This window comes from Pseudomonas sp. Sample_14, from assembly GCF_004307515.1.
Lineage (GTDB): Bacteria > Pseudomonadota > Gammaproteobacteria > Pseudomonadales > Pseudomonadaceae > Aquipseudomonas > Aquipseudomonas atacamensis.
In genome coordinates this window covers 1-53,636 of the sequence record NZ_RCOC01000012.1, presented here as the reverse complement: position 1 = coordinate 53,636, position 53,636 = coordinate 1, and the positions used below count along the sequence as shown (strand labels likewise).

At 59.2% G+C, this 53,636-nt stretch carries 42 protein-coding genes and 1 pseudogene; 23 read left to right on the top strand and 20 right to left on the bottom strand.

All coding sequences use genetic code 11. The annotated features are described in order from the left end of the window. Positions 1-600: 600 nt before the first annotated feature. Positions 601-954, top strand: a complete 354-nt coding sequence (locus tag D8U61_RS02455; protein WP_016771557.1) for a DUF6124 family protein — start codon at positions 601-603, stop codon at positions 952-954. Between the two features lie 63 nt (positions 955-1,017). Here D8U61_RS02455 and D8U61_RS02450 read toward each other — a convergent pair whose 3' ends face one another. From D8U61_RS02450 to D8U61_RS02415, 8 genes are all read right to left on the bottom strand, one after another. After that, on the bottom strand, positions 1,018-6,735 hold the full coding sequence (locus tag D8U61_RS02450; RefSeq protein ID WP_130926355.1) for a membrane-targeted effector domain-containing toxin: 5,718 nt from the start codon (positions 6,733-6,735) through the stop codon (positions 1,018-1,020). A 129-nt stretch (positions 6,736-6,864) separates the two neighbouring features. Further along, positions 6,865-8,580, bottom strand: a complete 1,716-nt coding sequence (gene nagE, locus D8U61_RS02445; RefSeq protein WP_130926354.1) for an N-acetylglucosamine-specific PTS transporter subunit IIBC — start codon at positions 8,578-8,580, stop codon at positions 6,865-6,867. Between the two features lie 23 nt (positions 8,581-8,603). Beyond that, entirely contained in the window at positions 8,604-11,117 is a 2,514-nt protein-coding gene (gene ptsP, locus D8U61_RS02440; protein ID WP_130926353.1) for a phosphoenolpyruvate--protein phosphotransferase, read from the bottom strand. Positions 11,118-11,151: 34 nt separating this feature from the next. Next, positions 11,152-12,174 carry an SIS domain-containing protein gene (locus tag D8U61_RS02435; RefSeq protein ID WP_122610742.1) on the bottom strand — a complete coding sequence of 341 codons (1,023 nt, stop codon included), beginning with the start codon at positions 12,172-12,174 and terminating at the stop codon, positions 11,152-11,154. Next, a complete protein-coding gene (nagA, locus tag D8U61_RS02430; RefSeq protein WP_130888429.1) occupies positions 12,155-13,261 on the bottom strand; it encodes an N-acetylglucosamine-6-phosphate deacetylase in 1,107 nt (368 codons plus the stop codon). The genes D8U61_RS02435 and nagA overlap by 20 nt, the downstream gene beginning before the upstream one ends. 24 nt (positions 13,262-13,285) lie before the next feature. Beyond that, a complete protein-coding gene (locus tag D8U61_RS02425; protein ID WP_016771550.1) occupies positions 13,286-14,017 on the bottom strand; it encodes a GntR family transcriptional regulator in 732 nt (243 codons plus the stop codon). Positions 14,018-14,298: 281 nt separating this feature from the next. Next, entirely contained in the window at positions 14,299-14,814 is a 516-nt protein-coding gene (locus D8U61_RS02420; protein ID WP_130926352.1) for a L,D-transpeptidase family protein, read from the bottom strand. Positions 14,815-14,890: 76 nt separating this feature from the next. Further along, positions 14,891-15,442: an NUDIX hydrolase gene (locus D8U61_RS02415; RefSeq protein WP_016771548.1), complete on the bottom strand. Its 552-nt coding sequence runs from the start codon at positions 15,440-15,442 to the stop codon at positions 14,891-14,893. A 147-nt stretch (positions 15,443-15,589) separates the two neighbouring features. On the opposite strand from D8U61_RS02415, the gene D8U61_RS02410 reads away from it, so the two are divergent. The 5 genes from D8U61_RS02410 to purT all read left to right on the top strand — a co-directional run bounded on the left by D8U61_RS02410 (position 15,590) and on the right by purT (position 18,869). Further along, the gene (locus D8U61_RS02410; RefSeq protein ID WP_016771547.1) at positions 15,590-16,189 is read left to right on the top strand and encodes a CoA pyrophosphatase; all 600 of its coding nucleotides are present in this window, start codon (positions 15,590-15,592) and stop codon (positions 16,187-16,189) included. Between the two features lie 39 nt (positions 16,190-16,228). Further along, a complete protein-coding gene (locus D8U61_RS02405) occupies positions 16,229-16,753 on the top strand; it encodes a gamma carbonic anhydrase family protein (RefSeq protein ID WP_130888428.1) in 525 nt (174 codons plus the stop codon). Then, positions 16,750-16,965: a DUF1289 domain-containing protein gene (locus tag D8U61_RS02400; RefSeq protein WP_039759143.1), complete on the top strand. Its 216-nt coding sequence runs from the start codon at positions 16,750-16,752 to the stop codon at positions 16,963-16,965. The genes D8U61_RS02405 and D8U61_RS02400 overlap by 4 nt, the downstream gene beginning before the upstream one ends. A gap of 154 nt (positions 16,966-17,119) precedes the next feature. Continuing rightward, positions 17,120-17,587 carry a VUT family protein gene (locus D8U61_RS02395; RefSeq protein ID WP_130926351.1) on the top strand — a complete coding sequence of 156 codons (468 nt, stop codon included), beginning with the start codon at positions 17,120-17,122 and terminating at the stop codon, positions 17,585-17,587. A 100-nt stretch (positions 17,588-17,687) separates the two neighbouring features. Then, positions 17,688-18,869 (top strand): formate-dependent phosphoribosylglycinamide formyltransferase, encoded by a 1,182-nt coding sequence (gene purT, locus D8U61_RS02390; protein WP_024011715.1) that lies wholly within the window; start codon positions 17,688-17,690, stop codon positions 18,867-18,869. Positions 18,870-18,967: 98 nt separating this feature from the next. On the opposite strand, the gene D8U61_RS02385 is transcribed toward purT, so the two are convergent. The 3 genes from D8U61_RS02385 to ccsA all read right to left on the bottom strand — a co-directional run bounded on the left by D8U61_RS02385 (position 18,968) and on the right by ccsA (position 22,583). Beyond that, a complete protein-coding gene (locus tag D8U61_RS02385; RefSeq protein ID WP_130926350.1) occupies positions 18,968-20,284 on the bottom strand; it encodes an MFS transporter in 1,317 nt (438 codons plus the stop codon). A 232-nt stretch (positions 20,285-20,516) separates the two neighbouring features. Further along, positions 20,517-21,758, bottom strand: coding sequence for a CNNM domain-containing protein (locus tag D8U61_RS02375; RefSeq protein ID WP_125927641.1), 1,242 nt, complete (start codon positions 21,756-21,758; stop codon positions 20,517-20,519). Positions 21,759-21,770: 12 nt separating this feature from the next. After that, positions 21,771-22,583: a cytochrome c biogenesis protein CcsA gene (ccsA, locus tag D8U61_RS02370; RefSeq protein ID WP_016771539.1), complete on the bottom strand. Its 813-nt coding sequence runs from the start codon at positions 22,581-22,583 to the stop codon at positions 21,771-21,773. A gap of 210 nt (positions 22,584-22,793) precedes the next feature. Between ccsA and ffh the strand changes: the two genes are divergently transcribed. The 5 genes from ffh (at position 22,794) to rplS (ending at position 26,364) form a co-directional block, all read left to right on the top strand. Continuing rightward, positions 22,794-24,170 carry a signal recognition particle protein gene (gene ffh, locus D8U61_RS02365; RefSeq protein ID WP_007967791.1) on the top strand — a complete coding sequence of 459 codons (1,377 nt, stop codon included), beginning with the start codon at positions 22,794-22,796 and terminating at the stop codon, positions 24,168-24,170. A gap of 249 nt (positions 24,171-24,419) precedes the next feature. Continuing rightward, on the top strand, positions 24,420-24,671 hold the full coding sequence (gene rpsP, locus D8U61_RS02360) for a 30S ribosomal protein S16 (protein ID WP_003185073.1): 252 nt from the start codon (positions 24,420-24,422) through the stop codon (positions 24,669-24,671). A gap of 5 nt (positions 24,672-24,676) precedes the next feature. Continuing rightward, a complete protein-coding gene (rimM, locus tag D8U61_RS02355; protein ID WP_016771538.1) occupies positions 24,677-25,213 on the top strand; it encodes a ribosome maturation factor RimM in 537 nt (178 codons plus the stop codon). A 2-nt stretch (positions 25,214-25,215) separates the two neighbouring features. Then, the gene (trmD, locus tag D8U61_RS02350) at positions 25,216-25,968 is read left to right on the top strand and encodes a tRNA (guanosine(37)-N1)-methyltransferase TrmD (protein ID WP_038860625.1); all 753 of its coding nucleotides are present in this window, start codon (positions 25,216-25,218) and stop codon (positions 25,966-25,968) included. Positions 25,969-26,013: 45 nt separating this feature from the next. Then, positions 26,014-26,364 (top strand): 50S ribosomal protein L19, encoded by a 351-nt coding sequence (rplS, locus tag D8U61_RS02345; RefSeq protein ID WP_003175895.1) that lies wholly within the window; start codon positions 26,014-26,016, stop codon positions 26,362-26,364. Positions 26,365-26,533: 169 nt separating this feature from the next. On the opposite strand, the gene D8U61_RS02340 is transcribed toward rplS, so the two are convergent. Further along, complete coding sequence (locus tag D8U61_RS02340) at positions 26,534-28,342, bottom strand: sodium:proton antiporter (protein WP_125927642.1); 1,809 nt, start codon at positions 28,340-28,342, stop codon at positions 26,534-26,536. Between the two features lie 108 nt (positions 28,343-28,450). Here D8U61_RS02340 and xerD point away from each other — a divergent pair, with 108 nt between their 5' ends. The 7 genes from xerD to D8U61_RS02305 all read left to right on the top strand — a co-directional run bounded on the left by xerD (position 28,451) and on the right by D8U61_RS02305 (position 35,861). Then, positions 28,451-29,347, top strand: a complete 897-nt coding sequence (gene xerD / locus D8U61_RS02335; RefSeq protein ID WP_016771535.1) for a site-specific tyrosine recombinase XerD — start codon at positions 28,451-28,453, stop codon at positions 29,345-29,347. Positions 29,348-29,713: 366 nt separating this feature from the next. Next, positions 29,714-30,445: a bifunctional protein-disulfide isomerase/oxidoreductase DsbC gene (gene dsbC / locus D8U61_RS02330; protein ID WP_130926349.1), complete on the top strand. Its 732-nt coding sequence runs from the start codon at positions 29,714-29,716 to the stop codon at positions 30,443-30,445. Between the two features lie 131 nt (positions 30,446-30,576). Continuing rightward, entirely contained in the window at positions 30,577-31,881 is a 1,305-nt protein-coding gene (locus tag D8U61_RS02325; RefSeq protein ID WP_024011722.1) for a homoserine dehydrogenase, read from the top strand. 107 nt (positions 31,882-31,988) lie between these two features. Beyond that, entirely contained in the window at positions 31,989-33,398 is a 1,410-nt protein-coding gene (gene thrC, locus D8U61_RS02320) for a threonine synthase (RefSeq protein ID WP_024011723.1), read from the top strand. 120 nt (positions 33,399-33,518) lie between these two features. After that, positions 33,519-34,892, top strand: a complete 1,374-nt coding sequence (locus D8U61_RS02315; protein ID WP_122706120.1) for a transporter substrate-binding domain-containing protein — start codon at positions 33,519-33,521, stop codon at positions 34,890-34,892. A 117-nt stretch (positions 34,893-35,009) separates the two neighbouring features. After that, positions 35,010-35,417, top strand: coding sequence for a response regulator (locus D8U61_RS02310; RefSeq protein WP_016771531.1), 408 nt, complete (start codon positions 35,010-35,012; stop codon positions 35,415-35,417). Between the two features lie 162 nt (positions 35,418-35,579). Beyond that, positions 35,580-35,861 (top strand): DUF3509 domain-containing protein, encoded by a 282-nt coding sequence (locus D8U61_RS02305; RefSeq protein WP_016771530.1) that lies wholly within the window; start codon positions 35,580-35,582, stop codon positions 35,859-35,861. Between the two features lie 222 nt (positions 35,862-36,083). Here D8U61_RS02305 and D8U61_RS02300 read toward each other — a convergent pair whose 3' ends face one another. Next, complete coding sequence (locus tag D8U61_RS02300; protein WP_130901534.1) at positions 36,084-37,283, bottom strand: CaiB/BaiF CoA-transferase family protein; 1,200 nt, start codon at positions 37,281-37,283, stop codon at positions 36,084-36,086. A 146-nt stretch (positions 37,284-37,429) separates the two neighbouring features. Here D8U61_RS02300 and D8U61_RS02295 point away from each other — a divergent pair, with 146 nt between their 5' ends. From D8U61_RS02295 to D8U61_RS02285, 3 genes are all read left to right on the top strand, one after another. Beyond that, positions 37,430-37,972, top strand: a complete 543-nt coding sequence (locus D8U61_RS02295; protein WP_007908961.1) for a YaeQ family protein — start codon at positions 37,430-37,432, stop codon at positions 37,970-37,972. Positions 37,973-38,026: 54 nt separating this feature from the next. Further along, positions 38,027-39,736: a single-stranded-DNA-specific exonuclease RecJ gene (gene recJ, locus D8U61_RS02290; protein ID WP_016771527.1), complete on the top strand. Its 1,710-nt coding sequence runs from the start codon at positions 38,027-38,029 to the stop codon at positions 39,734-39,736. 266 nt (positions 39,737-40,002) lie between these two features. Next, positions 40,003-41,109 (top strand): NADH:flavin oxidoreductase/NADH oxidase, encoded by a 1,107-nt coding sequence (locus D8U61_RS02285; RefSeq protein ID WP_039759093.1) that lies wholly within the window; start codon positions 40,003-40,005, stop codon positions 41,107-41,109. A gap of 178 nt (positions 41,110-41,287) precedes the next feature. Here D8U61_RS02285 and D8U61_RS02280 read toward each other — a convergent pair whose 3' ends face one another. Next, the gene (locus D8U61_RS02280) at positions 41,288-42,916 is read right to left on the bottom strand and encodes a glucan biosynthesis protein D (RefSeq protein ID WP_071174494.1); all 1,629 of its coding nucleotides are present in this window, start codon (positions 42,914-42,916) and stop codon (positions 41,288-41,290) included. A gap of 403 nt (positions 42,917-43,319) precedes the next feature. Here D8U61_RS02280 and D8U61_RS02275 point away from each other — a divergent pair, with 403 nt between their 5' ends. Continuing rightward, on the top strand, positions 43,320-43,505 hold the full coding sequence (locus tag D8U61_RS02275) for a hypothetical protein (protein ID WP_016771524.1): 186 nt from the start codon (positions 43,320-43,322) through the stop codon (positions 43,503-43,505). Between the two features lie 177 nt (positions 43,506-43,682). Continuing rightward, positions 43,683-44,414 carry a tellurite resistance TerB family protein gene (locus tag D8U61_RS02270; protein WP_130888421.1) on the top strand — a complete coding sequence of 244 codons (732 nt, stop codon included), beginning with the start codon at positions 43,683-43,685 and terminating at the stop codon, positions 44,412-44,414. A gap of 977 nt (positions 44,415-45,391) precedes the next feature. Here the strand turns inward: D8U61_RS02270 and D8U61_RS02260 are convergent. The 6 genes and pseudogenes from D8U61_RS02260 to D8U61_RS02235 form a co-directional block, all read right to left on the bottom strand. Next, positions 45,392-45,697: a hypothetical protein gene (locus D8U61_RS02260; RefSeq protein WP_125927647.1), complete on the bottom strand. Its 306-nt coding sequence runs from the start codon at positions 45,695-45,697 to the stop codon at positions 45,392-45,394. Between the two features lie 140 nt (positions 45,698-45,837). After that, positions 45,838-47,061, bottom strand: coding sequence for a hypothetical protein (locus D8U61_RS02255; protein WP_232245492.1), 1,224 nt, complete (start codon positions 47,059-47,061; stop codon positions 45,838-45,840). Between the two features lie 373 nt (positions 47,062-47,434). After that, positions 47,435-47,851 carry a hypothetical protein gene (locus D8U61_RS02250; protein ID WP_122700361.1) on the bottom strand — a complete coding sequence of 139 codons (417 nt, stop codon included), beginning with the start codon at positions 47,849-47,851 and terminating at the stop codon, positions 47,435-47,437. Then, on the bottom strand, positions 47,848-52,578 hold the full coding sequence (locus tag D8U61_RS02245; protein WP_125927648.1) for an RHS repeat-associated core domain-containing protein: 4,731 nt from the start codon (positions 52,576-52,578) through the stop codon (positions 47,848-47,850). Before D8U61_RS02245 ends, D8U61_RS02250 begins: the two co-directional genes overlap by 4 nt. Then, entirely contained in the window at positions 52,575-53,318 is a 744-nt protein-coding gene (locus D8U61_RS02240) for a DUF4123 domain-containing protein (protein ID WP_130888434.1), read from the bottom strand. Before D8U61_RS02240 ends, D8U61_RS02245 begins: the two co-directional genes overlap by 4 nt. Next, positions 53,308-53,636: pseudogene (locus D8U61_RS02235) on the bottom strand (DUF2345 domain-containing protein); the annotation flags it as partial. The pseudogene D8U61_RS02235 and the gene D8U61_RS02240, both read right to left, overlap by 11 nt.

The following is a 53,636-nucleotide window of genomic DNA, read 5'->3' as shown; positions in this document are numbered from 1 at the left end:
TCCCACCCCCGGATCAATCCCTCCACTCAGCCTTCCGACGTCGCCGGTGGATCAAGATCAAAAGCACTCGAGCTTGCGCTCATTGTTGAGTGGGGCGGCTTCGCCGCGGGCAGCCGACCTGTTTTGCACTGAATGCACCCGATCAACCTGTGGGAGCGAGCCTGCTCGCGAAGGCGGCCTGTCAGCCGACCCGTTTCTCACTGAATGACCCGATCACAACTGTAGGAGTGAGCCTGCTCGCGATGAGGCCCATCCATGCTCTCGAGAACTAGAGATTGTTTAAATCCGGTACCCAATGACCAGAACCTTCCCACAAGGTTTTCAGGTTGTCCGTCGGACGTGCGATCTCTAGTCTTTTCCCGTCGCTGCGAATCAGCGATCGGGAGTGAGATCCCCGGATAGCTTGCAACTGGCGCCAGCACCACGATAATTGGCGCCAGCTCAATCTGCTGCCTGCTTTATGGCGGCTGTGTGCGGGCAGACTTCGGTCTGGCCGGTTGCCTGCTCCGGTGGATCTCACCTCGCACATAGCTGCCACCTATTCGCCGCGTGAGATCCGGCGATCAATGGCTGCCCATCAGCATCAGCAGGAGAAGCATTGTGGATAAAATCGTTCCCGATCCACCATACGAACCCACCCCCCTCGAACAAACCATCCGCGCCGACGACCTCGCGAAAAACCGCGAAGCGATCAAGCGCGCTCTGGATTTTTACCTGTGCCCACAGCCGAGCAAAGCGCGCCCGCCCGGCACCCTGTTTCTGATCCAGCCCGACGTCGACACCGAAACCCTGCTGGCCCACGCCTGTGAATCCCTCGCTTCAGCCAACACCCTGGCCAGTGATTTCGCCGATCAGTTGGGGCGACCGCAGCGCAATACGGCGCTGGCGATTCAGCAGATCATCATGCTTGCTGAGCTGGCGGTGAACCGTGCGCTGGATCGGGTTGATCCGTAGGCGTGAAAAAACCACCGGGCCGTCGAGCCCGGTGGTTTTCCACGACGTGCAATCGCGTGGATGTCACGTCACCCGTGTCAGCTTGACGTCTGTTACAAGCATGTCGACCAAGGTTTGCAGGTATTTGAAGCTCTGATCTTTTTTCTCCCAGCGATCAATGAAGAACAGACCTTTGTCGTTGATCTGAATCGGCGTCTCAACGATCTCGCCGGACCTGGATCTATGCACCACACTGGCTTTGCGGGTATCTGCATTTTCGATCAGGAATTGGCCCTGTCGAGTCAGTCTGCTGCGACTGACAGACGGAGGCGCAGCAGGCTTTTTCGTGCCGGGGACGGCCACCTCCATCACAAAGTCGCTGCTCAAGGCCCTCACGTTGGTCTCGTGCTGGCCGCTGACAAATTCCCATGTACCGCGATGAATATCCCTGGCCAGCTCGGGGGCGGTGTCGCGCACGTGCAGGCTGACGGCTGAAAGTGTATCGGCCAGACCTGGCACGCCGAGGTTGTAATTGGTGTGCGCACTGCCGATGAGGGCCACCCATTTATGTGGGCCGTTGGCCAGTTGATCAGCCTCGATCACTTGGGTTGCAAAATAGCTGAACATCTCGTTTCGCGAGACTGCTTTGTCGTGCAGGCCCTTGAGGTGGTAAGACGCTGTGCAATCGATCGCTCTGATGCGGATGTTGTATTTGGCTGCTGCCTGGTAGAGCTCCGTGTAGGTATCGCTCCCACCGTAAGCCATCATGTGCCCTCGGTCCTGACGATGCAGGTACGCCTTCAGCCTGTGCGGCATACGTTGGGTTCGCAAAAAAATGTCGAGATCGGCCTGGTGCAGATCGGTGAACAGGTGCTCGACATACAACGTGTCATAGCCTGCTTTCTTGAGCGCTTTCATGTGCTTTTTCAGCAGCGCTTTGCTCGCCACATCGGCATGGGCTTCGCCGATCAGCAGATTCAAGCGTCCGTCGGCCAGCTGCCGCAGAAAAGCCTCGAATGTGCAATCGGAGGTGAGCACCGGCAGGATCGGCGCATCGGGAGGGACGTAGTCGGTGAAAGCGTCTCTGGCGGTTTTTTCCAGGCGCTTGCGCTGGGCGATGAAAGCCTCGTAGGCCGTTCTTTCACTGGAGATCGTCGGGGTGTAATTCGAGTCCATGGAGTAGGGCTTATGCAACATTTCAGCAATATCGTCACGCAGCGGCAAAGCCACATCGAAATCGCTGAAGTGATCAACGGCGCTAGCTGCGGCGGGCGGCCTGGAGACGGGTAGAGGTGCCTTGTAGGTGCTCGGCATCTGTACCAGGAAATCACCTTGCGCAGTCGCATCGCCGGCGATGGCGCCGGGTGTATCCCTGGCTATGCGTGCCGGTTGATACAGGTCGATGTCTTCAACACGCACGGCTACGGCCTCGTGCAGGTCGGCCAGGCCCGGCGTGTTGTCGAACGTGGTCATGCGCGACTGTCCGGTCAGGGCAATCCAGCGCTCTTCGCCGACTTCGGCCACATCGCTGGCAAGCGCCTTGTGCGAATAGAAGTTTCTGATGGAGTTGTTTCGCGGGGTCAGCGGCGAGACCTCGGACATCACCATGATCCCTTCGAGTTTATAGCTGGCCGAGCCGTCTAGCGCATGGATGCTCATGCCTTTTTCCCGGGCCCTGCGCACCAGCGCCAGGTAAGAAAAAGCTGCGTCCGGCGCATACCCCATGGCTTTGTCGAGCGCCTTCAGGTGTTTGTTGATATGAAACCAGGAGCCGTTCCTGTTGAGCTTTTCCAGTTTGAGATGAAACACGTCACCCGGCAGGTATTCGAGAAAGAGATGCTTGTAGCCGTTCGCCACGAGGACGTCGAGATGCTCGATCAATAACTGTTTGCTGGCGATCGAACCAGGTTGTGCACCGATCACCAGGTTTTTTGCGGCGAATGCATCGCTGCCGATCAACTGTGCGAATGAGGTATTGGCGGCAACCGCCGGCACTTCGGCACGGGCGGGCAGCGGTGCGAGCCGGGCAAAATGGCGCGTGGCATCTTTGGTGAGTTTTTCGACCTGTTCCAGATAGGCTGTGCGTACATCGCTCAACTGATCGACCACCCGGGCCATGATGGTCTGCCGCGGGATACCCATGTCGCTCAGTTGCAGCAATGCCTCGCGCGATTGCGGCACCAGCAACGTTTCGACGCGCTCGCGGTAGTCGATCGCGACTCCATAATCTTTGTGCGGACCGGGTGTATCGGGCACAGCTTCGTATTTCGGTGCACCGCCGGACAGGCCGCTGCGCACCATCACCCCGTCGGAATTGCGTACGGTCAGAATGCCGGTCGAAAGCAGTCCGGAGCCATTCGGATCCGGGCGATAGAGCAAATAACGGCCCAGCGCGTCCGGGTTGTTACTGGCGTAATACGACTGTCCTCTGAAAGCGACCGCTTGCATATCATCCCAGACGGGTTCAGTGGCCATTTGATCGACCAATGCCAGAGCACTCTGTTGCTCATCGCCGGCAGTGGCGACAGCCTGACGCAACGGGCGCCGGACGGGCTTGAGTGACCGTAGCGCCGGACGCAGATCCGTCAGCACCGCGCCGGCACTGTTGAACAGATAACCGAGCAAGTGCCGGAACGCTTCGTTGTTGTTGCCCTGACGATAGGCATGCAGGGCGAGCATCGCGTCCTTGAAGGCCAGCAACAGGCCGGTGCTCAGGCTCAACAGCGGGAAGGGCGCGGTGGCGATCGCCGCGACCCACTCAACGCTCGTCCAGATCAGGCCAGCGATCATTTCGATACGACTGGTGGTGGTCGCGTGGACGTTGTCGATCCGCCGTTGCAGCTTCATGTCATAGAGCGCGGTGAGCAGGTCGCTGACGGCGTCAGCCGGTCGCATCGAGTCGTAGCGGGTGGGGCTGGGGGTGGTTTTGTTGAGGTCTTTGGGCAGCTTCTTGCGGATGTTGTCCAGGTGCGTGCGGACCCGGGTCTGGGCGCTGATACCCACGCGCGAGGTGAAGTACTCGACCATGCCCGATTGCAGCAGCAGATAATTGAACAGGCGCGCTTCACGAAAACGCACGCCGTCCGGCGCGTCCGGCGTATACAGCAGAACCGGATTACTGCCATGGCTGAACAGCCAGGTATCGATCACCCATTCGCCGTCGATCATCAACCGGTGGATCGGGTACTTCGTCCGCGTCTGCCCCGACGTTTGATCCATGCTGGTGATGCTTTGCTGGAGCCATTGCAGGTCGCTGCTGGCGATATGTCCTTGCAGCTGGCATTCCAGCGCGGCGCTTTGCATCTGGCGCTGAGTGATCGCCAGCGTCGCGTTGCGGCGGAACGCGTAGCCTTCGCTCTGGGAATTCTGCAGCTCCTTTTTGACTTTGTCGGTATAGCGTTGGCCGATCCACACCCCTGTGACCGAGCGCGCGACATTCTGCGCGGTCAGGCTGCTGATATCGATGCCTTGCGGACCTCTGAAGCGCGCCGAGCGTGAGAATTTCTGCTCGAGAAAACCCACGCCGTCGGCATAGCCGTCGCGATACAGCCGGGTATAGGTCAACGGCTTTGGTGTCCATGAGGGCACGATCGATTTTGGCGAGTAGGCCCAGACGGTGTCAGGATCGACGTCATTGGCCGCACGTTTGAGCAAGCGGTTCAGGCTGAGCTTCGCTTGCTCGTGCACGTAGGCGTCAAATGTCTGGAAACGCCCGCCCGACAGCGGATGTTGATTGAATGCGAGCAGTGCGCCCTCGGCGTCGTCGCTCAGCGTCGTCAGTTGTCGGCGATTGGCCGCAGTGGTCGAGCGATACCACACCGGTGTGCTGAAATCGTAATCATCGATGCGTGTGGCGAGCATGTGTTCAGCCATCGCTTTGAGGCAATCGAGATGGTTGCCGAGGTGATCGAAAGTCACCTTCTGGTGCTCCGCTGCTTCCGGTTTGAAGCTCAGCCCCGACAAGACTTTGCGCAGAGCAGGACGAAAGCGCATCGGTGCGCGGCTGACCAGGTAACCGGCCATGGTTTGGGCGGCGTCACTCTGCTTGGCCCACGACAACACATGGGCCTGACATTCGCGCTCACTGTCAAAGGCCTCGAACTGGCGATCGCGTGGGGCCTGTGGCGTGCATAGCAGAACGCGTTTGACCGCACCGGTCTGATCGTTCTGACGCAGCACCCAAAGGTCTTGGAGTTGCGCACCGTGCAAGCACAGCGTGGCGGCGCGCAACTGTGAATCGCTACCGCTGCGCAGGCGCTGGATCATTTGCAGGTCGCTGTCGAGCAGGTGCCCTTGCAGCGCTGCGGTATGGGCGAGCGCGACGATGCGCTGATCGAGCATCTGCTCAATGGCAGGTTTGATTGCGGAGCTTGCCTGCATCTGCGTTTGCAAATGTGCGAAGTCGACGCGCGGTTCCAGCTCCAGTGCCTGCTTGATCACCCAGGCGGGCGTCACGTCCGCGTACTCGTCGGATAACGGCAGGTCGTTGTAAGTCAGCCGGGTGTGGCTGAGAAACTCCGAGCCTGGCAACTCATCGCCGGTGTGCGGGCCGCGCAGGGTCAGCTCGAGCAGGTTGCGCTTGTGCACATATACGCCGTATCCCGGTACCCGCCGGTCGGTGGTGATTTGCAGGTTGTCCGGTTGCAGATCGTCGATTTGCAGATCATCACTCAGACGCTCCAGCCATTGCTGGCGGGCCACGGCCATCAGACTGACCGCCGGGCCCATCAGGTCAAGCAGGTTTTGCCGGGCCTGATTGTAGTTGCCCAGGTGCAACGCCAGTTCGGCCCGCTTGGCGGCGTCGGCGCTGCGGTACCAGTCCGGGGCGCTGTTGCGCAGGTGCCGTTCGAACAGGGTTTGTGCCTGAAGGGCCAGACGCGGAGTGAGATCCGGCAGCGCAGCGCCGATGGCGCGCTCCAGCTCGGCGATCAAGCGAGCGGGATCCTGCTGCGGGTTAGCGGCGAAGCTCAGTGCATATTCGATATCCAGGGTGCGTTTTTCGATCAAGGCATCGTAGATGTGTTCGAACAGCGGTTGGCTGTCGATGGGCGCCAGCTGCAATGGCCAGATTCCTGCTGTACCGATCTCGTGGTAGCGGCTGGGCAGCAGCTGCATCAATTCGCCACGGCTGATGCTGTGCTTCATGGTCTCGAGCAGATGGGCGTCGAGATCAGCCAGCGAATTGAAAAGCTCCAGGCCCCTGGCGGGCGTGAACAACACGACGAAGCCCGCGCTCTGGTCGGTCAGCAGATCGCTGACTTTCGGGGTGTCGTTTTGCGTAACAACAAAGGCCCCGGCGAGCTCGACAGTGGTTTGCTGATAAGTGAACTGCAACGCATACATGGCTGGACGCAACAGCGGGCCCAGCGCCAGTTTCTTCATCAGCTCACCAGCCTGCGGGTGCAACAGGCGATCCTTGACGGCTTGTTGCGCCTCGTACTCGAGCGCGGTGAAACCGGCGTCGTATTTAAGGAAGGTTTTTGCCGGTTTGCCGTCGATCTGGTCACGCAGATCCATGTTGATCAGTTGCGTGCTGAGGCGCACCTTCAGCGTGGCGATCAGTTGCTTGCCAGCCTCGCTTTGCAGGTCGCTGGTTGCCAGCGCCTGATACAGCGTGCGGCTGCGTTGCAGGTAGTTGTCGCGATAGGTTTTCAGCTGCTCTTCGAGGCGTTTGAGATGGGCCTGCTCGGTGCTCGGTTTGTGCTCGGGCAGCAGCGGGGTTTCGGTGTTGAAGAGCAGACGGCCGATCTGGTTGAGATCGTTTTTGATCTCATCGGGTGTGGGTGCGTTGGGGGTGCTCATAGGCACGATTTCCATGCTGGGGATGAAGGGCCAGCATGGCGAGCGGGGCGTCGGGGAGGGTGGTATCCATGTATCGTGCGCGGGCCGGATTTTCCCCGCCCGCTCCAGCCCTCCCGCCACCGGAGCAGATCAAACCTGCGCGCTGACCTCCCCGCGACTCAGCAATGCCTCGATCGCCCCGCTCAAACTTGCGGCCTTGTCCCCCACCAGCAAATGCCAGACGCCGCCGTCCAACTGGCTGACACCCAGGCAGCCGAGCGCTTTGAGCTGCGCATCGGACAATGCCTTGGCATCGGCCAGTTGCAGGCGAATGCGGGTCATGGCGATGCAATCGAGTTGCAGCACATTGTCGCGACCGCCCAGTGCATCCAGCCATTGCTGTGCCTCGTTGCGGGTAAGCGCAACGGTCTTCGGCTCATCGGTAATGACTGCGGTTTCCACCAACGCTGTTCGGCCCAGCGCAGGCATGGCCAAGCGAATCTCATCGGCGATGCTGTCAGCCAACGGCCCGACCACGACCTGCAAACTGCCGCCCTTGCCCGGGCGCACCACCGCCATCGCGCCCAACGCTTTCAGCTCAGCGTCCGAAGCCTTGTTGCGGTCGACCATCTCCAGGCGCAGTCGGGTCGTGCACGCACCGACGGTGAGCAGATTCTCTGCGCCGCCCAAGGCTTTGATATACGCACTGGCGCGTTCGGTTTCCGAGAGCACGGTTTTTTCGGCGCTGGCGACGTCTTCGCGCCCCGGCGTCTTCAGATTGAAGCGGCGGATACAGAAGTCGAAGACCAGATAATAGATGACCGCATAAGCCAGCCCGACCGGCACCACCAGCCAGCCATTGGTCGACTTGCCCCAGCCGAGAATCATGTCGATGAAGCCACCGGAAAAGGTGAAGCCCAGATGAATGTTCAGGCCGTTGGTGATCGCCATCGACAGCCCGGTCAGCAGCGCGTGCAGGAGGAACAGCAACGGCGCGAGAAACATGAAGGCGAATTCGATCGGCTCGGTCACACCGGTCAGAAACGAGGTCAGCGCCATCGACAGGAAGATCCCGCCCATCACCTTGCGCCGCTCCGGCAAAGCGTTGCGGTACATCGCCAGGCACGCGGCGGGCAGGCCGAAGATCATCATCGGGAACATGCCGGTCATGAACTGGCCGCCCTTCGGATCGCCGGCAAAATACCGCGACAGATCGCCGGTCACCAAGGCGCCCGTGGTCGGGTCGGTGAAGTTGCCGAAGACGAACCACGCCATGTTGTTGAGGATGTGGTGCAGGCCGGTGACGATCAGCAGGCGGTTGAACACGCCGAACACGAAGGCGCCGATGCTGCCGCTTTCCATCATCAGCGCGCCGAACGCGTTGATGCCCTGCTGGATCGGCGGCCAGATATAGCCGAACAGCACGCCCAGACCCACCGCCGCGAACCCGGTGACAATCGGCACAAAACGCCGGCCACCGAAGAACGCCAGATACTCCGGCAACTTGATGTCCTTGAAGCGGTTGTACAGCGCACCGGCCATCAGGCCGCTGACGATCCCGGCGAGCATGCCCATGTTGATGGTCGAGTCGAGCACCTTGAGCGTGGAGATCATCACCAGATAACCGATCACCCCGGCCAGGCCGGCGGTGCCGTTGTTGTCCTTGGCGAAACCGACGGCGATGCCGATGGCAAAGATCATCGCCAGGTTGGCGAAGATCACTTGTCCGGCATCGTGAATGATCGCAATGTTCAACAGGTCCGTGTCGCCCAGGCGCAGCAGCAGGCCGGCAATCGGCAGGATCGCGATCGGCAGCATCAGCGCGCGGCCTAGGCGTTGCAGGCCTTCGATGAAGAGTTGGTACATGGCGTTTGTCCTTTTTGTTTTTGTTAGCGCAGAGGCCAATGTTGATGACAGGCGTGGCGAACGGCGGCGGCGCTGGAGAGCTTGAGCAAGTCGCGGCTCAGGCGCTGACATTCGGCTTCATGCAACTGGCGTACGCGGTCCTTGATTTCACCGATCTGCACCGGGCTCACCGACAGTTCGGTGACGCCGAGGCCGATCAGCACCGGCGTGGCCAGCGGGTCGGAGGCGAGGGCGCCGCAGACACCGACCCAGCGCTTGTGCACCGCCGCGCCTTCGCAGGTCATGGCGATCAGACGCAGCAACGCCGGATGCAGGGCATCGACCCGCGCCGCCAGCCCGGCGTGGTCGCGGTCCATGGCCAGGGTGTATTGCGACAGATCGTTGGTACCGATCGAGAGAAAGTCGGCGTGTTCGGCCAGTTGTTCGGCTTGCAGCGCGGCGGCGGGGACTTCGATCATCACGCCGATCTCCGGGCGCTCGGTAATGCCGAGCTCAAGGCGCAAGGCATCGACGCGCTGGCGGATGTGCAGCAGTTCGTCGACCTCGGTGACCATCGGCAACAGAATCCGGCAACGCGACAACGGCTTGACCTGCAGCAGCGCGCGCAGTTGCTGATCGAGAATTTCCGGCCGCGCCTGGGCCAGCCGAATGCCGCGCAGACCGAGCACCGGGTTGGCCTCGGCGGGCAGCGGCAGGTAGTCGAGTTGCTTGTCGCCACCGACGTCGATGGTGCGGATGATCACCGGCTTGTCGCCCATGGCATCGATCACCGCTTGATAGGCGCTGCGCTGTTCTTCGACGTCCGGTGCCGTCTGGCGATCGACGAAGAGAAACTCGGTGCGCAACAGGCCTACGCCATCGGCACCGTTGGCAAATGCGTCTGCCGCTTCGTTGCTTGAGGCGACATTGGCGACCACTTCGATGTGCACGCCATTGCGCGTTTCAGCGGGCAAATGGGCTTTGGCCTGTTGGCTGTCGCGACGCTGCTGGCGCTGGATTTGTGCCTGCTGTACTTCGCTCAGGCGCTCGGCGTTTGGCGTCAATTCGAGGCGCCCGTCGTCAGCGTCGAGCACCACGGCCTGATCTTGCGGTTGCTCTAGCAATTGCGCGCCCAAAGCCACGAGGCACGGCAGACCTTTGCCGCGTGCCAGTATCGCTACGTGCGAGGTCGCGCCGCCCTCGGCCATGCACAACCCGGCGACACCTTGCGCGCTGAGTTGCAGCAGATCCGATGGCGTCAGTTCGTGGGCGGCAACAATGGCGCCGGCCGGCACCTGGTATTCCCAGGCCTCGCCAAGCAGGGCGCGCAGGACGCGTTGCTTGAGGTCGCGCAAATCGTTGGCACGTTCGGCCAGCAGCGGACTGCCGGTGCCTTGCAGCATGTCGCACTGGGTGTCGATCGACTGACTCCAGGCATGGGTCGCTGCGGTGCCTTGCGCGATGAATTGCTGCGCGGCGTCGAGCAGGGCGGGGTCTTCGAGCAGCGCCATGTGTGCGGCGAAGATCGCTTCTTCGTCGGCGTTCTTGTGCTTTTTCGCCTGGGCGAGCGTGGCGACGATTTCGCTGCGCACCGCGTTCAATGCCGCTTCAAGCGTCTGCTGCTGTTGCACTGGATCGTGATGGCCCGTATCCGCCGGCAAGGTGATCGCGTTCAAGCGAAACAACGGCCCGGCGACCAGCCCCGGCGCCGCGCAAACACCGTGCAACACGCCAGCCTCGGCCGGGCGTTTCAGCGCGGCTGTGGTGGTCGGCGCTTGCCCGTGATGATCGTCCGGCAGCGCCGTGGCCAATGCGCTGAGCAAGGCTTGCAGCGCGGCATCGGCGTCCGGTCCCTGACAACTGACCTGCACCTCATCCTGCTCACCAATCGCCAGCCCCATCAAACCGATCAGACTGTTGCACGGCGCCGATTTGCCGTTGAAATGCAGTTGTGAGTGGCTGCTGAACCCCTGGGCGGTCTGGCGGATCAGCGCAGCGGGGCGCGCATGCAAGCCGCCGCGATGAGCGACCTGCACTTGACCACGAACCTCAGGCCCGCCGCTTGTATCGGTATTCGCCGCGACAACATTGCGCGCGATGATGTGCAGCAGCGGCTCGCCGACTTTCACTGTTTTGAGGGTGATCGGCCGTACCTGAAAATCCGCGCTGTTGGTCAGGATCAACAGGCTGACCAGGCTTTTGCAGTGCTGGCCGACCTTGTCCAGGTCATAGCGCAGCAGCGGCTGACCGAGGCTGACGCGATCGCGTTCCTTGACCAGCATGGCGAAACCTTCACCGTTCAGCTCAACGGTGTCGAGGCCCAAATGCAGGAGGATTTCCGCACCGTTGTCGGCGCGAACCGTCACCGCGTGGCTGCTGCGCGCAACGTGGATGACCACGCCGGCGCAGGGCGAATACAGCGTGTCGTTGAGCGGGTCGATGGCGATGCCGTCGCCCATCGCGCCACTGGCGAACACCGCGTCCGGGACGTTGGCGAGCGTCAGCACCGGGCCGCTGAGCGGGGCGCTGAGGGTCAGCTCTTTATTGTTGTCGGGCATGGCTGGGTCTCATCAGGTGTGCAGTCAGTCGGACTTAATGCGTGCGGGTCACTTTGCTCAAATGGCGCGGCTGATCCGGGTCCATGCCCCGCGCCACGGCCAGGCCTGCGGCCATCACGTAAAAGCTCTGGATCGCCAGAATCGGATCGAGGGCCGGGTGTTCGGCGCGAGTCAGGGTCAGGTCGCGTTCGCTGACGTCATCCGGCGCGGCGAGCAAGACCCGGGCGCCGCGCTGGCGCATTTCCGCTGCCAGACTCAGCAGGCCGGCCTGCTCGGCGCCGCGTGGGGCGAAAACCAGCAGCGGATAGTGTTCGTCGATCAGTGCCATCGGGCCGTGACGGACTTCGGCACTGCTGAACGCTTCGGCCTGAATCGCCGAGGTTTCCTTGAACTTCAGCGCCGCTTCCTGAGCAATGGCGAAACCGGCGCCACGGCCGATCACCATCAGGCGCTCGCAATCGCGCAGGGCTTCGATGGCCACGCTCCAGTCCTGTTTCGCCGCTTCGCGCAGGCCTTCTGGCAGCGCATCGTGGGCTTGCAGCAGTTCGCGGTCCTCTTTCCAGTGCGCGATCAAACGCGCGCTGGCGCTGAGGGTGGCGATAAAGCTTTTGGTCGCAGCGACGCTGCTTTCAGTCCCGGCAAGCAGCGGCAGGCTGAATTCACAGGCCGCTTCGAGTGGCGAATCGGCAGCGTTAACCATCGACACGCTCAGCGCGCCACGCTTGCGCAACAGGCGCAGGCTGTTGACCAGATCCGGGCTCTGCCCCGACTGCGAAAACGCAAAGGCGACCTGACCGCTGACTTTCAGTGGCGCCTGCTGCATGGTCACCACCGACATCGGCAACGAGGCCACCGGCACGCCCAGTTGCTGCATGGTCAGGTAGGCGAAGTAGCTCGCCGCGTGGTCGGAGCTGCCACGGGCGACGGTCATCGCCACTTGCGGCGGCTGACGGCGCAGGCGCCCGGCAATCTCGATCATCGGCGCGTCGAGCTGTTGCAGTTGGGCTTGCACGGCCTCGAACGAGGACAGCGCCTCCTCAAGCATTTTTGAAGTCAATGTCTTCTCCTTCGACCATGACGGCGGTCAGTGTGAGTGAGCGATCGAGCCGCACGCAGTCGGCCCAGGCGCCGGGGGCAAGGCGCCCGCGTTCGGTGATGCCGAGGTAGTCGGCGGGAAATTGCGACAGACGCTGCGAGGCTTCGGCGATCGGCAGACCGATCTTGACCAGATTGCGCAGGGCCTGATCCATGGTCAGGGTGCTGCCGGCCAGCGTGCCGTCGGGCAGACGCACGCCGCCCAGGCATTTGGTCACGGTGTGGCTGCCAAGCTTGTATTCACCGTCGGGCATGCCGGCGGCGGCGGTCGAATCGGTGACGCAATACAGGCACGGGATAGAACGCAGGGCTACGCGAATGGCGCCGGGGTGTACGTGCAGCAGATCGGGAATCAGCTCGGCGTATTTGGCGTGGGCCAGTGCTGCGCCGACGATGCCCGGCTCGCGGTGATGCAGCGGGCTCATGGCGTTGTAGAGGTGGGTGAAACTGCTGGCACCGGCAGCCAGCGCGGCGACGCCTTCCTCGTAGCTGCCGAGGGTGTGGCCGATCTGCATGCGGATGCCACGGCTGCTCAGCTCGCGAATCAATGCATCGTGACCGGCGATTTCCGGGGCAATGGTGATGACGCGGATCGGTGCCAGCGCCAGATATTCTTCGACTTCTGCCATCAACGCGGTGTGGGCGAAGTTCGGTTGAGCGCCGAGTTTTCCCGGGTTGATGTAAGGGCCTTCAAGGTGTACGCCAAGCACTCGCGCGGCGCCTTTCGGACGCTGTTTGCAGAATTCTCCTACCTCTTTCAAGACGCTGGAAATCTCCGCACTCGGCGCGGTCATGGTCGTGGCCAACAGCGAGGTGGTGCCAAAGCGCACGTGGGTTTTGCTGATGGTTTCGAAGGCTTCGGCGCCTTCCATAATGTCTTTGCCACCGCCGCCGTGCACATGCAGGTCGATGAAACCCGGCAGCAGATAGGGTAGATCGTTAGCCGCCGGATCGCAGGGCACGCCTTCGATCGACACGATCTTGCCGTGTTCGTGAATCAGCCGGCCGCGAACCCAGCCGCTGGCGGTGAGGATGTTGTCTTCGGACATTTTCGTTCTCGCTTGGGGTTGCGCTCAGCGGCGCAGCTCTGCAACAAAGTCGTAGTAGTCGTTGCGGCAATAGGTGTCGGTGACTTCGATCGGCGTGTTGTCTTCCAGATAGCCGACCCGGGTCATCAGCAGCATGGCGGTGCCGGGGGCGATGCCGACCAGCGCGGCGAATTCGTCCGAGGCGTTGATTGCCTGGATGTGCTGAAGGGCGCGGACGATCGGTTTGCCGATGCCGTCGAGGTATTCGTAAAGCGAATCGCCCACCGCTTGCGGCCTGGGCATGATCGACGCGGGCAGGGTGCTCATTTCGATCGCCATGACCGTGTCATCGGCTTTGCGCAGGCGCTTCATGCGCGCCACCTTGTCGTTCGGCGACAGGCCGAGGCGGATCAGTTCTTCGTGAGTTGGCAGGGTGATCTCCCGCTCCAGCCATTTCGAGCTCGGCACGAAACCTTTCAAGCGCAGCATTTCGCTGAAGCCGGACAGACGCGACAGCGGTTGTTCCAGGCGTGGGGTGATGAACGTGCCCGAGCCTTGCAGGCGGCGGATCAGGCCTTGCTCAAGCAAAACTTCCAAAGCCTTGCGTGCGGTGACCCGGGAGATGCCGAGCTGGTCGCTGAGGTTGCGCTCGGACGGCATCGCCTGTTCGGCCTTCCACTGCCCGGCATGAATCGCCGCTTCCAGATTGCGCGCCAGTTGCAAGTACAGCGGCGTCGGCTGGGAGTCATCGGGGCGTAGGGTTTGAAGGTCGTTCATGTAGGTCGTTTCCGTCGCGAGTATAGGATTGTTGTGGCTCGCTTGTGCGACGGAAGCTAATACCACTTGAATACCATGTCAACGCGATGAAATGGCGTCTGACCCAATGGATTGGCGGGTTTCAGGGGGGAGTGTTTAAAGTGGTATTAGTGATGGCCTATAAAAAGCAAAAGATCGCAGCCTGCGACAGCTTCTACAGTTAAGAGTGGTATCACCCCTGTAGGCGCTGTCGCAGGCTGCGATCTTTTGATTTATTTTTTTGCGGTGACCAGCGGTCGAGGTTACGGACGAATCTCGATCATCGTGCCGTCCGGTACCAGATTCCACACTTCACGCATGTCGACGTTGCGCATGGCGATGCAGCCGTCGGTCCAGTCGAGGGTATGGAACAACTGCTCCGGATTGTCTGCCGAATCCGGGGTGCCGTGGATCATGATCATCCCGCCGGGCTCGACACCTTCACGGCGTGCGCGGGCGGCATCGCTGATGTTCGGGTAGGAGATGTGCATCGACAGGTTGAATTTCTCGCTGGTCTTGCGCCAGTCGATCCAATAGAAACCTTCGGGTGTGCGTTTGTCGCCCTCGATCAGTTTCGGGCCTTTCTTTGCGCCCTTGCCCAAGGAGATGCGATAGGTCTTCAGCGGCTTGCCGTCGGCAATCAACTGCAGTTGGTGGGCCGATTTCAGTACCAGGACTTTTTCGATCAGCGGAGTGTTCGAGGGCGTCACGGTGGTCACGAATGACGCTTGCGAAACGCTGACGGACGACAGGCACAACAGGGCAAGCAACCAACGCATTGAAACGATTCCCCAAGAATGACGCAGACACATAGTGATAGATGCAGGTGTGGTTATCGGCAGGGTGCCGCGAAGCTCAAGTGATCGCCGGCTGCACCAGTGGCGGAATCGACTCCGAACGCACCGGGTAAACCTCGCTGCGCCGATCGGCAAAGAAACACTCCAGCGTGCGCCCGACCGTGCGGAAAGCCAGCTCGTCCCAGGGAATGTCGGCTTCTTCGAACAGCTGCACTTCAAGGCTCTCCGGCCCGGCCGCGTATTGCAGATCGGCCAGTTCGGCGCGGAAGAACACATGCACCTGGCTGATATGCGGCACGTCGATCAGCGTGTAGATGCTCAGGTTGCGCACCCGGGCGCAGGCTTCTTCGGCGGTTTCGCGGATGGCGGCCTGCTCGATGGTCTCGCCGTTTTCCATGAAGCCGGCAGGTAGCGTCCAGTAACCGAGACGCGGCTCGATGGCGCGGCGGCAGAGCAGCACTTTCGTCCCCCAGGTCGGCACGCAACCGGCGACGATATTGGGGTTCTGGTAGTGAATGGTCTGACAGCTGTCGCAGACAAATCGCAGCCGCGAGTCGCCTTCGGGAATGCGCTGGGTGACCGGGTTACCGCAGTGGCTGCAAAATTTCATGCTCGGGTTCCTGAATGCTGCGCCTATCTTGGCGTGCAGCGGGGCCGGTCGGCAAGTTGTCGTTTCGCGACACGACGGGTTTCGGGGGCTTGGGCGCTCGCTTTGATTGGTGCATGATGCGGAGCAAGGCACCGATCGAGAACACTCATGCTGGACGAGCTACTGCATAGGGTAAGCAACCACACACCGCGTACGCTGGAGACCGACGCACGTTTCCCCGAAGCCGCCGTGCTGGTGCCGATCACCCGCAGTGACGAACCGGAACTGGTCCTGACCCTGCGCGCCAGCGGGCTTTCGACCCATGGCGGCGAGGTCGCTTTCCCCGGAGGGCGCCGCGACCCGGAAGATCCGGACCTCATATTCACCGCGCTGCGCGAAGCCGAAGAAGAGATCGGCCTGCCGCCGGGCCTGGTCGAAGTCATCGGCCCGCTAAGCCCGCTGATTTCCCTGCACGGCATCAAGGTAACGCCGTATGTCGGCGTGATTCCCGACTTTGTCGAATACCAGCCCAATGATGCCGAGATCGCCGCCGTCTTCAGCGTGCCGCTGGAATTCTTCCGCAAGGACCCGCGTGAGCATACCCATCGCATCGATTATCAGGGCCGCAGTTGGTACGTGCCGAGCTATCGCTTCGGCGAGTACAAGATCTGGGGCCTGACGGCGATCATGATCGTCGAGTTGATCAACCTGCTCTATGACGCCAAAATCAGCCTGCACCGACCGCCGAAAAGCTTTATCGATACCTGAGCCGTCGTTCGAACGGCCGTGAGCCCTGAGGGAAAAAAGATGAAATACCGCCTGGGCGACGCCCGTGTCGAAACCCATCCACAGAGCTGGGTCGCGCCCAATGCCGTGCTGGTGGGCAAGGTTCGCCTGGAAGAGGGCGCCAACGTCTGGTTCAACGCTGTGTTGCGCGGCGACAACGAACTGATCCTCGTCGGCAAGAACAGCAATGTGCAGGACGGTACGGTGATGCACACCGACATGGGCTATCCACTGACCATCGGTACCGGCGTGACCATCGGCCACAACGCGATGCTTCACGGTTGCACGGTCGGCGATTACAGCCTGATCGGTATCAACGCAGTGATTCTCAACGGCGCGAAGATCGGCAAGAACTGCATCATCGGCGCCAATTCGCTGATCGGCGAAGGCAAGGAAATTCCCGACGGTTCGCTGGTGATGGGCTCGCCGGGCAAGGTCGTGCGTGAACTGACCGAGGCGCAAAAGAATATGCTCGAAGCCAGCGCCGCGCACTATGTGCATAACTCGCAGCGTTACGCCCGCGATCTGGTCGAGCAGGAACAATGACGACTGTTGAACGACCAGTCGCCTCGCCCTGCGTGAATATCTGCGCGCTGGACGAAGATGATGTTTGCACCGGGTGCCAGCGCACGGTCGCGGAGATCACCCGCTGGGGCCGCATGAACAATGACGAGCGCCGCGTCGTGCTGGGGTTGTGTCATGAACGGGCGAAGGCGAGTGGATTGGTCTGGATGATTCCCGCGAAGTCAGGCGTCTGAACCACCGCTTTCGCGAGCAGGCTCGCTCCCACCTTGAAAATGCGTTCCACTGTGGGAGCGAGCCTGCTCGCGAAGACGTTGGTCCTGTCACCGCACCTATTGGCGCAATACCAGCGCTCAAGTAACCTGTGCGCCACATTTACAGGCCACCTCCATGATCTTCCTCATCGCCTACATCAGCAGCGTCGTGCTGATCAACTTCGCCTTTTCCACCGCACCGCAACTGGACATCATCTGGTCGGCCTGGGGCGGGCTGGTGTTCGTGCTGCGCGACATGGTGCAAACGCGCTTCGGTCATGGCGCGATCGTGGCGATGCTGGCGGCGCTGGTGCTCTCCTACATCACGTCCGACCCTTCCATCGCGCTGGCCAGCGCCACGGCGTTCGCGGTCTCCGAGTGCATCGACTGGCTGGTGTTCAGCATCACCAAGCGGCCGTTGCGTGATCGTCTGTGGATCAGTTCGGCGCTGAGCATTCCGCTGGATACCTTCATCTTTTTCGGCATGATCGACGCCTTGACGCCGCCGGTGATCATCACCGCGCTGGCCTCCAAGTTCGCCGGCGTTACCGCGGTCTGGCTGATCATGGCCTGGCGTGATCGCAAACAGGCTCTCGCCAGCTGAAGCCAAACCCTCGGGTTCATGTAAAATGCCGCGCTTTCTCCCCATGGAAAGCGCACTCGCGTGGCTTTCCTCGATGATCCGCTTCCTTTGAGGACCTGAGATGACCCGTATCGGAACTCCATTGTCGCCAACCGCGACCCGCGTATTGCTGTGTGGCTGTGGTGAGTTGGGCAAGGAAGTGGTAATCGAACTGCAGCGCCTGGGCGTTGAAGTGATTGCCGTCGACCGCTACGCCAACGCGCCGGCCATGCAAGTCGCCCATCGCAGCCACGTGATCAACATGCTCGACGGTGCCGCTCTGCGTGCAGTGATCGAAGCCGAGAAGCCGCACTTCATTGTGCCGGAAATCGAAGCCATCGCTACCGCCACGCTGGTTGAGCTGGAAGCCGAAGGCTTCACCGTGATTCCGACCGCGCGTGCGGCGCAACTGACCATGAACCGCGAAGGCATCCGTCGTCTGGCTGCCGAAGAGCTGGACCTGCCGACCTCGCCGTACCACTTTGCCGACACCTTCGAGGACTACAGCAAAGCCGTTCAGGACCTGGGTTTCCCTTGCGTGGTCAAGCCGGTGATGAGTTCGTCGGGCAAGGGTCAGAGCCTGCTGCGCAGCGCCGATGACGTACAGAAAGCCTGGGATTACGCGCAAGAGGGCGGTCGCGCCGGCAAAGGTCGGGTGATCATCGAAGGCTTCATCGACTTTGACTACGAAATCACCCTGCTGACCGTGCGCCACATTGGCGGCACTACGTTCTGCGCACCGGTCGGCCACCGTCAGGAGAAAGGCGACTATCAGGAATCCTGGCAGCCGCAGGCCATGAGCCCGATTGCTCTGGCTGAATCCGAGCGCGTTGCCAAAGCAGTCACTGAAGCGCTGGGTGGCCGTGGTCTGTTCGGCGTCGAGCTGTTCATCAAAGGTGATCAGGTGTGGTTCAGCGAAGTCTCGCCACGGCCGCATGACACCGGGCTGGTCACGCTGATCTCTCAGGATCTGTCGCAGTTTGCCCTGCATGCCCGCGCCATTCTTGGCCTGCCGGTACCGCTGATCCGTCAGTTCGGCCCGTCGGCGTCGGCAGTGATTCTGGTGGAAGGCCAGTCGACCCAGACTGCATTCGCCAATCTGGGCGCTGCGCTGAGCGAGCCGGATACCGCGCTGCGCCTGTTCGGCAAGCCGGAAGTGAACGGTCAGCGCCGCATGGGCGTGGCGCTGGCGCGTGATGAGTCGATCGAGGCTGCACGTGCCAAGGCGACCCGTGCGTCGCAGGCGGTTGTTGTCGAGCTGTAAACCGAGTTGCGGCATACATTCGCGAGCAGGCTCGCTCCCACATTTGGAATGCATTTCCCTGTGGGAGCGAGCCTGCTCGCGAAGCTTTTTACCTTCCGTCAGGCAACCTGATTCAGATCGTTATTGCGCGTCTCCTTCAAGCACAACACCGCAATCAGACTCAACACCGCCGCCGCCGACACATACCCGCCGACGTAGCTCAACCCGCCCATCGCCACCAGTTTCTGCGCAAAGAACGGCGCCGCCGAGGCTCCGACGATCCCGCCGAGGTTGTACGCCGCTGAAGCGCCGGTATAACGCACGTGGGTCGGAAACAGCTCAGGCAACAGCGCGCCCATCGGTGCGAATGTCACGCCCATCAAAAACAACTCGATGCACAGAAACAGCGCCACGCCCCAGGTCGAGCCCTGCGTTAGCAATGGCTCCATGAGAAATCCGGACAGAATCGCCAGCACGCCACCGATGATCAGCACCGGTTTGCGCCCGTAACGGTCGCTGGCCCAGGCCGACAAAGGCGTCGCGGCGGCCATGAACAACACGGCAAAGCACAGCAGGCCAAGGAAAGTCTCGCGGCTGTAACCCAGCGTCGATACGCCATAGCTCAGGGAAAACACCGTCGAGATATAGAACAGCGCATAGCAGACCACCATCGCCGCCGCCCCGAGCAGGGTCGGCGCCCAGTATTGGCTGAACAACTCGACCAGCGGCACTTTCACTCGCTCGTGACGGGCGATCGCATTGGCGAACACTGGCGTTTCATGCAGCTTGAGGCGCACATACAGGCCGACCATCACCAGCGCCGCACTGAGCAGAAACGGAATACGCCAGCCCCAACTGCGGAACTGTTCGTCATCCAAGGTCATGGCCAAGGTCAGGAACAGGCCGTTGGCCGCAAGAAAACCAATCGATGGCCCGAGCTGCGGGAACATGCCGAACCAGGCGCGTTTGCCCTTCGGCGCGTTTTCCGTGGCCAGCAGCGCCGCACCGCCCCATTCGCCGCCAAGGCCCAGGCCCTGACCGAAGCGCAGCACGCACAGCAGAATCGGCGCCCAGGCCCCAATGCTGTCGTAGCCCGGCAACACGCCAATCAAGGTGGTGCACACGCCCATCAACAGCAGCGAGGCGACCAGCGTCGATTTACGACCGATACGGTCGCCGAAGTGGCCAAACAGTGCCGAACCCAGTGGTCGGGCGAGGAAGGCAATGCCGAAAGTGAGAAAAGCGGAAAGCATCTGCGCCGTGCCGGAGGTCTGCGGAAAGAACACCGGCCCGATCACCAGCGCCGCAGCAGTGGCGTAAACGTAGAAGTCGTAGAACTCGATGGCGGTGCCGATGAAGCTTGCCGTGGCCACGCGAGTGGCGGAATTGGTCGGCTGGGCAGGCGCGGTTTCGCTGTAAGCGGTATGGGTCGTCATGCGGTGATCCCTGACAGTCATGAGCTCCAGTGGAGCGAATTGTTATGGTCGAACACCCAGGGATGTGGGGTAGGGCGCGAGCGCTGTTTCGAGTAGGAACAGTCGTCGGTTTGCAGCGGAAACAGTCAGGATCCGGGCAGTGCCGGGTAGGCACAGGGATCGACGGCGCTTGGGTAAGCGCCTCGATTATAGGAAGGGGGCTAACGATCAAACAAGCGCAAACAATGCAGCTTTATCGAGCAGGCACCAGAGCAGGCACCGATGAGGTCAGCCAGATCAACACCTTGCTCACCCGGTTCTCCTCGGTCTCGAGGATTTCCAGTCGATAACGCCCGATCTTCAGGCACACCGCGCTTTCCGGAATAGTTTCCAGCGCTTCGGTGACCAGGCCGTTGAGCGTTTTCGGCCCGTCGCTCGGCAGGTGCCAGCCCAGGCACTTGTTCAGGTCGCGGATCGATGCGGCGCCATCGATCACCATACGCCCGTCGGCCTGGGGATGGATGTGCGGGTTGTCGAGGCTGTGCTCGCTTTCGAATTCGCCGACGATCTCTTCGAGAATGTCTTCAAGGGTGACGATGCCCAGCACTTCACCGTATTCATCGACGACCATGCCGAGGCGGCGTTGCTGCTTGTGGAAGTTCAGCAGTTGCAGTTGCAGCGGCGTGCTTTCCGGGACGAAGTAAGGCTCGTAGCTGGCGGCCAGCAGTGCCTCGCGGGTCAATCCGCCGTTGCTCAGCAAATGGCCGATCTGGCGGGTGTTGAGCACCGCTTCGACCTGATTGATGTCGCTGTGAAACACCGGCAGACGCGTGCGCTTGTTCTCGCGCAGTTGCTCGATGATCTCTTCGATCGAATCGTCGAGGTTGATGCCGTCGACGTCACTGCGCGGCACCAGAATGTCGTTGACCGTGATGTTGTCCAGCGCATGAATGCCCGATACCGGGTGGGTGCGGACCGGATGGTCGTGATCCTCATTGTGATCGGCCGGCAACTCGTCCTCGCTCTGTTGCACCACCTGAGCCTTGCGCGTGAACGGGGTCATCAACAAAGCGCTGACCCGGCTGAACAGCCACGCAAAGGGGTAGACGATTTTCATCGGCACGGTCAGCAGGGCATTGCCGAACGCCAGCACGGCATCCGGATAGCGCCGAGCCACGGTGCGCGGGAAATAATCGGCGAACACCAACAGGATGCCACCGGCGCCCAGGCACGCCGCCCACGGGCCGTTTTCTTCGCAGAGGAAAATCGCCAGCAGCGTCGCGATGATCACTGCGAGGGCGCGGCACAGGGTGTTGCAGAGGATCAGGCTGTCGAGCGGGAAGCTCAGCTTCGCCAGCGGTTTATCGCTGGCGCGCGAGGCGATACGTTGCGCAAGCAGGTGCTGCTGCGCGATTTCGACGGCGGTAAACAGCCCTGACCATAAAATCAGCAGGACAAATACCGCGAGCATCGGCCCTATGGGCAAACCGTCCATTTATGCCGCCCGTCAGATGTGCAGAATGTATTCACGAACCAGTTTGCTGCCGAAGTACGCCAGCATCAGCAGGCAGAAACCGGCGAGGGTCCAGCGAATCGCCTTGTGGCCGCGCCAGCCCAGACGGTTGCGGCCCCACAACAGCACGCTGAAGACGATCCATGCCAGACAGGCCAGCAGGGTCTTGTGCACCAGATGCTGGGCAAACAGGTTCTCGACGAACAGCCAGCCGGAAATCAGCGATAGCGACAGCAGCGTCCAGCCGGCCCAGAGAAAGCCGAACAGCAGGCTTTCCATGGTTTGCAGGGGCGGGAAGTTCTTGATCAGCCCGGACGGGTGCTTGTGCTTGAGCTGATGGTCCTGAACCAGCAGCAGCAACGCCTGGAACACGGCGATGGTGAACATGCCGTAAGCGAGGATCGACAATAGAATGTGCGCGAGAATGCCCGGCTCTTCATCGATGATCTGCACCGTGCCGGTCGGAGCGAACTGCGCCAGCAATACCGTGATCGCGCCCAGCGGGAACAGCAGCACCAGCAGGTTTTCCACCGGGATCCGCGAACAGGCGAGCAGGGTCAGGGCGATTACCGCAGCAGCGATCAGACTGGACGCACTGAAGAAGTCCAGGCCAAGGCCGATCGGGGTCAATAGATGTGTAAGCAGGCTGGCGCCGTGGGCGAGCACGGCGAAGACGCCGAGGCTGACCAGCAGGCGCTTGTTCGCCTTGGCGCCGGTGGCCAGGCGGGTGCTTTGATAGACGGTCGCAGCGGCATAGAGCAGGGCGGCGGCGAGGGTGGTCAGCAAACTGGGTGACAAGGGGAGCATAAATCCTGTTAGGCGAGCCCGAAAGGCGCTGAGTTTGGCATAGAACCGCCACGGCACGAAAGACTCCGCAAGCTGACGGCGAGGTGTCCGCCGGCCGCAGTCTTCGCTATAATCCGCGACCTGCCCACGCCGCAGGCTCGCCGAGCACATGTTGATTCCGGTCTGGGCCGCCATTATCCCGGTTCGTACAGGGCCTGAAAGGATCGCGCAATGTTTGAAAACTTAACCGACCGTCTCTCGCAGACGCTGCGCCATGTCACCGGCAAGGCGAAGCTGACCGAGGACAATATCAAAGACACCCTGCGTGAAGTGCGCATGGCGTTGCTCGAAGCTGACGTCGCATTGCCGGTGGTCAAGGACTTCGTCAATTCGGTCAAGGAGCGCGCTGTCGGCACCGAGGTGTCGCGCAGCCTGACGCCGGGCCAGGCATTCGTGAAGATCGTCCAGGCCGAACTCGAAAGCCTGATGGGCGCGGCCAACGAAGACCTCAACCTGAGTGCCGTTCCGCCAGCCGTGATTCTGATGGCCGGTCTGCAGGGCGCGGGTAAAACCACCACTGCCGGCAAGCTGGCGCGCTTCCTTAAAGAGCGCAAGAAGAAGTCGGTCATGGTCGTGTCTGCGGACATTTACCGTCCGGCCGCGATCAAGCAGCTGGAAACCCTGGCCAACGACATCGGCGTGACGTTCTTCCCGTCCGACCTGAGCCAGAAGCCGGTCGACATCGCCAATGCGGCTATTAAAGAAGCAAAACTGAAATTCATCGACGTGGTCATCGTCGATACTGCCGGTCGTCTGCACATCGACGAAGAGATGATGGGCGAGATCAAGGCGCTGCACGCCGCGATCAACCCGGTCGAAACCCTGTTCGTGGTCGACGCCATGACCGGTCAGGACGCCGCGAACACGGCCAAGGCGTTCGGCGATGCGCTGCCGCTGACCGGTGTGATCCTGACCAAGGTCGACGGCGACGCCCGTGGCGGTGCCGCGCTGTCGGTGCGCGCCATCACCGGCAAGCCAATCAAGTTCATCGGTATGGGCGAGAAGAGCGAAGCGCTCGATCCGTTCCACCCTGAGCGTATCGCCTCGCGGATCCTCGGCATGGGCGACGTGCTTAGCCTGATCGAGCAGGCCGAAGCGACGCTGGACAAGGACAAGGCCGACAAACTGGCCAAGAAGCTGAAGAAAGGCAAGGGCTTCGACCTCGAAGACTTCCGCGATCAGCTGCAACAGATGAAGAACATGGGCGGCCTCGGCGGGCTCATGGACAAACTGCCGAGCATCGGCGGCGTCAACCTGTCGCAGATGGGCAATGCCCAGAACGCCGCAGAGAAGCAGTTCAAGCAGATGGAAGCCATCATCAATTCCATGACCCCGGCCGAGCGCCGCGACCCTGAGCTGATCAGCGGTTCGCGCAAGCGCCGGATCGCCATGGGTTCCGGCACGCAGGTGCAGGACATCGGCCGCTTGATCAAGCAGCACAAGCAGATGCAGAAGATGATGAAGAAATTCACCGCCAAGGGCGGTATGGCAAAAATGATGCGCGGCATGGGCGGTATGTTGCCCGGCGGCGGCATGCCGAAAATGTAAAGACTTCGCCGGTCGTCGCACCGGCGCAGACCCTGCAAGGACGCAGGATCAACAGCAAACCCGCACTCGGCGGGAGCTGACTGGCCGTTTTTATCGACGGCTCTCTATGCAAATCTGCACGGCATGCCATGGGCGCCGGAAAAAGTCATTTGCAAAAGTCCGGATATTCCTTAGAATATGCGGCCTTTCGGGCACCCATGCCCGCTGTGCATTTAGATTTGCAGCACCGACTACAGGAACGATGTTCACATGCTAACAATCCGTCTTGCCCTTGGCGGCTCCAAAAAGCGCCCGTTTTACCACCTGACCGTAACCGACTCGCGTAACCCGCGTGACGGCTCCCACAAAGAACAGGTTGGTTTCTTCAACCCTGTTGCCCGTGGTCAGGAAATCCGTCTGTCCGTGAACCAAGAGCGCGTTGCCTACTGGCTGAGCGTTGGTGCACAACCTTCTGAGCGCGTTGCTCAGTTGTTGAAGGAATCTGCCAAGGCTGCGGCCTGAGCAATATGAACGCGACGCCAGCCCCTGCCGATGATTTGATCGTTATTGGCAAAATTTATTCTGTTCATGGCGTTCGCGGCGAAGTGAAGGTTTATTCCTTTACTGATCCGACTGAAAACCTGTTGCAGTACAAAACCTGGACGCTCAAGCGCGAAGGCAATGTCAAACAGGTCGAGCTGGTCAGTGGACGCGGGAGCGACAAGTTCCTGGTCGCCAAGCTCAAGGGTCTCGATGATCGTGAAGAAGCTCGTCTTCTGGCCGGTTATGAGATCTGCGTGCCGCGCAACCTGTTCGCTGAATTGACCGAAGGCGAGTACTACTGGTACCAGCTGGAAGGTTTGAAGGTCATCGACACCCTTGGGCAACTGCTCGGGAAAATCGATCATCTTCTGGAAACCGGCGCCAATGATGTAATGGTCGTCAAGCCTTGCGCTGGCAGCCTGGATGATCGCGAACGCCTGTTGCCCTATACGGAGCAATGCGTGTTGGCCGTCGACCTGGAAGCGGGCGAGATGAAGGTGGATTGGGACGCGGACTTCTGAACGTGGCTAACTTGCGCGTAGAAGTGATCAGTTTGTTTCCCGAGATGTTTTCCGCCATTGGCGATTACGGCATCACCAGTCGTGCGGTCAAACAGGGGCTCTTGCAGCTGACCTGTTGGAATCCGCGAGATTACACGACGGATCGGCATCACACTGTGGACGATCGCCCGTTTGGCGGTGGTCCGGGCATGGTGATGAAGATCAAGCCCCTGGAAGATGCGCTGGCTCAGGCCAAGGCAGCAGCCGGGGAGGCGGCGAAGGTGATTTACCTGTCCCCCCAAGGCCGTCAACTGACTCAGTCGGCGGTACGCGAGCTGGCACAATCGGATGCATTGATCCTGATTGCCGGCCGCTACGAAGGCATTGACGAGCGCTTTATTGAGGCTCATGTCGATGAAGAGTGGTCGATTGGCGACTATGTACTGTCTGGCGGCGAGCTGCCGGCCATGGTCCTGATCGATGCGGTTACACGACTGCTGCCTGGAGCTTTAGGGCATGCGGATTCCGCTGAGGAAGATTCCTTTACGGATGGTCTGCTGGATTGCCCGCACTACACCCGACCGGAGGTGTATGCGGATCAGCGTGTTCCCGACGTGTTGCTGAGTGGCAATCACGCGCATATCCGGCGTTGGCGTTTACAGCAGTCCCTTGGTCGGACCTATGAACGACGCGCCGATCTTCTGGAAAGCCGCTCGCTTTCTGGAGAAGAGAAGAAGCTGCTCGAGGAATACATCCGCGAGCGGGACGATAGTTAACAACGTATCGATGGTAGATCGAACGATTTACCTTAGGAGCACAGCATGACCAACAAAATCATCCTTGCACTCGAAGCAGAGCAGATGACCAAAGAAATCCCTACCTTCGCCCCAGGCGACACTATTGTCGTTCAGGTGAAAGTGAAGGAAGGCGATCGTTCCCGTCTGCAAGCGTTCGAAGGCGTTGTAATCGCCAAGCGTAACCGCGGCGTGAACAGTGCGTTCACCGTTCGTAAAATCTCCAACGGTGTTGGCGTAGAACGTACTTTCCAGACCTACTCCCCGCAGATCGACAGCATGGCTGTTAAACGTCGCGGTGACGTACGTAAAGCCAAGCTGTACTACCTGCGCGACCTGTCGGGTAAAGCAGCACGCATCAAGGAAAAACTGGCTTAAGCCCAGCTTCCGATGCAGAAAAAAGCAGCCTACGGGCTGCTTTTTTGTTGCCTGCGATTTGCGCTGCAAGGATCTTCTGTCTATCTGTGACCGAGTCGCGGCCTTCGCGAGCAGGCTCGCTCCCACAGGAATTCAAATGTGGGAGCGAGCCTGCTCGCGAATCGGTCTGTCAGGCGCCGGAACCTTGCGGTTGAATCAATGCCAGCAACGTCCACCCAGCCCCCGGCTTCAACGCCGTTTCCGGCGTCACCACATGCACCCAGCCGCTGTCATCACGCATGAACAGTAAAGTTGCGCGATTGCCGTGCAGCGCTTGGTAATCCTCCCAGCCGAAGCCGTCCGTCAATGTCGTGCTGTAAAGCTCCGCTCCCTGGCCCATCTGGCCGGCCAGTTTCGAATAGGTCAGTGCCTCACTGCCCAATTGATTGCCCCGGTGTTCCAGGCTTGCGCGGTGCTTGTCGCTGCGGCGGCTTTCATGGCCGCTGGCCAGACCGAACAGGCGCTGATGACCGAAGTCATGACGAAAGCGCATCGCCGCCAATGTGTTCAGCTCGCCCGACGGTGACAGCGCCAGCAAATGCCCCAGCCCCACCAGATCCAGATGCGCGTCGGCATGCTGCGACGCCGGGTTGCCGAAATAGGTCGGCAAGCCTTCCATACGTGCCGCGCGGATATTCTCCCAGCTCGAATCGGTCAGCAGCACGCGGCTGCCCAGCTGTTGCAGCGACTTGCCCAATTCGCGGGCCGGGCCATTGGCTCCAACGATCAGGAAACCGCTCGGCGCCGGTTCGGCGACCTTTAACAGCCGTGCCAGCGGTCGCGCCGTTGCGCTTTGCAAAACCACGGTGCCGATGATTACCGCAAAGGTCAGCGGCACCAGGAGCAGGGCGCCTTCATGTCCGGATTCATCCAGGCGAATTGCGAAAATCGCCGAGACAGCCGCAGCGACGATCCCGCGCGGCGCGATCCAGCACAGCAACGCCCTTTCGCGCCAGCTCAGACTGGAACCGGCGGTGCTGAGCAAAACATTCAACGGACGGGCGATCAGCTGGATCACCAACAGCAGAATCAACACCAGCGGCCCCAGACCAAGCAAAGCGTTCAGGTCCAGGCGCGCCGCGAGCAGGATGAACAGTCCGGAAATCAGCAATACACTGAGGTTTTCCTTGAAGTGCAGGATGTGCCGCACGTCCACGCCTTTCATGTTGGCCAGCCACATGCCCATCAGCGTCACCGCCAGCAGGCCGGACTCATGCATCACCTGGTTGGCACCGATGAAGATCGCCAGCACCGCTGCCAGCGAGGCCAGATTGTGCAGGTATTCCGGCAGCCACTGACGCCGGATCACCGTCCCCAGCAACCAACCCCCGACGACACCAAACACGGCGCCGCAGAGAATCACCCCGCCGAAGGTGAAGAGGCTTTGCTTGAGGCCATGGCCTTCAGCGCTGGCGATGATGAAGCTGTACACCACGACCGCGAGCAGAGCGCCGATCGGATCGATGACGATGCCTTCCCAGCGCAGGATGTTGGCGATCGAGGCCTTCGGCCGCACCACCCGCAGCATCGGCACGATCACGGTCGGACCGGTGACCAGCGTCAGGCTGCCAAACAGAATCGCCAGCATCCAGTCGAAGCCCAGCAGAAAGTGCGTGGCGACCGCGATGACGATCCAGGTCGAAATCGCACCGAGGGTCACCAGTCGATGAACGACGCTGCCGATCTCTTTCCATTCCGACAGGTGCAGGGTCAGGCTGCCTTCGAACAGAATCAGCGCCACTGCCAGCGACACCAGTGGCATCAGCAGCGGGCCGAACATTTCCTGCGGGTCGAGCCAACCCAGCAGCGGGCCGGCCAAAATGCCGGTCAGCAGCAGAAACAGAATGGCCGGCAGCTTCAGGCGCCATGCCAGCCACTGACAACCCAGCGCCGCCGCGCCGATCCCGCCAAATGCCAAGAGAATTTGCTGCTCGTTCATTGATGCTCCCTGTTCCTTGATCTGGCTGGCTATGAAAGACTAGCGGCCATTCCCGTCGTTCACTGTCTATTTGCGCGCAGTGTTAAAAACTGCCTGCCCCGAGCACCCATGCCTGCCATCGACCATCCGCTGATTGATCAATTTCTCGACGCTTTATGGCTGGAGAAAGGCCTGTCCGACAATACCCGCGACGCCTATCGCAGTGACCTCGCGCTGTTCAACGGCTGGTTGCAGGAGAAAAATCTCGAACTGATCAATGCCGGTCGCGAATTGATCCTCGATCATCTGGCGTGGCGGCTGGAGCAAAACTACAAGCCGCGCTCCACCGCGAGATTTCTCTCCGGGGTGCGTGGCTTTTATCGCTATCTGCTGCGGGAAAAACTGATCAGCGTCGACCCGACGTTGCGCGTCGACATGCCGCAACTGGGGCGGCCGTTGCCCAAGTCGCTGTCGGAAGCCGATGTCGAAGCACTGCTCAAGGCGCCGGACCTGAGTGACGCCATCGGCCAGCGTGACCGCGCGATGCTGGAAGTGCTGTATGCCTGTGGCCTGCGCGTGACCGAACTGATCAGCCTGACGCTGGAGCAGGTCAACCTGCGCCAAGGCGTATTGCGGGTGATGGGCAAGGGCAGCAAGGAGCGTCTGGTGCCGATGGGCGAGGAGGCGATTGTCTGGGTCGAGCGTTATATGCGTGATGGTCGTGGCGAGTTGCTCGGTGGCCGCCCCAGCGATGTGCTGTTCCCCAGTCAGCGCGGCGAGCAGATGACCCGGCAGACGTTCTGGCATCGCATCAAGCATCAGGCCAAGGTCGCCGGGATCAGCAAGTCGCTGTCGCCGCACACCTTGCGCCACGCGTTCGCCACGCATCTGCTCAATCACGGCGCGGACTTGCGCGTGGTGCAGATGCTGCTCGGGCACAGCGACCTTTCCACCACCCAAATCTATACCCACGTCGCCCGCGCCCGCTTGCAGGACTTGCACGCGAAGCACCACCCACGCGGCTGACACATCCCATAATGTTGAAACACTGACCTGTGGCGAGGGGATTTATCCCCGTTCGGCTGCGCAGCAGTCGCAAACCCGGCTGGCTCGATTTTGACTGAAAGATCGCGGTGGATGGTTTAGGGCTGCTTCGCAACCCGGCGGGGATAAATCCCCTCGCCACAATAATGTGTGTCAGCCACATGTGGTTGTGGGTCAGTTGTACAAGCATGAAGATGTGTCAGTTGCTCATGAGTGTGTGGCGACAGGCGCATTCGGCCCTCGTGACCTTATGTGTTAGGCTTTGCCGGTTTGCACGATGGACGGTTATGACCCGGTGTTTCGCACGGGCGTTCTGACCGTTTCATTGGCCCGCCCTCAGGAGTACTCATGCGTCTGACCCAGATTTTCGCCGCCGCCGCCATTGCGTTGGTGAGCACCTTTGCCGTCGCCGACGACGCGGCTGACAAAGCCATTCGTCAAAGCCTGGAAAAACTCGAACTCGAGGTTCCGGTCGAGAGCATCAGTGCCAGCCCGTTGCCTGGCATGTACGAAGTCAAACTCAAAGGCAGCCGCGTGCTGTATGCCAGCGCCGATGGCCAGTACATCGTCCAGGGCAACCTGTATCAGCTGGCGAATGGCAAACCGGTCAACCTGACCGAGAAGACCGAACGCCTGGGCATTTCCCAACTGATCAATGCCATCCCGGTGGCCGAAACCGTGGTCTACCCGGCTGTGGGCGAGACCAAATCGCATATCACCGTGTTTACCGACACCACCTGTCCGTACTGCCACAAACTGCATGCCGAAGTGCCGGAGCTGAACAAGCGCGGCATTGAAGTGCGCTACGTGGCGTTCCCGCGCCAGGGTCTGAATTCGCCGGGTGACGAGCAGCTGCAAGCAGTGTGGTGCTCGAAAGACAAGAAAGCCGCCATGGACAAAATGGTCGATGGCAAGGAAATCAAGGCCGCCAAGTGCGATAACCCGGTTTCCAAGCAATTCGCCCTCGGTCAGTCGATCGGCGTGAACGGTACACCGGCCATCGTTTTGGCCGACGGCCAGGTCATTCCGGGCTACCAGCCGGCGCCACAAGTCGCCAAACTGGCGCTGGGCGCGAAGTAATTCGCATCGTCACGGGCAACCGTTGACGATCGTGGTCCGGCGGCAACAGCGCCGGGCCATCAACAGAGAGCCGCGAGCACGCGGTTGTTTTCCGGCCGACCCTGTGTCGGCCGTTTCATGGGGAGTTCACAGTGAATCCGGTCAAAGTAGGCATCTGTGGGTTAGGGACCGTCGGTGGCGGTACCTTCAACGTACTTCAGCGCAACGCCGAGGAAATTGCTCGTCGTGCCGGGCGTGGAATCGAAGTGGCACAAATTGCCACGCGCACGCCAAAGCCTCAGTTCCAGACGACCGGTATTGCGATTACCAACGATGTCTTCGAAGTGGCCACGAACCCTGAGATCGACATCGTCATAGAGCTGATGGGCGGCTACACCGTTGCCCGCGAGCTGGTACTCAAGGCCATCGAGAATGGCAAGCATGTGGTCACCGCGAACAAGGCGCTGATAGCCGTTCACGGTAATGAGATTTTCGCCAAGGCACGCGAGAAAGGCGTGATCGTGGCATTCGAAGCAGCGGTGGCCGGTGGCATTCCGGTGATCAAGGCGATCCGCGAAGGCCTGTCCGCCAACCGCATCAACTGGGTTGCCGGGATCATCAACGGTACCGGCAACTTCATCCTCACCGAAATGCGCGAGAAGGGCCGTACGTTTGAAGACGTACTCGCCGAAGCGCAAGCGCTGGGTTACGCCGAAGCCGACCCGACCTTCGACGTCGAAGGCATCGATGCCGCGCACAAGCTGACCATTCTGGCGTCTATCGCCTTCGGCATTCCGCTGCAATTCGACAAGGCTTACACCGAAGGCATCACCAAACTGACCACCGCCGACGTCAACTACGCCGAGGCGCTGGGCTATCGCATCAAGCACCTCGGCGTGGCGCGCAGCACTGACGCCGGCATCGAGTTGCGCGTGCACCCGACGCTGATTCCGGCCGATCGCCTGATCGCCAACGTCAACGGCGTGATGAACGCAGTGATGGTCAACGGCGACGCCGCCGGTTCGACGCTGTTCTACGGTGCCGGCGCTGGCATGGAGCCGACCGCTTCGTCGGTGATCGCCGATCTGGTCGACGTGGTTCGCGCGATGACTTCCGACCCGGAAAACCGTGTGCCGCACCTGGCCTTCCAGCCGGACTCGCTGTCGGCCCATCCGATCCTGCCGATCGAAGCCTGCGAAAGCGCTTACTACCTGCGCATTCACGCCAAGGATCATCCGGGCGTTCTGGCGCAGGTGGCGAGCATCCTGTCGGAGCGCGGCATCAATATCGAATCGATCATGCAGAAGGAAGTCGAAGAGCATGACGGCCTGGTGCCGATGATCCTGCTGACCCACCGCGTGGTCGAGCAGCGCATCAACGATGCGATCACCGCGCTGGAAGCACTGGCTGGCGTTGACGGCCCGGTTGTACGGATCCGTGTCGAACATTTGAACTAAAAAGCAGCGGCAAGCTTCGAGCGGCAAGTGGCAAGAGAGAAGCAGTCTGGCTTTTACTTGCGACTTGCAGCTTGCAGCTTGCAGCTCAAACCGAAGGTTTGAAAAAAATGCGATATATCAGTACTCGCGGGCAGGCCCCGGCCCTGAATTTCGAAGAGGTCCTGCTGGCCGGTCTGGCGACCGACGGCGGTCTGTACGTCCCGGAAAACCTGCCACGTTTCACTCAGGAAGAAATCGCTTCCTGGGCCGGCCTGCCGTATCACGAACTGGCCTTCCGGGTGATGCGCCCGTTTGTCACCGGCAGCATTCCGGATGCCGATTTCAAGAAAATTCTCGAAGAAACCTACGGCGTGTTCGCGCACAGCGCCGTGGCGCCACTGCGTCAGTTGAACGGTAATGAATGGGTGCTTGAGCTGTTCCACGGCCCGACCCTGGCGTTCAAGGACTTCGCCCTGCAACTGCTCGGTCGCCTGCTCGATTACGTGCTGGAAAAGCGCGGCGAGCGCGTGGTGATTGTCGGTGCCACCTCTGGTGACACCGGTTCTGCGGCCATCGAAGGCTGCAAGCACTGCGAAAATGTCGACATCTTCATCCTGCACCCGCATCAGCGTGTATCGGAAGTGCAGCGTCGGCAGATGACGACGATCTTCGGCGAGAACATCCACAACATCGCCATCGAAGGCAACTTCGATGACTGCCAGGAAATGGTCAAGAACAGCTTCGCCGACCAGAGCTTCCTCAAAGGCACGCGTCTGGTGGCGGTGAACTCGATCAACTGGGCGCGGATCATGGCCCAGATCGTTTACTACTTCCATGCGTCCCTGCAGTTGGGCGGTCCGGCGCGTTCGGTGTCGTTCTCGGTACCGACCGGTAACTTCGGCGACATCTTCGCCGGTTACCTGGCGCGCAACATGGGCCTGCCGATCAACCAGTTGATCGTCGCGACCAACCGCAACGACATCCTGCACCGCTTCATGAGCGGCAACCAGTACGTCAAGGAAACCCTGCACGCAACGCTGTCGCCGTCGATGGACATCATGGTGTCGTCGAACTTCGAGCGCCTGCTGTTCGACCTGCACGGCCGTAACGGTGCGGCGATTGCCGGCCTGATGGACTCGTTCAAAAAGGACGGCAGTTTCAGCGTCGAGCAAGAGCGCTGGACCGAAGCACGCAAGCTGTTCGATTCCCTGGCGGTGGACGATGCGCAGACCTGCGAAACCATCGCCGACGTCTACGAGCAAACCGGTGAGGTGCTCGACCCGCACACTGCCATCGGTGTGAAAGCCGCGCGCGAATGCCGTCGCAGCCTGGATATCCCGATGGTCATTCTGGGTACTGCCCATCCGGTCAAGTTTCCTGAGGCAGTGGAGAAAGCGGGTGTAGGAAAAGCGCTCGAACTACCTGCACATCTTTCTGATTTGTTTGAGCGAAACGAGCGCTGCACGGTTCTGCCAAACGACCTGAAAGCCGTGCAAGCCTTTGTCAGCCAGCATGGCAACCGCGGCAAGCCACTCTAAGCCAGTAAAAGCTGTCACATTTTGAAGCCCGTCTCCTGACGGGCTTTTTTGTTTCTGCTGCCACACTGCTCGGGTTTTCACCCACGAAGGACGGGTGAGTCGATCACGAAGGAAATGGCAATGCTGTTTTACAGAGGTTTGAAACCGGCACTGGGCTGGTTGTTTTTGTTGGCGGTGCTGGGGTGGACACACAGCGGCATGGCAGCGCAAATGGCACTCGATCAGGCCAATGCGTCAGCCAGTGTCCAGGCTATCGAGCTGGATGCGCACGAGCAGCAATGGATACGTGACAACCCCAGAGTGACGGTGGCATCGGTGCAATATCCGTTGTACCTGTTTCAGGACGAACATGGCCAGTGGAGCGGTCTGAACAACGATGTGCTCAAGCGCGTCAGCGCAATGACCGGCCTGCAATTCGAGCACCAGGAATCGTTCTCTACCGACCATATGCTCGATCGCCTGCAAAGCGGAGTCGCGGACATCAGTACGACCTTGGCCATGAGTGATGATCGCAAGGCGTTTCTCGATTTCAGTCATGCTTTTGGAGGGGCAGGCTGGGTTTTTGTCGGACATGCCAATACCCCGCGGGTGGAGTCTTTCGAGCAACTGGCCAAGCGCGTTCTGGTGCTGCCCGCCCGTCATGCCCTGGAGGATGCGATTCGCCGCGATTATCCGTCGATTGAAATACGCTCGGTGAAAACCTACGCCGAAGCGCGGGCGCTGGTCGAGAGCGGTGAAGCCTACGCAACCATCGAAAACGAAATCGGCGCGCAGCTCTATCCGTTGGGCATGCTCAAGGTCGGTGCCCTGGTAGAGGGCAAGTGGGAAGCCGATCATCTGGCTGTACGAAAAGGCATGCCGCAACTACTGAGTATTCTCAACAAGGCGCTGGAAGCGTTCCCTGCGGCGGAGTTGCGGGCGATGCGTCTCAAGTGGCTGGCGGGCGTTTCGCCGCCGCCCGTGCCCTCCGTCTGGGAACGCCTGGTCGAGTGGGCATGCTGGGCGATGGGGGTAATCGGCGTTTTCGGGATGCTGTCGCTAGTGTGGAACAGACGCCTAGCGGCCGTGATCAAGTTGCGCTGCGCGGCGGAAAAGGAGTTGGGCGATCAACTGGCCTTTCAGCACGCCCTGATCGATTCGATGCCGGATCCGGTGTTTGTCCGTGATCTGCACGGGCGGTTGATCATCTGCAATCGCAGTTACGAGGAAGCGCTGTCGGTGCGCTTGGACCAGATGCAGGGGCGCCTGCTGATCGAAGTCGATGCGTTTCCGGAAACCACCGCGCGCATGCTCCACGATGAATTCATCGCCCAGTTGCAGACCCGCAAGTCGCGCTTCAGCAAACGACAGCTGCTGTTCAAGGGCGGGTCTCGCGAGGTTTATCAGTGGACCGTGCCGTTTTACAGCGGTGACGGTAAATTGCGCGGCCTGTTGGGTGGCTGGACCGATATCACTCAGCGCAGGACCGAGAGCGGGTGTCGCTGTCTGCAGTAAAGAAGGGAAATGTCCTGCAAGACGCGGCTACTTTTCTGATGGGAGGCTTAAGACGCCTGCCCTAGAGTGAACGACAACTGCGGTGAGAGTCCGCGATGATCGCTCCAGAGGTCGCCCATGCGCTCGCTTAAAGTCCTGATTCTTGAACCCAACCCGTTCCAGCTGATGGCATTGCATCAAATGCTCAATGCCATCGGCATCTACGATGTATTGACCGCGCCTTCGCTGGCGTCAGCCTTGAGTTCACTGGGGCATCGCGGCGCGGTCGATATCGCCATCTGCGATCCGCAGCTCAAGGGTGGCGATGGGCTGGCTTTGATTCATCACCTGGCGGCGCACCATGAGGCGCGTGCCCTGATTCTGCTGGGCTCGGTCGCGCAGAGTTTGATGAGTGATCTGGAGCCGCTGCTCCGCCAGCAACGCCTGCGCCTGCTGGGACGGCTGCAAACGCCGGTTTCGGCGGTGTTGATGAGAGGTCTGCTGGACAGTTATCTGATCACCCCGCAGGAGCTCATCGAGGCCTGAAACCGGCGAATATTTTTCTGTCATCTTCGCCGTGCATGCTCTGTCAGACGCGGACCCGCAAGGTTGGGACGCGACAGGCAGAACTTTCTTCTCGGGCCGGTGGTCATTTAATGTGAACACGCCCCAGGCACTGTGTTTTCGGACTATTGAGTGGAGATCGAGATGGAAAGTATCAGTCTATTGCTCGGTGAGGCTCTGAGCCCGTATCAGGTGACGCTGACCCCTCGCGGCAGCCATGGTGAATGTCTGGTGACGCTGAAGAACAGCAGCGGCGCCATTGTGGTGGAACGCGAATTCAATCAGGCCCAGTTGAGCGACAAGCGCTTGCTGACCGACGTGGTGGACGGCCTGCACCGTGACGTGATGATCGCCGAAGGGCGGCTGGAACCCTGCGTGATTGCGGCGTTGCGCAATGCAGCTCTGGATAAGCGTCCGGCCCTGTAAAGATGAAATATTTTTTGTGGGAACCTTCCCGCATCCCTGTCAGTCAGACCCCATAACAGCGAGATCAAGCATTGTGCTCCGGTGCTTGTCGCTTGCTGCTACGGGTCTCGAAGCAGACCCCGTTTAACCCCGAGTCGTCTCCCCACTTCTCGGGGTTTCTTTTGCCCGGCGTTTGCGCAGTGCGCGGCTTGTTGCTTGAAAAACCGAAGCGCCCGGCGCTGCTCAGATGGCCCCGTCTTCACGCAGCCGAGCGATTTGCGCCGCGTCGTAGCCCAGATCGCCGAGCACCTGCGCATTGTGTTCGCCCAACTGCGGCCCGACCCATTCGGATGAACCTGGGGTTTCGGAAAGTTTCGGCACGATGCCGGGCATCTTGAAGTCCTTGCCGTCCGGCAACTTGGCATGCAGGAACATCTCTCGCGCCAGATATTGCGGATCGTTGAACATGTCCTCGGCGCTGAAGATCCGGCTGACCGGTACGTCGGCCTGATTGAGCAAGTCGAGAACAGTCTGCAGTGGTAAGGAATTGACCCAGCGATCAATCACGCCATACAACTCGTCCCGGCGACTGTCGCGCCCGTCGTTACTGGCCAGCAGTGGGTCGTTGGCAAGATCTTCGCGGCCAATCACGAGCATGAAGCGTTTGAAGATTGCATCACCATTGGCGCCGATTTGCACATGCTTGCCGTCGGCGCTGGTGTGGATCGAAGAGGGCGTGATGCCCGGCATGATGTTGCCGCTGCGCTCGCGGATGAAACCGAACACGTCGAACTCCGGCACCATGCTTTCCATCATCGCGAAGATAGCTTCATACAGCGCAACGTCGACCACTTGGCCCAGCCCGCCATTGACCTCGCGATGACGCAGCGCCATCAGCGCACCGATCACGCCCCACAGCGCGGCAATCGAATCACCGATGGAAATCCCGGTACGCACCGGTGGCCGATCTTCGAAACCGGTGATGTACCGCAGGCCGCCCATGGATTCGCCGACCGCGCCGAAACCCGGCTGGTCCTTCATCGGCCCGGTCTGACCAAAACCGGACAGGCGCACCATCACCAGTTTCGGGTTCAGTGCGTGCAGGGTTTCCCAGCTCAGACCAAGTTTTTCCAGGACGCCGGGGCGGAAATTCTCGATGAGGATGTCGGCTTCGCCCAGCAGCTGGTTCAGGATCGCCAAACCGTCCGGGTGTTTCAGATTGAGGGTCAGCGACTTCTTGTTGCGCGCCTGGACGAACCACCACAACGAGGTGCCTTCGTACAATTTGCGCCACTTGCGCAGGGGATCGCCGCCGTCCGGCGACTCGATCTTGATCACCTCGGCGCCGAATTCGCCGCAAATGCGCGAGGCAAACGGCCCGGCGATCAGCGTACCCAATTCAATGACTTTTAGACCCGAGAGCGGTTTGCTGGTGAACGGCATGCGAAATCCTGTAGGACAAGGCTGAACGGATACAGGGTTTTAACATAGCCGGCTGTCAGACGCCGCAGCTGGATCGCCATCAATTCGATGATTGCCTGTGGCATCGGTTAGACTTGCCGACTTTCCTCGTATCAAGAAGCCCGTTCATGGCCCAGCCGTCCACTACCTACAAATTCGAACTGAACCTCACCGACCTCGACCGCAGCGTCTACGAAAGCGTCAAGCAGACCATCGCCCGTCATCCTTCGGAGACCGAAGAACGCATGACTGTGCGGCTGCTGGCCTACGCGCTCTGGTACAACGAGCAGCTGTCGTTCGGCCGTGGTCTGTCAGACGTGGATGAACCGGCCTTGTGGGAAAAGAGCCTGGACGACCGTGTCCTGCACTGGATCGAAGTCGGCCAGCCCGATGCCGATCGCCTGACCTGGTGCTCGCGCCGCACCGAACGCACCAGCCTGCTGGCCTACGGCAGCCTGCGTGTCTGGGAAACCAAGGTGATCCCGGCGATCAAGAACCTGAAAAACGTCAACATCGCCGCCGTCCCGCAGGAAGTGCTGGAGACCCTGGCCAAGGACATGCCGCGCGTCATCAAGTGGGACGTGATGATCAGCGAAGGCACGATCTTCGTCACCGACGACCGCGGTCAGCACGAAGTCCAGTTGCAATGGCTGCAAGGTGAGCGCGGCTGAGGTCGCGAGATCGCTGATATTTCCCACGAATCAAAGAGAAGCCTCCGTCGCCCCATGCGTATCGAACCTCGTCAATTGCCTGCCACGTTGCCTTTCCTCGGTGATCTGCCGCCACTGCTGACTCGCCTGTACGCGGCGCGGGGCGTGCAGTCGGAGGCGGAGCTGGACAAAAGTCTGGCGCGCTTGATCCCGTTCCAGCAGCTCAAAGGCATCGATGCGGCGGTTGACCTGCTGGTGACGGCATTGGAGCAACGCCAGCGCATTTTGATCGTCGGCGACTTCGATGCGGACGGCGCCACCGCCAGCACCGTCGGTGTGCTCGGCCTGCGCCTGCTGGGCGCTGCGCATGTCGATTATCTGGTGCCGAACCGTTTCGAATACGGCTATGGCCTGACGCCGGAAATCGTCGAAGTCGCGCTGACCCGTGAACCGCAACTATTGATCACCGTCGATAACGGCATCTCCAGCGTCGAAGGCGTCGCGGCGGCCAAGCGCGCCGGACTGAAGGTATTGATCACCGACCACCACTTGCCCGGCGATGAACTGCCGCAGGCCGATGCGCTGGTCAATCCGAACCAGCCGGGCTGCGAGTTTCCGAGCAAAGCGCTGGCCGGCGTCGGGGTGATTTTTTATGTGTTGATGGCCTTGCGCGCACGCCTGCGCAGCCTTGGCTGGTACGAGAGCAAACCGCAACCGAACATCGGCGAACTGCTCGATCTGGTGGCGCTGGGCAGCGTCGCCGACGTGGTGCCGCTGGATGCCAACAACCGCATTCTCGTGCATCAAGGGCTGGAGCGGATTCGTGCCGGCCGGGCGCGGCCGGGGATCAAGGCGATTCTCGAAGTCGCCAAGCGAGAGGCTGCGCGGATCACTTCCACCGACTTGGGTTTTATTGTCGGCCCTCGCCTGAACGCCGCCGGGCGTCTGGACGACATGAGCCTGGGCATCGAATGCCTGCTCACCGCCGACGCCAATCTGGCGCGGGAAATGGCTGCGCAACTGGACGGCATGAACCAGGATCGCAAATCCATCGAGCAGGGCATGCAGCGTGAAGCGCTGGCGCAGCTCAAGGATCTGCCGGTCGAGTCGATGCCGTTCGGTCTGTGCCTGTTCGATCCGGAGTGGCATCAGGGCGTGATCGGCATCCTCGCCTCGCGGATGAAAGAGCGCTATTTCCGCCCGACCATTGCCTTCGCCGATGCCGGTGATGGTCTGCTCAAGGGCTCCGGTCGCTCGGTGCAGGGCTTCCATATTCGCGATGCGCTGAGCGTGGTCGCGGCGCAGCATCCGAACCTGATCGCCAAGTACGGTGGCCACGCGATGGCCGCTGGTCTGACCTTGCCGCAGGAGAATTTTCCGCTGTTCGCCGAGGCATTCGACGCTGAAGTACGTAGGCAACTTCGCGAAGAAGACCTCACTGGGCGAATGTTGTCGGACGGCACGCTGGCCGTCGAAGAGTTCCACCTCGAACTGGCCCGCGCCTTGCGCCACGCCGGGCCATGGGGTCAGCACTTTCCGGAGCCGCTGTTTCATGGCGTGTTCCAGTTGGTCGAGCAGCGCGTGGTTGGCGAACGGCATTTGAAAGTGGTGCTGAAAAGCGAATGCGGTTCGGTGAAGCTCGATGGCATCGCGTTTGGCATTGATCGCGATGTGTGGCCGAACCCGACGATTCAATGGGTTGAACTGGCTTACAAGCTCGACGTCAACGAGTTTCGTGGCAACGAGACTGTGCAGTTGATGATTGCTCATATCGAACCGCGTTAAGCCATTCGCGAGCAGGCTCGCTCCCACAGGTACGGTGCTGCCTTGTGGGAGCGAGCCTGCTCGCGAAAGCGTCCTTTCACACACTGAATTACTCTGAACCCTCCGTCATCTCCGGTTGTCGACTAGGCTCTAAGCACTGCTTGATTGGCCTTGTGACGTCTTGTCGAATTCTTGCCCGCGGGGGCGGGTGCTACACCCTTTTTCTGTCACTCGTCGACTTTTCAAACAGAACCCTGGAGCCTGCCCACTGATTCGAGAGGTGCCCCATGAGTCTGCTGCTTGAACCCTTTACCCTGCGCCAACTGACCCTGCCCAACCGCATCGCCGTGTCGCCGATGTGCCAGTACTCCAGCGTCGACGGCCTGGCCAACGACTGGCACCTGGTGCACCTGGGCAGCCGCGCGGTGGGCGGTGCCGGTCTGGTTTTCACCGAAGCCACGGCGGTGACCGCCGACGGGCGCATCACCGCCGAAGACCTTGGCCTCTGGAACGACGAACAGATCGAACCGCTGCAACGCATCACTCGTTTCATCACCGCCCAGGGCGCGGTCGCCGGCATTCAGCTGGCCCACGCCGGGCGCAAGGCCAGCACCCACCGGCCGTGGATCGGCAAGCATGGCAGCGTCAAACCCGAGGATGGCGGCTGGACCCCGGTCGGGCCATCGCCGATTGCTTTCGATCCGCAACACACTCAACCGAAGCAGCTGGATGAGGGGCAGATCGCCGAAGTGATCCAGGCCTTTGTCGACGCGGCCAAGCGCGCGCTGACGGCGGGGTTCAGCGTGGTCGAGGTGCATGCCGCGCATGGCTATCTGCTGCATCAGTTTCTCTCGCCGCTGAGCAATCAACGCCGCGATCAGTACGGTGGTTCGTTCGAGAATCGTATCCGTCTGGTGCTGCAAGTCACTGAAGCGGTGAGGGCGGTATGGCCAGAGGAATTGCCGGTGTTTGTCCGCGTCTCGGCGACTGATTGGGTCGAAGACGGCTGGAATCCGGATGAGACCGTGGAACTGGCGCGTCGCCTTCACACGCTGGGCGCCGATCTCATTGACGTGTCTTCAGGAGGGACAGCTGCAAACGCGGAAATTCCGGTCGGGCCGGGTTATCAGACGCGCTTTGCCGAGCGGGTACGCAAAGAGTCAGGCATCGCCACCGGTACTGTCGGAATGATTACCGAGCCTGCCCAGGCTGAGCACATTCTGCGCACCTGTCAGGCCGATATCATTTTCCTCGCCCGAGAGCTGCTGCGCGATCCGTACTGGCCGCTGCATGCCGACGATGATCTGGGCGGACGCAAAGCAGTGTGGCCCGCGCAGTATCAGCGCGCGACCCATCGGGATCAGCCGATTCATGAATCGGATTTGCGCGATTGATTGAAGGCTGGAAAGCAAAAGCCCCGAACCAGTGATGGCCGGGGCTTTTCTATTCGGCAGAAGTTTGCGTTATCCAGGCGGGCCTCTTCGCGAGCAGGCTCGCTCCCACATTAGGAATGCGGACCCCTGTGGGAGCGAGCCTGCTCGCGAATGACGCCAGAACCGCCGCCTTAGAACCTCAAGGGTATTTACGCTTGTCCGGCGCCGGCGGGAAGTACTGGTACAACCAGGTTTCGCTCAGCGTGCGGTCGTTGGTGCGAATGAACAGGCGCAGTTCCACTGGCTCGACACTGTCATTGGTCGGATACCAGTCGAACAGGATCCGATAACCCTTGATGTCATCCAGCACCAGCACGCTGAAGTCCTGCACCTTGCCGTTGGAACAGGTAATCACCGGCTCGATCCCGGTGCCCTGTGGCAGGCGCTCAAGGCCGCCACCGGTGAAGTCCACCGCAAAGCGCCGCGCCCAGACTGGCGGGTAATGCTCACCCGGCGCCCAACCTTCGGTGAAGCCGCCCATGCCCGAACGCGTCGCGTGCACCCGTGCCAGTGGCGTGCCGACCGGTGGCAGGGCGCTCCAGTACAGCTTGTACCCGTAGTTCAGCGAATCACCGGCAGCCACGGGTTTCTTCGGCGTCCAGAACGCGACGATGTTATCCAGCGTCTCGCCGGTTGTAGGAATTTCCAGCAGATCAATAGAGCCTTCGCCCCAGGCGGTTGTCGGTTCTACCCACAGGCTCGGGCGCTTGCTGTACCAGTCGACGGTGTCCTGATAGTTGGCGAATTCGTGGTCGGTCTGCACCAGGCCAAAACCTTTCGGGTCCTTGTCGGCAAATGCGTTGAATTGCAGCGTCGCCGGGTTGTTCAACGGACGGCAGATCCACTCGCCATTGCCGCGCCACATGGCCAGACGGTCGGAGTCGTGAATCTGCGGGTGAATGGTGTCGCACATGCGCCGTTCGTGGGTGCCGCAGCTGAACATGCTCGTCATTGGCGCAACGCCCAACTGTTCGATAGTGGTGCGTGCGTTGATGTGCGCGTCGATTTCCATCACCACGCGCTCGGCCTGGCAATCGATGTCGAAGCGATAGGCGCCGGTCGCGCTCGGCGAGTCGAGCAGGGCGTAGACCACAAAACGCGTGGCGTTCTTGTCCGGCGTCTCGAACCAGAACTTGGTGAAGTCGGGAAACTCTTCGCGCTTCTTCGCGTAGGTATCAATGGCCAGGCCGCGCGCGGAGAGGCCATATTGGCCAGTAGCATCGACCGCACGGAAATAGCTGGCGCCGAGAAACGACACCACATCATGCCGATCCAGCTCCGGTGCCTTGAACAGTTTGAAGCCGGCAAAACCCAGATCGCCCTTGAGCTGCTGGGTGTCGACCGAAGTGTTCTCGTAATTGAACAGCGCCGGGCGGAAATGCACCTCGCGCGCCATGCGCGTCTTCGGATCAACGCTGTACATGCGCACCGGCTGACGGAAACCCATGCCGACGTGGAAAAACTGCACGTCCAGCTGACCTTTGTTTTCCTTCCACAAGGAATGCTCGCCGTCGTAGCGGATCGCGTTGAAATTCTGCGGAGTCATGGTCGCCAGGGTTGGCGGCAACACCTGTTTCGTATCCTGATAGGCATTGCCGGCGAGCTGCTTGGCCTGGCGCTTCAACGCCTCGAAATCGAAAGCCTGGGCCTCGCCATCGGCGGCGCCACCATTGGCCGCCCAGGCGCGAGCGGCCAACAGACCCGACGCGGAAAGACCGGTATAGGCCGCAATGGCCATGGACGCTTTGAGCAAATTCCTGCGGTGCATAAATACAACCTGTCGTGTGCAATCCCGCGCCGTTCCTGGCACGTATCGGATCGGAAATTACGGTTCGGTCATGCCTTCGGCCAAACGCAACGGACTATAAACAGATGCCCGCTAGCTTAATCGGTTCGATTGTCGGGCAAAAACGCTTGTTTGCGTTGCGCCATCTGGCAATGAAACAAGACATGTCTGTAATTTTTCTGACAGGGCCCTCTGATTTAGAGGGCATATCTGCTTTTTTCGATTAATTACTCTAAAAACCACTTTTCAACGCCGATTTAATTCCTATTCTATGAGCAAGACCGGATACAAGCCTTCGTGCCGGCGGGGCACACGACGCTGCTCGAAGAGGCAGGGCGATGTGAGGTTCAGCAGTTTCTTGACTCAATAGAGAAGGACATCGTCCATGGCAAAAATACAAGGCATCACCGAAATGTTGGGCATCTTCCCTTGCTTGGGCGGCGGGCGCAGAAGACGCCGTCTCAATTCCGAGGAATTGAAACTGGTGGAACGTTATCGAGAGCTATCGGAAAGCGACCGGATCGCCATGCGCTATCTGGTGGATGCGATGCGGAGTGTTTCGCGGTTTTAAAGAGGAGGGGAGAAGGGGGCAGGTCGAAAGGCCCGCCCCTTTTCATTGGGTAACGCTCGGAACGAGCCCTTTTGAGTGGCGAGCAACATCTCGAAGCACACTCGCGGGGCGGGTCCGGGCACTTTCGAACTAGGCTGAGGGCCTTAGATCCGGATAACCCTTGTTTGGAGACGGAACATGAACACCCGTGGATTGCTCGATCAACTGCTCAAGTCCGGGCAGGAAATGCTGCAGAACAAGGACGGCGGCGCTTCCAGCAAATCGGCTGCCAGCGGACTTGGCGGCTTGCTCGGTGGCTCGTCTGGCTCCAGCGGCCTCGGCGGTCTGCTCTCCGGCGCGGGTGGCGGCGCATTGGCCGCAGGCGCGATGGGCCTGCTGCTCGGCAATAAAAAGGTCCGCAAGGTCGGCGGCAAAGTCGCCCTCTACGGCGGCCTCGCCGCGCTGGGCGTACTGGCTTACAAGGCCTACGGCAACTACAACGCCCAAAAAGGCAGCGCACCACAACGCGAACCGCAAACCCTCGACCGCCTGCCACCCGCGCAAGTCGAGGAGCACAGCCAGGCCATCCTCAAAGCCCTGGTCGCCGCCGCCAAAGCCGACGGCCACATCGACGAGCGCGAGCGCGAACTGATCGAGGGCGAATTCACAAAGCTCGACAACGATCAGGAACTGCAACACTGGCTCCACGCCGAACTCAACAAACCCCTCGACCCCACCGACGTCGCCCGCGCGGCGAGCACGCCGGAAATGGCGGCGGAGATGTACATCGCCAGTGTGATGCTGGTGGATGAGGAGAATTTTATGGAGAAGAGCTATCTGGATGAACTGGCACGGCAGTTGAAATTGGAGCCGGGGTTGAAGGTGGAGTTGGAGAGGCAGGTGCGGTTGGCCGGGGCGGATAGCGTGTAATCGTAGTGGCGATCGCCGGGCATCAGCAGGCGGTTGCCCTTTTACGTTAGCTAGACTTTCTGCGTTTCAGTAGTTTCCGTAACGGCGTTGAATCGACCTTTGTCCCGATGGCGGACATTGCTCTTGCGGCTGGCTCTGCATATTTTTGGTACTAGCCGCGTAATAGAGCTGGCAAATAGATCACTAGCAATCGGTGATTAGCGCACTGACTTCGTCGCCAGATCGGTGTTATTCAACAGTCGACCGTTGAGGTATGAGTCGGCGGGCCTGCCGTCGAGCAAGTTTCCTTCTGCTAGAAGTATTTGAATGGATATGTGTCTCCCGTGATTATTATTGAATCTTTTTCTGTATATACGTTGTTGATGTTGTTGATAACCAGCTGTAGGTTGGTTGGGTTTTGAAAAAGATGATAGAAGAGTTCGAAGTAAAGATAATCTTCGATCAAACTTGCTGCTAGGTTTGAATGGATGTTCAGAAGTTCATTGAAAGTCGGGTAATCAACTGTCGCAAGCTCGGGGATGTCCGCATAGCCTTGCACGGTATCGTCAATCCTGCATTCCGAAATAAACGTATCTGCAATAATTTCGAACTTTCTTGGAAAGTCTCCGGGTTTGATTTGCAGTATGTAGGGCTGAGTCTTGATCGTGACCGCCTCTCCGAATCCCAAGCTTCTATAAGATACGGTACTTGGATTGACTGCGTTGCCCGAGCACTTAAATATCATGGTTTTGCTTTCGCTGTTATAGGTTTGGTTGTCGAGATTTTTTTACCGAAAGAAAACTCCCTTGTACTACAGGTCTGAGGCTTTTCCCAAATTAATTGCATCGGCATCGGCATCGGCATCGGCTGCGCTGCTTTAGCGTAGTGGGTTGCTCTAACAAATTTTGTCATCGATTGGCAGCGCCGCTACACCCTATGGCTTAGCCAATGTCAGGTCCACTGCTTTCCCCATATACTCCTAATATGTAAAGCCTGCATCAGATTTGTTTAACTTTATGCAGCGTGTGATCTAAGATTTTGTCAAGGTCGCTCCAGGTTTTGGCGGTGTCGGTGTATATCGGAGATTCCCAATCTCGATCTGCAATTAATGAAATTCTAAAGGCACCATTTTTGTCAAATTCAGGATACCATCCGATGTCTAATATTTGTTCGTTTGGGAATGCTGCCTGTAAGAGATCCTCTTTCAGGTTCTCTGAGATGAGTGCTATGTCGTAATCGATTAGGTTGGATAGTTCGTCGAAAATTACTTTTCCGCCGAGACGTATTATTTTTTCAAATTTCATGTTTTTTTGCTTTTAATTGCGAGTAAGAAAAGGGGACAGATTTATATTCAGTTTGAAGAAAGAAAACTGTCCTCTTTTACTCAGTCCCTTTTGCTCAGAAGACAAAGCGACCACATGATCGCTCTGTCTTCAGAGATGAATTAGACCTCCTGCCGCCAAGCGGAAAACGTGATCACTGTGCCGGCTTCTTTTCTATTGGTGATTTCTACTTTATAGGTACCACCATTGATGCGGCCTTCAACGAGCGCTTTGCGCTCGTTGCCGCTGACTTCGGCGTCCTTTGCATGTTGCTGATAGAAGTCGATAACATCCGCGTATTCGGTAAAAGTCCTGAGAATGACCTCATATTCATGCTGAGGGCGTCCGGCTATTTTGTCCCAGTCACCGTCAATTGACGTGCCCTCCATACCCGGTGTCGTAAAGACACCGTGAGCGCCGGCGCCAATCAAGTGAGCTCGCTGCGGAAGCAACGGCAGCATCGCTTTTGGAAAATCGGACGGTAATTGAGCCGCAGTCCAAGCTCCCTGTTTCGGCTGAGTCACGATGTACTCAACGTGGGCAATCTTCTGCGCAGCGGCTCGGCGTTCTGGATCGTCACTCTCCGCCCACAGCGCCATCATAGGAGGCAGTTGCTTACTCCAAGTGATCAAAGCGTCGGCGTCACCCTCACTAGCGCCTTCTGGCTGGAAAATGGTCAGCACGGTTTCCGGAGCATCGTTACAAGTCAATGGCTCGTCACGAGACTTGACGGAGCAATGGCCATTGACCAGTCCTACGGCGAGCAACTGCCCCTTGTCGTCCAGCAGCAATGCGCCGCGCTCGAATCCGTTGTTACCGTCGTCCATGGCGGTGATCATTTTTCTGCCGGGAGGCACTCCATCAACAAACGTCGCCATTTCCGAATCGAGCGCTTCAAGAACCTGCTGCACGATCATCGTATTGTCATTGGTGTAGCTTCCGGTTTGGTAGCCAAGAAAATCAACGAGTGCAGAGCGAACCGCCGGGTCTTGGTTGAGCTTGTGAGCCCGTTCTGGACTGGCTTCGTTTGTAAGCAACAAGACAGTTGTGCCGTCGGGATGTTGTTCGGATCGTAGTGACAGCGCGCTTGCGCTTAGGGAGAAGGTAAAGGCTAGAAGCAAGGAGAGAGTGCGGCTCAAGTGTTTCAAGATAACAGTCCTTTGATTATTTAATCCGTGAGAGTGGTCGCAGAGATTTGATCTGGTGATTATGCGTTGAGCATAAGTTTTCTGTTTTTCATTATTCTTGAATGGAGAGTTTAAGTTGACAGTCGCCTTGAAGGTTTCAGTGACGTGTTTTTCACGCATATCAGGCGGCCCAGCAGATTTCTTCGTACAGCTAATCATTCAAGGCTTCCAGAATTCAATTCCCTCCACATGACGCTCTATGTCATTCATGTGAATCCTCACCAGGAATTGGGGCAAATTTTTTGCTGATGATTTTTTGATCTTGGATTGGTCGCTGAGTGACGTATCATCGTTAATGAGCTCGGTTGAAGTTTTTGATATTCTTTAACCGGTTTGTCGCTATAGTAACTTCCCATTTTTTATAGAGAAATCAAGGTAAATTCAATGTTTGCGAGTGCTTTCAGAGTATCTTCGATGATGAGTGTGAATATCCTGTTTTTATATTTGTTTTCTCTGATTGAATGGCGCAAATGGGGGCGGATTTATTTCAATAGAAAATCGATTTTCCCTATTTTTCTGCTATGTGTCATGTTTAAGTGGTCGCACTAAAATTGATTTCGCCCTCGCTGCTTATGCAACCTATCAAACTAAACTGCTCGGAGAAAAAATAGGTGTGTTGCGGTATTTCAGAAAATGTCATTATTATTTTTTTAAGATCGGCGGTGTGGAATCTATAAGCATTCTCTGTGAGCGAGTCGCCGATAAAGGTAATCTCAGTTATTTTGAGATCTTTTGCTTTTTCTGAAATTTCTTCAATGGCTTTGTTTATAGTGTTTTTTGAATGCGATGTGCTGTTGGGAAGTGAGCTCCAAGCGATTTTTGATCCAATAAACGGAAAATTTCTATTGATATGTGAGACGGCGTTGTCATGTGCATCATTGTCAAGTTTCATGTAGTTAATGCTGGATTCTAACAATTCTTTCTCAAGTTCTTCGTCGAAGTAGCTCATTTTTTAAATGCCTTTAGTAATTTTAATACGGTTTTTTCGCTTGCATTGAAAAGGTAATGTGGTGCTGGCTTTTTTCCTGACCAAACGTTTATATGTGCGCCGCTTCTTTCATCATATTCGATTCGATAGCCAGTCTTGCCGTCAGCGGTTTGCATGCCTACAACCTTCCCGGCATTCGTACCAAACTTCCCAATGGTTGGCTTTTCTGCTTTGAATCCATTGCTTTCAAGCCATTCAAGTGCCTTATTGCGAGCTTGCTCGAAATGCTCAAAATTAAGTGTCTCGCCAACCTCGGGCGGGGTCGTTTTTTGCGGAGGCTTTTTCGGAGTGGCACCGTTTGTCTGTTTACACACCAGCCCCAACGGATCCACCCACCCCGTAGGGTTAGGCACGTATTGGTAGCTATTCAAACCACCCGCAAGCTTGATCGGATCAGGCGTCAAGAACCGTCCAGTTCCCGGATTGTAGTAGCGGTGGCGGTTGTAATGTAAGCCTGTCTCGGCGTCGAAATACTGACCCTGGAAGCGCAACGGGTTATCAATTTCGCTGACATCCAGCGCCGCGAGGTTGCCGTAGGCGCGGTATTTTGCCGACCACATGATTTCGCCGCTGTAGTCGGTGAGTTCCTGCGGTGTGCCGAGGTGGTCGAGTTGGTAATAGAACGGGGCCGCTTTTAGCGGGCCTTCGCCGTCGAGCATCGCCAACGGGCGGAAGCTGCCCGGCTCGTAGATGTAGCTGCGATAGCGATTTTCTGCGCTTTCGGCGATCAATCGCTCGCCTTGCCAGAGGAATTCAGTGGTGTGGCCGTCGACGGTTTTTTCGAAGCGGCGACCGAAGGCGTCGTATTTGTAGGTTGCAGTGCTGCCACCCGGCAGGCTGACGCCGATCAGGCGGTGTTGGCAGTCGTAGCGGTATTCGGTGACGAGCTTTTGGCCGGTTCCGCGACGCTCGCGGATCAAGTTGCCGTAGGCGTCGTAATCGTAATGGCGGTCGCCTTGCATCAGTAGGCGATTGCCTTTGACGTTTGCGAGGTTCGCAACGGGCAGGTCATTTTGTCCGAGGAGGTTGCCTGCCGGGTCGTGAGCGAAGCTCTCTGGCATGGCGCCGCGTACGCTGATCAGTCGGTCGAGTGGATCGTAGTGATAGCTGCGGTTGCCTTTGCGGCTGTCGTTAATACCGGCGAGGTTGCCGTTGGCATCGTAGTTGTAGCGACGCTGGAACAGGTGCTTGTCCCGTTGGCTGACGCTGTGGGCCTTTAGTCGGCCCTGTTCATCGTATTGGTATTGGCTAAGCAGCAAGCCTTGTTGGCGTTGTTGCTCGCGACCGGCGTTGAACTGGTGGCTGGTCAGGCGAGAGCCGTTGAGGTCGATGCTGTTCAGCCGTCCACCGGACAAATGACGGTAATCGAGCGTGCAGCCATCGGGCAGACGGCAGTGGCTGAGCTGACCGACTTTGTCGTAAGCGTAACGCGTGGTGCCCCAGCCCTGATGTTCGGTGATCAAGCGATCTTGCACGTCGTATTCATAAGCGAGCGGCCAATGGCCGTCGTCGACGTTTACCAGGCGACCGAGTGCGTCGTAGCTGTAATGAATCTCTTCGCCATCGGGCAGCGTCTTGACCAGCAAACGGCCTGCGGCATCGCGCTGGTATTCGGTAACCAGTTCACTACCGTCGTCACCGAACTCGGTTTTCTTCAGCAGTTGGCCGTTGAGGTCGTACTCATACGCGGTGCGTCGACCATCGAAACCGGTTTCCTGCTGGATCAGGCCGTTCGGGTAGTAATCGAGTTGGTAGCGTTCGCCGCGCTCGTTTTCGATCTCGGTGAGGTTGAGTTGCGAGTTGTCGTAGCGGTAGCGCAGTTGGCTGCCGTCGGGGTTGATGCGGCGGCTGACCAGATGCAGGTTGTCGGCGTATTCGTAGCGGGTGATCCGGCCGAGCTCGTCGCGTTCGGCGATGACGCGGCCATACGGGTTGTAGGTAAACGCACGTGTGGCGCCGCCGGGCAGGGTGACCTGAGTGAGGCGGTCGACGGCGTCCCATTGATATTGGGTGATCGCGCCGAATTCGTCCTGGCGAGTGATTTGCCGGCCGAGGGCATCGTAGCGGTATTTTCGTTGACCGCCGTCCGGCAGGCGTTCTTCCAGCAATTGGCCGAGGTTGTTCCAGCCCAGTTGATGACGACTGCCGTCGGGGTGGCGGATCTCAAGCAAGCGTCCCTGACGGTCATAGCTGTAGAAGGTCTCGTTGCCGTCAGGATCGGTTTGTTGGGTAATATCGCCCTGGCGGTTGCGTTCGTATTTCCAGCGGGCCTTGCCGCGCTGGACATCAATAAGTTGACCGTTGAAGTAGTTGTAACGCGTCGGAACACCTTCCGGGGGGATCACCGCAATCAAGCGTCCGGCATCGCTGTACTGATACTCGGTGATCGCTCCCATCGGGTCTTTAACGGCGATCAATCGGCCGTTATCGTCATAAGCGTTCTGCGTCTCACCACCGTCGGGTGCGGTCTCACTGACCAGGCGTGCATTTTCGTCATGCACATAGACCAGCTCACTGCCGTCAGCGTTATGAACAATGACCGAGCCTTTATCATCCCACTCGTAACGTGCTTCCATCTGCGCGTAATTGGCCCAATGACGTACGCATCGGGACAGCTTGCCTTCACGCTCCCACTCCCAGAAGAAGCTAGCCCCTCCGGCCATTTGTCGCTCAAGGATGACGTGCTGATCGTTGTAGCGGTAATGCTCGGTTTCGCCCATCGCATTGGTGGAAGAAACCAGTTGATTGAGTGCGTTGTATCGGTAGGTGACGAGGGTATGAATCGTCAGCCATGGGTCTTGGCGTTCGCCGCGTTCATTGTATTCGGGGCGTTGTTGCTGTTGGTCGACAGCAACGATGTGTCTGTCTTCGTAGCGCAGAAAAAGGGCGCGCCCTGCGCCGTTATCTATGCGCTGGATACGATCAACGAAGTCATAACTGATGTGCAGACGATTTTCGTACGCATCGCTGATCGCGGTCAGTCGACCGGCACGGAAATGGTAAAAGCGTGTTTTTGCCCCGGCCTGGGTCAAAATGAGTTCGCCGGGTTCATTGCCTAGATAAATTGCTGCCTGAGCCAGACTGTTAGTGATGGCCGGCCGCTGTTCCGTGGGCATCGGGAAACGGGTTTGCCGGTTCTCGTTGTCCGTCCACAGCACACCCTCATCGTCGATCTGCAAGCGATGAGACAGTGAATGACTCCAGCCATAGCCGAGGCGGCTATCAATTTCGACTGCACTGCTTCGGTATAGGCGTGTCCACTCAAAAGGCAGCAGGCCACCCAGTTCCCCATCGGTGAGCGTCAGTAACTCTTCACCGGTCACCATCGATACTGGTTCGCCGTCTGAGCATGTGTCGTCGACGCATTGTGCTGGTTTTTTCGCTGGGTTCTTCGGCTGTTCGGGGGCGTTGTCGACGGCCTCTACCTGCTCGATCCGTGAGGCTGGCTCATCTTTTTTACGGGTTTGAATCTGCGCATCGGATTCCGCTTTTCCGCCAGTGATCGGTGGCTTGCTCTTCGGAGCTGTCGCGGTTTCGGCAGGTTTGGGAGCGGCGATCTGAACATCCGCTTTGCGTGCCGGATTGAATTTCGAATCACCATTGAGTAGCAACGGCTTCGATGCTTCGGTATGGGGCGTCGCTTTGGACTTGCTGACTTTCATCAACATGCCGGTGAAGTCTTCAATCAGCTTTATGACTTTGCCGCTGCTTTGTACCCCTTTGACGGCTTTTGTACCCACGCGTACGGCCAAGCCAAGACCACCAGTCAAGACAACGCCGATCAAAATGTTGAGCAGGAACTCTGTCGACATTTGCGCCAGCACTTCGGTACAAGTCTGCGGCGGCAGCATTTTCACCCAGGCCACGATGGCCGCGACGTATATCCACATCAACGGCTCATCGCTCGCGATCAATAAAGCAGTGTGAATAGCGTCGGCAGAGGCGTCGTAAATTTTCTTGATCTGTTCTTCAGTGAAAAAGTTTTTCAGCTTCTCGTAGTTTTCGCGAGGATGGGCGATGAGGTCGTAGAGACTTTTGATATCGCCCCACAATCCCATAATCGCTTTCATGAACCCTTCCCAAGCCGCTTCCAGCTCCTGCAAGGCGCGACCTCCAAGGGAGGCATCGGTGTGAGCTTGCCAGAGCGGGAGGAAGCTGGTGCTCCATTCGGTTTGTAGCCAGCCGCCCAACTCGCCGATCACGCCTTGGTAGGAATTGAACAAACTGTCGATCTGGGCACGCGTAGGATTCGGGAAGAAGGTGATTTTGTACTGCTGATTGGGAGTAAGGCCTGAGACTTCAAGAATCCCTGATGCGTCAATGGTTTTATTGATGGTCGGGCCAACTTCGTTTTTGCCGATGAAGCGGGCATTGACGACCGGTGTCAGTTGAACTGGCGTATTGCCGATCGGCACAAAGCGCGCGGACTCGAAACTATGGATCAGCACCAGCTTGCCGTTCGCAGGACAGTTGGCATAAAGGGTATTTTCCTTCTTGCTGTCCTTGTCAGCCGTGCCAACTTCGTCACCGACTTTGAATTGCTGCTCCGCATCCAGAATGCCGCCGTACCAGGCTTCGGCATGCTCGCGGTAATCCTTCAGGCACTTCTTGAAGTCGTTGATGATGGCCTGAGCATCGGGTTGTTTTGCTGTGAGACCGCCAACGATCCCGCCCATTAAAACGCTCATACCACCACCTCTTTTTCCAGATAGGCCTTCAACAGCCCGGTAAAGTTTTCTTCCGTGAGTGGCGTGCGTTTAACAAAGCGCGCCACTTTTTGTTTCAGGTTCGATTCGGGAAAGGAGAAATACAGATCGGCGTGTTCCTCCTGCAACCACTGCATCATGTTGCCGATAACGGTTGATGGATTTTCTGCCATCAATTCTTCCAACAACCCCTTCGGCACCTCCCACCACGGCCAGTCCCGCACCTTCGGCACAACCCGCGTGCCCACTTCCAGCGCCTGCCCATTGATCAGATACCGCTCAAACACCGGCAGCACTTCTCCAGCCTTCTCCCCAAGCCCCCGCAGAATCGGATAAATATGCCGCCCATCCCAAAACCGGAAAAACACCTCGGTGCCATCCGGCATTTTTACCTGCGTCAGGCTGCGCAGATGTTCGAACACTTCGTTCGGTTCTGAACGCGACACCGCCAGCCAGCCCCAGTCGAGGGCGTCGGTTTCGGCGATCCATGGCAGGAAGGCGGAATTGGCTTTGAGTTCGGTGAGGTAGGGCATCACCGGTTGCCAGGTGGAGTAGGGCGTGCCGCCCCAGATCGGGATGAGTTGGGCGGTGGGTTCGGTGAGGTACAGGGTTTTCAGGGCGTCGGCGTCGCTGGCCGCGCTGACGATCAGGTACAGGCGCTCGCCGCTTTGCAGCGGCTGTTGCGCCAGCCAGTCCTTGGGGGTGATTCGTTCAGATGGCACAGGCACCTGCCTTGCATTTTTCGCATTCTTCACAGAACGGCGCGTTACGTTTCAGGGTGTTGATTTGCGCCGGGGTCAGGACCTGGCCAGCCTTGTCGGCATCCGCCTGTTTCAGCACACCGGGCATCAACGGCGCAGCACCGGTGCCGCTGCCCGGGCTCCCGCCGGAGTTCATGTTGATCACCGGCCCGCTCATGGTCACGCCGCCGGCGTCGATCTTGATGAAGCTGCCGCCGCCGATCAGCGTGAGTTCCGAACCAGCCTCCATCACCACTTTCATGCCGCTGCTCAGGTGGATTTCTTGCCCTGCGTCGATGA

Bases quoted from the DNA above. Each gene is read 5' to 3' on its own strand.
- D8U61_RS02400 (WP_039759143.1), top strand. From the start codon at position 16,750: ATGACGACTGTTGAACGACCAGTCGCCTCGCCCTGCGTGAATATCTGC.
- nagA (WP_130888429.1), bottom strand. From the start codon at position 13,261: ATGTCCGAAGACAACATCCTCACCGCCAGCGGCTGGGTTCGCGGCCGG.
- ptsP (WP_130926353.1), bottom strand. From the start codon at position 11,117: ATGCCCGACAACAATAAAGAGCTGACCCTCAGCGCCCCGCTCAGCGGC.
- D8U61_RS02285 (WP_039759093.1), top strand. From the start codon at position 40,003: ATGAGTCTGCTGCTTGAACCCTTTACCCTGCGCCAACTGACCCTGCCC.
- D8U61_RS02260 (WP_125927647.1), bottom strand. From the start codon at position 45,697: ATGAAATTTGAAAAAATAATACGTCTCGGCGGAAAAGTAATTTTCGAC.
- D8U61_RS02305 (WP_016771530.1), top strand. From the start codon at position 35,580: ATGGAAAGTATCAGTCTATTGCTCGGTGAGGCTCTGAGCCCGTATCAG.
- ccsA (WP_016771539.1), bottom strand. From the start codon at position 22,583: ATGCTCCCCTTGTCACCCAGTTTGCTGACCACCCTCGCCGCCGCCCTG.
- ffh (WP_007967791.1), top strand. From the start codon at position 22,794: ATGTTTGAAAACTTAACCGACCGTCTCTCGCAGACGCTGCGCCATGTC.
- D8U61_RS02340 (WP_125927642.1), bottom strand. From the start codon at position 28,342: ATGAACGAGCAGCAAATTCTCTTGGCATTTGGCGGGATCGGCGCGGCG.
- D8U61_RS02315 (WP_122706120.1), top strand. From the start codon at position 33,519: ATGCTGTTTTACAGAGGTTTGAAACCGGCACTGGGCTGGTTGTTTTTG.
- nagE (WP_130926354.1), bottom strand. From the start codon at position 8,580: ATGTACCAACTCTTCATCGAAGGCCTGCAACGCCTAGGCCGCGCGCTG.
- D8U61_RS02375 (WP_125927641.1), bottom strand. From the start codon at position 21,758: ATGGACGGTTTGCCCATAGGGCCGATGCTCGCGGTATTTGTCCTGCTG.
- xerD (WP_016771535.1), top strand. From the start codon at position 28,451: ATGCCTGCCATCGACCATCCGCTGATTGATCAATTTCTCGACGCTTTA.
- D8U61_RS02405 (WP_130888428.1), top strand. From the start codon at position 16,229: ATGAAATACCGCCTGGGCGACGCCCGTGTCGAAACCCATCCACAGAGC.
- purT (WP_024011715.1), top strand. From the start codon at position 17,688: ATGACCCGTATCGGAACTCCATTGTCGCCAACCGCGACCCGCGTATTG.
- dsbC (WP_130926349.1), top strand. From the start codon at position 29,714: ATGCGTCTGACCCAGATTTTCGCCGCCGCCGCCATTGCGTTGGTGAGC.
- D8U61_RS02245 (WP_125927648.1), bottom strand. From the start codon at position 52,578: ATGAGCGTTTTAATGGGCGGGATCGTTGGCGGTCTCACAGCAAAACAA.
- rplS (WP_003175895.1), top strand. From the start codon at position 26,014: ATGACCAACAAAATCATCCTTGCACTCGAAGCAGAGCAGATGACCAAA.
- D8U61_RS02300 (WP_130901534.1), bottom strand. From the start codon at position 37,283: ATGCCGTTCACCAGCAAACCGCTCTCGGGTCTAAAAGTCATTGAATTG.
- D8U61_RS02270 (WP_130888421.1), top strand. From the start codon at position 43,683: ATGAACACCCGTGGATTGCTCGATCAACTGCTCAAGTCCGGGCAGGAA.
- D8U61_RS02295 (WP_007908961.1), top strand. From the start codon at position 37,430: ATGGCCCAGCCGTCCACTACCTACAAATTCGAACTGAACCTCACCGAC.
- D8U61_RS02280 (WP_071174494.1), bottom strand. From the start codon at position 42,916: ATGCACCGCAGGAATTTGCTCAAAGCGTCCATGGCCATTGCGGCCTAT.
- D8U61_RS02275 (WP_016771524.1), top strand. From the start codon at position 43,320: ATGGCAAAAATACAAGGCATCACCGAAATGTTGGGCATCTTCCCTTGC.
- D8U61_RS02395 (WP_130926351.1), top strand. From the start codon at position 17,120: ATGATCTTCCTCATCGCCTACATCAGCAGCGTCGTGCTGATCAACTTC.
- D8U61_RS02415 (WP_016771548.1), bottom strand. From the start codon at position 15,442: ATGAAATTTTGCAGCCACTGCGGTAACCCGGTCACCCAGCGCATTCCC.
- D8U61_RS02420 (WP_130926352.1), bottom strand. From the start codon at position 14,814: ATGCGTTGGTTGCTTGCCCTGTTGTGCCTGTCGTCCGTCAGCGTTTCG.
- rpsP (WP_003185073.1), top strand. From the start codon at position 24,420: ATGCTAACAATCCGTCTTGCCCTTGGCGGCTCCAAAAAGCGCCCGTTT.
- recJ (WP_016771527.1), top strand. From the start codon at position 38,027: ATGCGTATCGAACCTCGTCAATTGCCTGCCACGTTGCCTTTCCTCGGT.
- D8U61_RS02310 (WP_016771531.1), top strand. From the start codon at position 35,010: ATGCGCTCGCTTAAAGTCCTGATTCTTGAACCCAACCCGTTCCAGCTG.
- rimM (WP_016771538.1), top strand. From the start codon at position 24,677: ATGAACGCGACGCCAGCCCCTGCCGATGATTTGATCGTTATTGGCAAA.
- thrC (WP_024011723.1), top strand. From the start codon at position 31,989: ATGCGATATATCAGTACTCGCGGGCAGGCCCCGGCCCTGAATTTCGAA.
- D8U61_RS02255 (WP_232245492.1), bottom strand. From the start codon at position 47,061: ATGATTAGCTGTACGAAGAAATCTGCTGGGCCGCCTGATATGCGTGAA.
- D8U61_RS02450 (WP_130926355.1), bottom strand. From the start codon at position 6,735: ATGAGCACCCCCAACGCACCCACACCCGATGAGATCAAAAACGATCTC.
- D8U61_RS02250 (WP_122700361.1), bottom strand. From the start codon at position 47,851: ATGAGCTACTTCGACGAAGAACTTGAGAAAGAATTGTTAGAATCCAGC.
- D8U61_RS02425 (WP_016771550.1), bottom strand. From the start codon at position 14,017: ATGAACGACCTTCAAACCCTACGCCCCGATGACTCCCAGCCGACGCCG.
- D8U61_RS02385 (WP_130926350.1), bottom strand. From the start codon at position 20,284: ATGACGACCCATACCGCTTACAGCGAAACCGCGCCTGCCCAGCCGACC.
- D8U61_RS02410 (WP_016771547.1), top strand. From the start codon at position 15,590: ATGCTGGACGAGCTACTGCATAGGGTAAGCAACCACACACCGCGTACG.